The organism is Actinobaculum sp. 352 (assembly GCF_003957265.1).
In the GTDB taxonomy this organism is placed as follows: domain Bacteria; phylum Actinomycetota; class Actinomycetes; order Actinomycetales; family Actinomycetaceae; genus Asp313.
Window position 1 is genome coordinate 1 of sequence record NZ_RQSN01000004.1, and the last position, 57,671, is coordinate 57,671.

A 57,671-nucleotide genomic window follows, 5' to 3' on the forward strand; every position below is an offset into this window, starting at 1 on the left:
CTGAACTATTACGCCGCCCAAAACGACGGCCGCCGCACAGCAGTTCTCCTCGCTCCTCGATCCACCCGTTCGGTCGACCAGGCACGCCCATGCTCAACGTCAACGTCCACCCCACACCCGGGATAGCTACCACCCATCAAGCCACAAGGCCAGCATGCCGCACACCCCACGCGACCACACTTACGGTGGTCGTCCCCGCACGGTCGGATCAACCAGCCGTGCAACTGGTGTGGAGATCACGCCTGGAAACAGGCACCTGGCAGCGTGAACACGACGCACAGCTGTCATTGGCCTTGACCCTTCTCGCGGGGCTCTCGCCAGTACAGGAGGGGGCGGGAGAACATTTCACGGCGGGTGGCCTCTTCGGCCTCACGCCGCTCACGCTCACGCACACTCTCCGCACCATGACGACTCAACCACACCGCATCCAACCGCTTGAGCGCCTCCTCCTTACGACGTTCCTCTTCCTGCGGGTCCGGAACCTCCCGACCACGCATAGCACACCACACCTCAGGACTCCACGTCCGCTCCCGCTCATCCCTCTTCCGACCAGCACCACGCATGCCCGTGCCACGCACACCAGACTGCTGCGCTTGACCGCCACGCACACTAGCGCCACGAGTACCGGACTGCTGTACTTGACCGCCCCGCATGCCGGTGCCACGCATACCGGCCTGTTGTGCCTGCCCGCCGCGCACACCCGTTCCAGCACGACCCGTGCCACGGCCAGATTGCTGCGCCTGACCGCCCCGGACGCCGCCCGTACCGGCTCCACGGCCAGTCCCAGCACGACCACCAGCGGCTTGTCCACCACGAACACCGGTTCCACGGTCACCCTGGGCTTGGCCACCCCGGACGCCGCCCGCACCAGCCCCACGGCCATTAGCGGCTTGGCCGCCCCGCGCACCACCGGTGCCACGCATACCGGCCTGTTGTGCCTGCCCGCCACGCACACCCGTGCCTCGTGTCCCGGCCCCGGTTCCACGGGCCCCGGTACCGGTGCCTTGTTGGGGTTGGCCTGATAAGGGGATACGGGTGGGACGCATACCCATCTGCTGCGCATTACTCCACCGCACACCAGATGCCGCACCACGGGCCAACCCAGCAGCACCAGCAGCACCCGCGGCCGCACCCGCCGCCCCAGCAGCCGCACCCGCCGCACCACCCGTGGGGTTGTTGTTGTCTTGGAAGGAGAGACGTCCGGCTTCCCGGACCCGGTCCATCAAATCCCCTCCACCCGGACCATACAAGTAGCGTGCCTCCGCCGAATCAGCTCGGATCATCCGCCCTTGCGGAGTACCCACCATGCCCTCCACACGCTCACCCGCATACCACGAAAACATCCACGCCAAACTCCCAGAAACACCCACACCCGCCGCAACCGCACCCACCGACGGAACAACAGACCCCGTATCCGACACATCCACATCCGGATCCGTCTCGGCCGGGCGGCCCTCCGCCAACGCCGCCGCATACGACGCCCCACCATCAGAGGGTAGACCCGTCACCGACGAATCCACACCAGACGACGACGGCGGCATGTAGGTCACATAGGACCGCGGAGCCGCTTTCTCGCTCCTGGGGAGCATGCGAATCGCACGATCCACCTCCTCACCCACATAATCCACCATCCGCCCAGCCCGCTCCTCATACCCACTATCACGAGCCTCATGCGCCTGATGAGCATGGTCCAACTGCCCCGTCACATCCACATCCGGATTCGCAAGACCACGAACCGCGACAACCCCTGACTGCGCCACATACGCCGCATCCGACGATGTCGTATCCGCACTAATCTCCTTGTGTGCGGCTCGGGCCTGAATCGTCACGTCAGCGATCACTTGAACCGACTTGCCCATGGCTTCCGTATCATCCGCGTGGTCTCCTAGGCGGTTCCTCACCCATTCCAGCGACGACAGCATCGCATCCGCCGTCGCACCCCGAATCCCCCAATCATCTGGATTCAACATCCCATTAACCCTGCGACGCAACCCCTCAAAACCATCACTGACCTCATTCAGTTTTTCGGCCAGTTGCTGTGCCTCTTCTGGGTCGAAGGTCGCGATCTGCGCCAGAATATCCCGTTGCTCACGACTGGCCAACTGCTGTCCCCTCTCCCCTCGCGTCCCAGTTAGGGTCGTACTCGGTGAGCACCCCAGCACCCGGAACAGGATCGTGTGTGATGCAACAGACTCTAACGACTTATAGTTGTCTTGTCCAGCGGATACGGAAGTGTATTTCTTGTCCTTAACATGCTCCTCACCGTGTTTGCGCAGGTCATAGGCCTGTCACGCTGCTTTCACGACTCTCAAACTTGCTGTGGAGAATGCGGACCACATCGCGATCTGTCACAATCAAAGAACACGACAACCCGAGACTCGGACAGAAAGACCCCCCACTATGACCACACCACCGCCCAACAACGACCCTCACATAGCCGGCCCAACTCAAGCTAATACAACTGCGACGGCTGGTCGGGATCGCTCGCGCGGCTGGGCCTGGGCGCTCATTGGCGCTGTAGTGGTCGTGGCTGTCGTGGTTGCCGGGATTATTATCGCGGGACGGAACACGCCCAGCACACAACCAACAAGCACACCATCACCGGGCCTCTCCTCCTCGCAGGCAACAGCACCCGTACCAACGACCACGGCCAGTACAACGGAGCCAACCACGCCAGTGGCGTCTGCTTCTCCGACCGTCACCGGACCCACCCAGGTCGGTGGGTGGACGGTGGAGATCCTGGAATACTCACCTAATGTGAACGACATCCTCACCGCCGCCGACCACCCCGTCACCATCGAAGGACACAAATGGGTCGGCGTCAAACTCCGCATCACCAACAACGACCCCGACAAAGCATCAGCATACACAGACCTCGGCCGCCATATCGTGGGCACATCGAAAGGTAAATACTACGAACACTACATGACCGTTGGAGGGTACAAGGGCGATGAATACCTTGTGAAAGTGTCACGACTCTACCAGGGCGAAACCGGTGAGGGCTGGCTGTACTACCAAGTCCCCGGAGACTTCACACCCACCGGCATGAGCTTCGAAGACTACCGCATCGACCCCGACGACCCACCCGAAACCCTCATCCTCATGCCCACCACTGGCTGAGCGTCACGGCATCCCACGCCCGGTACTTTGTGGGCAGACCTCGGCCCATGGACTAATGGGCTTATGCCACGCTTGGCATGATGACCAACCCTCCCACGGCCACTTTTCAGATGCTACCCCCAGACCCGGATGCGGGCCCCATCCAGCATCCAAAACCACGCGCAACAAAGACACGCCCCCACCATGACCAGACCACCACCCAACGGCACGTTCACAACCTCCCCGACAACTACACCCAGGCGGCGTCGCTCAAGTCAAAGCCGCCTCACCCGCCAACGGACAACGTGAAATACGTCACGTCCAGTCAGTGTGAGGGCATCCCTCCGACCAACAATCGGACCTCCAGAAGCCGCGTAGAGACAGCGCCTTAACAAGGCGGACATTGCTGCCGCCCGCCCCCGCCACCGCACCCACCGACACGATCGATAAGGCCGTATTTATGCTGGTAAACGCGACATCGCACATCATCTGATCGTGTTGCCCAGCGCACCACGAGGCCCGCAAGCAGCGGCGCTCATGACCCTATAGGAAGGCGTGTCAACGCCGTGCCGTGCGGGGTGGTTAGCATGGGGTGGTGCGTGTTGTCAATGGGTATTGATACCCGTTGGGTTGGCTAGCGGGCCGGGCCGGGGCCTGGTTAGGGTGAGGAACACGTGACAGAACTCCCGCTCACCTCCGGGCCCGAGCAGGACGTCACCGCAACACAACATACTGGCAAAGCACGACACCAATGGATTATGTGAAGGAGTGTGTGGCCGTTGTCTATCAACACTAACCAGCTACGCGATGATGGTGCGATCCGGGAAGGCGCCCAACTCGTGGCCTCAGCTAAAGAAGAACTCACCGGTGAAATCTCCCGCCTAGAAAACGAAATCGCTGGCTGGGCCAGCGCCTGGAAAGGCTCGGGTGCTGCCGCGTTCATGAACTTCCAACAAAACTGGAACACGCGAGTGAGCAAACTCTACGCCGTGCTCGACGAGTTCTCCGCCAACCTGACCGGCACCGCCGCCCAAGTTGAAGACACCGAAGCCGACGTGTCCTCCTCCTGGGGAGAAATGCAAGGCCTCCTGGGCGGCTAACCCCCACCCCTCCCCATCCGGCCTGGCCTGGTGTGAGGCGGGGTCGGACTATACGAAACCAAACCACATACCACCGTGCCCCTGTCACCGGTTCCATTCCCACCGTCGTGGAGAGAGAGTCCGGCACAGATTCTCGGCACGAGTCGACCAAGGGAAGAAAACGAACCCATGATTCAAGTCAATTTTGAGGGACTACAGTCCGGCTCTTCGGGCATGTCCAGCTCGTACTCGCGTATCGATGACATCCTCAACAACCTCGAGTCCAAACTCAACGGTATCCGGGAACGCTGGGACGGCCACGCCCAAGCCGCCTACTCCGAAGCCCAAGCCCAATGGGACAAACTCGCCCAAGAACTCAACGACCTCCTGCGCATCGCCTCACAACGCGTAGCCGCCTCCGGCCAAAACTACCTCCAAACCGACCAAAGCGCAGCCAACCGCTTCCGCTAAACACCCCGTGTGGCCCCACCCCCGGGGCCACACACCACCCCACAACCACACACAGACACCCCAACACAAGCGACAATCAACACCAACCCACCCCAACAACCCACCACAACGCAAGAGCCCGAACTACCACCTCTCGCACCAGAAGAGAGCTGTGGGCGTCGGGTTTTCCGCCCTGTCGGATTCCCTGCCACCTCACGCGTGAGAAGAGAGCCCCTATGACTGATATTGTTCTTATCCCTGAACAAATCAACGCCACTATGACGAAACTGGACGAGCTCATCGAGGAGTACACACAGGTACGTTCCTCCTATGAAGAGGCACAAACCGCGCAATGGGCAATGCCAATGCTTGAAACCTATCCGCCTAATTTCGGTGACAGCAACGGCGACATCGGCAGCGGTATCAGTGACACTGAGCAAGGGCTACGCGAAGTTCTGGACAATCTTCACCAGGCAGTCGAGGAGTTGTATGACGCTGACGATAACGCCAGTTCCGCCCTCATCGAGGCCGCCACAGCCCTCAATCTCGATCCAGATGTACTCGGCCAGTACTTGCGCGATTGCGCAAACAATATGGACGCAACCTTCCAAACCGGATCCCATATCGAATTGCCGGACTTCCCCCAACAAGAACCATAGAATCTGTGCGCGCAGTAAGACGCTTCCAACGTCGGCGCACTGTGTACCTTCCACTGAGTAGAATCCGTGTGCCCGGTGAGACGATTTCCTTCCCGCCTCGAGTTCCTTTCCGCCTCGAGCCTCGGCAGGCTGGAACCGAGAATCTGTGCGCGCAGTAGGACGGTGGGCCGTCATCCCATGGCATGATATGAACCATGACTGCCCGGAAGAAAACCGTCCAAGACCAACCCGAAGGCAACACGCCACCTGATGACGAAGGCAGAGTGGCCAGGCCGCGCCATGACGTTGGCGCAATTCTCCGTTTTCTTGGTGGCGTACTGTTGGCGGTGGCAGTGTTCGCAGGAATCATGGTGGCGATAGGTGTGCGGCTGGATCAGGACCCACAGCCCACGCCTCCCTCCAGCGCGGAAAAGGCGAGGGAAAGTCTCGTCGAGCAGGCGCTGCGTACCGGTAACGCCGCCCAACAACTCGCCACTGCAAATCCCGACATTCCCATTTACCAGGAGATTGCCGACGCCGGCCCCATCTGGGCCGAGTCGCTGGGCGGAACCTGGCAGCCATGGCCCTCAGGAGCACCAACCGGCCAAACCAATCCACCATTGAATACTGCAGGCACAGCGGCCAACAATTCCGAACTTCGCACCCAACTGACGGACTTGGCGGACACAGCGCTGGCCGCCAATTCCGACGCGGACGCGGCTGACAGGGCCACTTATCTGTCGATCTCCCTGGGAGCACGTCTACTCGCGAATCGCCTGGCAGACACCACCAACATCGATGCCCCCGGCTGCGGTGACACCGACATGACGATTGTCGCTGCCGCCACCGGAACTACCGACTCTCTCATAGCCGCAGACTCCGTCCGGCAGTGGCTGGAAATTGATGCAGCTGCTCTTCCAGCTGATGGGCGTGATTTCGAGGTGAATCGGATCGAATCAATCACCCACCTAGAAGAAGCGATGATCGTAGGCGGAACAGCGGACACTCGCGAAGCTTTCGCGGCTCGCCCCGATCTCGCGGACGGCCAGAGCTACACCTCGGTCGCTCTGAATGCCCTCACGGCGCAGCTTCTACAAGCAGCGGCCAGTGCCGATGCAGCCGGTCGAGAGGCTACTGTCAACTACGCCTGCTCCTTGTACTCTAGTGAGGACGCGGCGAGCGCCGGCGCCATGCCCGGGGCAAATTGAGCGCCTGCACGCCTTCTTCAAGTCCACTTCGCTGCCGCCCACCTCGCCGCGGTCGGTCACGGTAAGTTCTACTGCGGGGATCTACTCCCCCTCCTGCACTACCTCGACGAAGTGCTCCGCCGCCTCTCCGACGGGTACCTCTCGTGCAGTCCCCGCGCGGCGATCCCGGATTTCGACGACGCCGTCCTTCAGACCGCGACCAACCACGATCGCATAAGGCACACCTATGAGTTCATAGTCGGCAAACTTCACACCTGCGGAAACCCTCCTCCGGTCGTCGAAAAGAACCTCTACACCGGCGTCGTCCAGTGCGCCCGCGATCATCGCAGCAGCATCAAACACGGCGTCGTCCTTTCCCGTGGCAATTACGTGCACGGTTGCAGGCGCGACGCTCTTCGGCCATATCAAGCCTTTCTCATCGTGGTTCGCCTCTGCCAGCGCGGCAAGCAAACGGGAAACACCGATCCCGTAGGAGCCCATTGTGACAACACGCGACTTCCCATTCTGGTCCAAAACCGTCAGGTCCAGAGCATCTGCGTATTTGCGACCCAGCTGGAAGATGTGGCCAATCTCGATTCCACGCGCGATCTCGAGCGGACCCGAGCCGTCAGGCGCTTCGTCGCCCGCGCGTACTTCAACCGCTTCCAGGAAACCATCGGCCTCGAAGTCACGCCCATACACAAGATGGAAAACATGTTTGTTCGCGGCATTCGCGCCGGTTATCCAGCTTGATCCGCGCGCGACGTGCGGGTCTAGTAGATAGCGCAGCGCAGGGTGTGCCGTTCCTGCGTCCCCAGCGCGAGCACCACTTGCACTGGTTTCCCCATCCGCAGCACGGGCACCACCCGTCCCTTCGCTCGGCCCCGCTTGTGCCGCGCCTGCTTCCGCCCGGCGCCGCGATGACTGCGGTCCGATGACCTGGGGGCCGATATAACCGGGAACGAGTTCCGGGAACTCCTCCAAATCCCCAGCGGTTGCCATTTCCACCTCGGCGGGGGCAAGATTCGCTTCCACGCGCTTCAGGTCGACATCCCTATCGCCAGGCACTCCGATGATTAGAAGCTCACGCTCACCGTCCGGCTGAGTGACCACCACCACGACATTCTTGAGAGTGTCTGCCGCCTGCCACGGTCTGCCCTGCCGTGGGTGCAAGTCGTTAGCAACATCGACCAGTGTATTGATCGTCGGAGCATCCGGCGTCGGGAGAACAAGCGGCTCCGGTTCGTTGGAATAGTCGAGTTCCGGCAATGCCGGAGTGGTGACCGCTTCCGTATTTGCTGCATACCCGCCGGGCGATCTGACGAAAGTGTCCTCGCCAACTTCACAAGGGAAGAGAAATTCCTCCGAACGCGATCCTCCCATTGCACCGGAGACTGCCGAACAAATCGCATAAGGCAAGCCGAGCCTGTCAAAGACCCGCTGGTATGCATCGCGCATGAGGCTGTACGAGGACTCCAGACCGGCGTCGTCGATATCGAAGGAGTACGCATCCTTCATAACGAACTCGCGGCCTCTAATCACACCGGCGCGTGGACGGGCCTCGTCACGGTACTTCGTCTGAATCTGGTACAGGACCAACGGTAGGTCCTTATACGACGAGTACAGATCCTTTACAAGCAGTGTGAACATCTCCTCGTGCGTGGGCGCGAGAAGCATGTCTGCTTCCTTTCGGTCCTTGAGTTTGAAAAGCGTTGGCCCATACTCGCTCCACCTGCCTGTCTCCTCGTATGGATCGCTGGGAAGCAATGCCGGGAAAAGCACCTCCTGTGCCCCAGCCCGATTCATCTCTTCGCGTACGATCTGCTCAACATTGCGCAACACGCGTAGCCCCAACGGTAGCCAGGTGTAAATGCCGGGCGCGGCACGGCGTATGTAACCGGCTCGCACCAGCAGCTTATGGCTGGCAACTTCGGCGTCGGCGGGATCCTCCCGCAGGGTACGGAGAAAAAGAGATGATAGCTTCAGCACGGGACCAAGCATACCCTGTGGTGGGCGCGGCTCCTGCGTCCATCCGCACAGGCAGCCTGTTCGTGTATCCGCAGGAATTGGCCGCGCCGAAACTACTCTCGCCGCAATTGGCCGCGCCGAAACTACTCTCGCCGCAATTGGCCGCACCGCAGACGAGTCCTGCCGCTGCTTAGACCCGCTGCATACTACGCTCTGAATTAGTCCCGCCGCGCAGATGCTCCTGCCTTCACACCGCCTTCCGCGCAATACATGCCTCCCGTACCAGTGCACGAGGCCATAATCCATGCCGCGAAGACGTGCCGGAGGAAAGAAATGCTCAGTAAGCCGTTGGGCTGACGCGGCCGCCGAAGCTCGCCGCCATGCGTTACGCCAGTCGGGGAAACAATTCCAGTGCGGTTGTACTCAACAAGTCGTCCAAGTCCTTACCGCGCAGCAGGCCACCACCGCAGATGCGGTGCGCGTTCTCAACCACTGCATGGTCTGGAGCATACGGCGTGTCAGTGCCGAATACCAGATGCTGTGTGCCAACCATATCCACCAGCGTGCGGGCTTGCCGCGGGAAAGGAGCAGAGGAGCCGATTTCGTGGTACATGCCCTTAACCAGTTTCTCCACATTCGGACGCGATCCCACCGGCAGGAGGAAGTTGGTAAGAAGTTGAACGCGGTCGGCAGTCGCGGTGAGCGCGGATCCGTTATGCGGCAGAATCCACCGAATATCCGGATACCGCTCAAGGGTTCGCGACAGGATAAGGTCAACCACGGCACGCGTTGTCTCAAAGAGATATTCGATAAGAGCCGCGGGACGACCGTTTGGAATCGACTCATAACCCGGCGGCGCCGTCGGATGAAGAAATACCACCGCACGACGACGATTCAATTCCGCCAAGAGCTCACTGAAATCTGGATGCGCCGGATAACGCCCCGCAACATTCGTGAGCAATATGATGCCGTCGGCCCACAACGCGTCCAGAGCACGCACAGCCTCCTTGACTGCCGCCTCCGGAGCGGTCATCGGCAAAGATGCCAGCAACCCAAACCGCCCGGGATACTCCGCAACCGCGCGCGCTCCTTCGTCATTGAGTCTCTGTGCCCAAGCAATTGCGTCGTCGCCAAAGCAGGGCCCCGGGCTGGATACGGAAAGCACCGCGGTATCGATACCGAGTTCGTCCATTAGCTCAAGATGCGACGCAGCGCTCCATTGCGGAACGGGAGAGCCGTCCGGCCGCGAAATGCCCGCAGCGACAAGGGCTTCGCGGTAGTCCTGCGGGACGTAGTGAGCATGAACATCGATTACACGTGTCATAAGCACATTCTCCCGGGCAGTCCCATATCGGTCAACCGTCACTTAGCTGCAAATGCGCCTAGGTGTATTTCCCTTGCGCCGAAAACCTTCTTTGGCCTCGTGTTACTCGCTGCGTTACGCACATCTAGGTTGGTCCGAAAATGCCCAAGCAGGCTCAGCGTGTGCTGGGCAGATGCGGACCGCGCCCGCGCGAAGTCACCTTTTTCCGCTCAAAACAGTACCGTTGCCCAGTCTCCCACGGTTCTAAAGCCCACCTTCCGGTACGCTGCCACCGCAGAGGTATTGAAGTCGTTGACGTACAACGAAACCGTGGGGGCGAAAGTAGCAAGAACCTGTTTGACGACGGCGGCCATACCCGCCGTCGCGATGCCCTGGCCTCGCAGGTCAGGCGCGGTCCAGACTCCTTGTATTTGTGCAACCCCACCAGCCAACGCGCCAACATCGGCCTTGAAAACAACCCGTGGTCCACTGCCGTCGGGCGCCTGCCCCAGTCTTATGTACGTGCGCCCGGAGCGAATCAGGCTTTGCGCCCGATGCACATACGCACTACCGAAGGTGGTGGGATCGTAGCCGACCTCCTCCGTGAACATCGCTACGGATGCGGGCAAGACGAGGTCACTCTGACCGATTCGTGCCGGTCGCACCTCGGGATCACCAGGGATCAATGGTTGGTCATCGATCACCATGGAGTATTGCCGTTCCCGGATACCCCGCGCTGGACCCCAATACGGTTCCACCCGCTCCCACAAACCCAGAGTCTGATCTGCCGGACCGACAAACGATGAGCAGATACGCCCTCGATTCAGCACGGTCTCCGCGAGTCGGTCCAGCCCCTCGTCGCTGAAACCGAGAGGGATGAGATTGCCAGAGTCCCACGCCATGGCACTCAGCTCATTATTCGGACCATCAAAATAACCGAGGGCAGGCCACGGCCCGGACCCGAACATGTCCACGTTCGACCGCGCCAAAACTGCGTTGACGGGATCAGCGTCCAGAAGGGAAACAACGGCTTCGCGGTCGCCACCGCTTAAACGCCGCAACGGACTGGGGGCTCGACCCGGCCAGCGCATCTTGACACTGCCTCCGACTAGTAGGTAACGACCTGTACTCCGGAATTCTCTCCGTTCTCGTTTCCTAAGTCCATATCTTCCGCCATACGGTTGGCATGACGCAGCAAGGTTTCAACAATTTGGTCTTCCGGTACGGTCTCGACCACCTCACCGCGGACGAATATCTTGCCCTTGCCGTTGCCCGATGCGCATCCTAGATCGGCTTCGCGGGCCTCACCGGGCCCGTTAACCACGCATCCCATGACGGCGACACGTAACGGTGCGGTTATGTCTTTCAGGCCCGCCTCGACGCTTTCCGCCAGTGACCACACATCCACCTGCGCCCTGCCGCACGACGGGCAGGAGACGATCTCCATTTTGCGTGGTCGGAGCCCCATGGTCTCCAGGAGCTTGGTACCAACTTTGACTTCCTCCACCGGAGGCGCCGACAGCGAAACACGAATCGTGTCGCCGATTCCCTCTGCCAAGAGAATGCCGAATGCGGCGCAGGATTTAATCGTGCCCTGGAAAGCGGGACCGGCCTCAGTCACGCCAAGATGCAGTGGCCAGTCACCCCGTTCGGCGAGCATCCGGTAAGCCTGCACCATCGTGACGACGTCGTGGTGTTTCACCGAAATCTTGAAGTCGTGAAAGCCGCATTCCTCAAAGAGGCTTGCCTCCCACACCGCTGATTCGACGAGTGCTTCCGGCGTTGCACGCCCGTACTTCTTCAAGAGACGGGGATCCAGCGAACCGGCATTGACTCCGATGCGAAGAGAAACGTCGGCGTCGGAGGCCGCTTTGCAAATCTCCGCCACCTGATCGTCAAACTTGCGGATATTGCCGGGGTTGACACGGACCGCTCCGCAGCCCGCCTTGATGGCAGTAAAAACGTACTTTGGATTGAAGTGAATATCCGCGATCACCGGTATACGCGACTGCTTCGCAATCACCGCCAACGCGTCGGCATCCTTGTCCGTGGGGCAGGCAACCCGCACAATATCGCAACCAGCGGCTGTCAATTCAGCAATTTGCTGCAGGGTGGCGCCGATGTCGTGGGTCTTCGTCGTCGTCATCGACTGCACGGATATGGGCGCGTCACCACCCACATCAACCGACCCGACGTGGATCTTACGCGTCTTCTTCCGCACAGCTAGAACCTCGGGGTCTGTGCGCACAGATGGCATACCTAGCGAGACACTCACGTATTCAAGTATTCCACCTCGGCGGTCCTATTGGGATGGCTGAGTCTGTGATATGCAACGACTACGCGCGACGGCCCATAAGCACGGGGCCATCGGAGGGATGACACCGCCCTGCGTCAAGCGGGCGGTTTCTTCACCTTGTTCGCTTGACCACCTGTCATTCGCTTCTCTCTTCACGTGATCGGAGCGTTACGAGCCTCCTTGGGCCGTTACAGGCCTCCTTGCTGCCGCCAGGTAGTCAGACCCGGCTGAGGCCAGGGTCGCCAACGCCGAGAATACGAGGAGAGCAACTGCGCCTACGTAGAGTGCGTCGAGACTTCCTTCGCGAAGCCCCAAGCTCAACTCGAGCATTGAGGGGCGATATCCGGCCATGGCGTTCGTTCCGGGGCTCAGCACGGCGACGATCAGCACTGCCACATAGTAAAAAACCAAGAAGAATGCGCTGGAACTACTGATCCTGCGCGGGTTCTCCTGTTCTGTCGCGCCATGAGTCAATAATCCGATAGCAAGTTGGAATACGAAGAGGCCAACGCCGACGGCCAGATTGAAAAGACTGACATCGGTTCCATTTCCGAAGCTGCCTGGCACTATGACTAACAAGAATGGGCACAGCGGCCACATGACCCACTGGATCGTCAACAGCTTCACACGCCACGTGGGGACGTAATCTCCGTCAAGCGGTTCGGCTCGAGCGCCTGTGCTGGTTGACATTGAGGAGGCGGACAGCTGGCTGCTCGGCGTGGTGTTGTGGACATTTACGCTGGGGACTACTTCCCCACCCTGCGGTGCATCGTCGGGCTGATCAGCACGCTCAGCATCCCGGTTACACGCGCCACCATCTTCTATTAGTTCGTCTTCTATTAGTTCGTCCATGGTGCCCCTCTTCTATGGTCCATACCGAAAGGCGGCTGATCCGATTGGGTGGTGTCGACGGCGGAGCGACTGTCGCGTCCGTTTCGGTATGCGCCTGTTACATTGGGATCTGGCGCGGGCGGCGGAGCAAATCGCTTAGCCCACCGATAATCACGTATTGCCGAGCAGAGCGCAGCAAAAAGAAGGATTGGCACAGCAAGTGCCACCACACCGGTGATCCTGCTAAGAGCACGTGCCTCAAGCCCCAGGGCGGATTCGAGAATTGATGGATGGACTCCGTGCCCGGTCTCCGAGGGTGCACTAGCCCCTGCCACGATCAGAGCAAGGTAATAGCTGCCGAGTAGTATGGCAGTTGGCTTCATTCTCGGCGACCAGCCAGCCCAGTGTACAGCCTTGCCTGTGAGTACGCCTATCGTAGCTTGCAGTACGAGTATGTATGGACACAGCAATAGCAAGGTTCCAAAGGTCTGCACACCCGGGTCACCGCCGCCAGGCAGAGCAAGCGCGAGTATTGGGCACAGTCCCCACATCAGCCATTGCACCGGCACATACGTGTCACGCCATCGAAACGGCTCCAGCGTCACATCCACTGCACTGGGCGTTTGACCATCCGAGGCAGTCCGTGCCGCACAATCGTCTTCCGGCATCTGCGGATCTCTCGTGACCTCCGGCTTTCTTTCACGGCTCAACACTGCTCACGACCTTTCACCTTATGCATAGCCGGAGAAATTGGTGCAGAGCCGGACTCCTCTGCACCCGCACAGCTAGCGGTGTCCTCCAAGGCCTGCGACGGCGCAGGCACGTCCGATATAGTCGGCTCATGTTCCCCACCCAGCACCGTTCGACCAACTGCGACGGGGTCCTTGCCCTGGGCCCGCTCCCGGTGGGCTGGTCGTTTGGCCGCCAGGCCATGCCGACTTGAATACGCGGCCTCACTTGCCTTATTCCGGTCAGCGAAGGCAGACAGGAAAGCGGCGAGTAAAAGGCCCATGGTGATAATTCCCATGGCCCGGGCTACCCAGCCCAAGACTTCGGCGAGAGACAGCGAGACTTCGCCCCCTCCTAGCAGGAGGCCGATGGGTGACGGGTAGTCTTGTGTGTCGTCGGCGTCGGGAAAGAGCAAGCCGGTAACCATGACGGCTACGTAATAGGAACACAATACCTTTGCCGTTCGCCTAAAGACCCGCCGAGGTTCGAGGGATCGGGACGCCAGCATTGTGAGCGCACAAGTTGCTGTCTGGAAGATCAACATCAGCGGCACCGCAGTGTATATTGCTACAAGCGCCATCCATCCGGGACCACCCTGCCCGCCGGGTAGAACGACCGCCATTGTCGGACACACAATGATCATGAACCACTGCAGTCCCTGTAACAGCACACGCCAAGCCGGCGGCTCCTCCGCCTCACCGACTGCACAGGCAACATCGCGAGCCAGCTGCTCCTCATCGAATTCGCTCTCCCCGCGCATCAATGCTCCCCGTCTCGCCACCAGTCCTGCGGCCCACGTTCCAGACCATCGGCGCCCCCTGCCGAGGACCCAGATGCGGGATCTGCGGAATCAGCGGCGTCTGTGGACAGCTCCGTCGCGGTAGGCACCTCCCTTACAGAAGGTACGTCCGCTGTAGCAGCTGAGCCACCAACATGATCGAGACGCGACGAGGTCTGGCTGGCCGGAACGTGATCTTGCCAGGTTGATTGCGCCCATGACTCGTCATGCCGACTCCAATATGCAGCATCCCGCACCCGGCTCCAGTCCACCAACGCAGAAAAAAGAACACCCAACATTAGACATGGCGTAGCCAGCATTCCACAAAGATAAACGACTCCAGGCACTCCTTCCCAAATAAACGTTGGAAGCCGCAGTAGCCGCAACAGCGAGCCGACAATCGAAAGGTACTCCTGGTAATCGTCCAAGTCGGGGGCACACAGCACGGTAACCATAACACTGATGTAGTAGACACGCATGATGGAGGCTGTGCGGGCGAAGACGCGAGTCGGATGAAAGAACCGGGTAGCAATGCCGGTCAACACACCCGCACCGATTTGGGCGATGAGCATCCCTGGGACGAGCAGCATTAGCGTCAATGCCGCTACCCACCCACCGCGACCGGGCCCTCCAGGGAGGATAACCGCCGCGGCCGGGCAGACCAGAACCATCAGCCACTGGAATGACATGAACGACACGCGCCATTCTGGCGGATCGTCCAACTCGCCGACTGCTTCAGCTACCTCATCCGCGATCCACATCCGATCAGCGTCACCCGCCACGCCGCGGCCCCTCATTAGAGATCTTCCCCGCGCCGACGAGAGGTTTCGTATTCTGTGTGCGACTTGCTGCTGTTCATAGTGCCCACACTACCTGATAGCGAAGTCAGATAACAGGCCGTCGCAGAATATCAGACGCAGACTGCTGCAATCGGGACCTCCTACACAGTGCCGTTGAGAAGCGGACAGCTAACGTGGCACCGCAAAGGCACCCCACCCGACGGCACTGCTATCGCAGGCTGATAGGGTTGACGATATCCGCCACGATTAGCAGCACGGTCATCGCGATAAAAGCAACGGCCACCGCGTAGCTCAAAGGCATGAGGCGCGCGGTATCCACCGGTCCGGGGTCAGGACGGCCACGCCACCGTGCAATCTGCCTGCGTATTCCCTCATATAACGCACCAGCCATATGCCCGCCGTCTAGGGGCAGCAGGGGGATGAGATTGAAAATGAACAGTGTCAGGTTCAGAGAACCCAGCAGGAGCAAGAGGTCTCCGATTCGGGCCGAGACCCCGTAAAGATCCGAATCGGCGCTGGTGATCTCCCCAGCCATACCGGCAACCCCCACGATGCCGACAACACCGCTGGTTGATCGTTCATTGCCGGAAATGAGGTCTGTTGTCGTATGCCAGAGTTCTACCGGCAGGCGCAGAAGAACGCCCGCGGTGGCCTTCGATATGGTCCACACCTGCCCCGGCACTGCGCTGAGCGGCTGCGCCACCTGTGCATAGGCGGGTGATACCCCCACATAGGGCCGTAACTCGGTCACCAGATTGCCCGAACTGTCGGTCACCACATTGCCGGATGAATCGGTGACGGGGCGCTGCGTCAGCACGGGTGTCACCGTCAGCGTACGCTCCTCGCCCGCTCGCGTAACCGTGACGGAAACCGGGGCATCGCCTCCTGCGGCAATGGCGCTTTGCACATCCTCCCAATTCTCAATGTCGGCGTCTCCCCAGCGCGTGATGGTATCGCCGCTCTCCAGCCCGGCAGCGCGTGCCGGAGAGACCGGATCATCGGACGTGCACTCCTGTGCGGTGGTAATGCACTGCGCCACATAGGAAACCTGGTTGGTTGGTGTCGGCGAACCGATACCGCACATAACGATGGTGAAGCAGAGTCCCGCGAGCAGCAGGTTCACGAAAGGCCCGGAGAACATGACGACGAGCTTGCGCGGAGCCGACAGGCGCCAAAAGGCCTGATCCTCCTCTCCCGGGCCGATTTCCTCGGCCGAGGCAAGCCGCGCCTCCTCGGCTAAAGTGACTTGCCCACGCCGTCCAACACGTTTACGGCTTTCCTTTCCGGGTGCCAGCATCCCGGATAAACGCACATATCCGCCCAGTGGGATCGCCTTGAGACCATACTCAGTACCCCGAATTGTGGTGGACCAGAGAGTGGGGCCAAAGCCAATGAAATACTGGGATACCTTGACTCCGAACTTCTTCGCGGGAACGAGATGCCCTAATTCGTGCAGGCCGACGGATACAAGCAGCCCGAGGACGAGGAAGAGGATTCCCGGGATTGAGCGCACGTTGTCCTAGATCCTTTCTCGCTAGCGGAGGGCTATGAGTTCGCGAGCACGGGCACGTGCCCAGTCTTCGGCTGCATGAACCGCCTCCATGTCGAGAATGCCAGATGGCCCTGAAAATTCGCCGAGTACTTCGACAACCGTGTCAACTATGCCAAGGTACGGTAAACGCTCCTGCAGAAAAGCCGCCACGCATTCTTCGTTCGCTGCGTTCATCACTGCCGGATGCAGGGGCGAGGCAGCCACGGCGTCGCGCGCCACCTGCACAGCCGGGAATGTCTCCAGATCCAGGGGTTCAAAGGTCCACTGCACCGGCGAGTTCCACCGGTTCGGAGTGCTCACGCGGTCCAGCCGCTCGGGCCAGGACAGCCCCAGGGCGATCGGAAGGCGCATATCCGGCGGAGAAGCCTGCGCGATGGTTGCCCCGTCGTGGAACTCGACCATGGAATGAATAACCGACTGCGGATGTACTACGGGAACGATGTCCTCGGCAGGCATGTCGAAAAGATAGGCGGCCTCAATCAGCTCTAAACCCTTGTTCATCAGTGTTGACGAGTTGATTGTGACAACCGGCCCCATATCCCAGGTGGGATGCGCTAAAGCACGAGCAGGAGTCACGTCTGCCAGCTGTGAACGGCGCATCCCCCGGAAAGGACCACCCGAAGCGGTGAGAATAATCCGCCTCACGTCGCTCTTTCCATCCAGGGATGGCGAGGTGAGACCACGGTGATGAAGGCCCGAACGCAGCGCTTGCGCTATGGCAGAATGCTCCGAATCTACCGGAACGATCTGCCCCGGGCGCGTCATTGCCGCGCGTACCAACGCGCCACCGGCCACAATGGATTCTTTATTGGCCAGTGCCAGGGTGGCGCCGCTGGATAACGCCGCCAGCGTTGGTGCCAGGCCCACCGACCCGGTGATACCGTTCAGGACGACGACGCTGTCCACGCCTTCTGACTGCGCGGCCTCACCCCACGACGTCGCCAGATTCTCTATTGCGTCCGCACCGGCAAGGATCTCCGGGAAACCGCCTGCGGTGCGTCCTTCCGAAGCCCAACGCTTCTGCACAATGGTCCGTAGTTCAGTCGCGGTTGCAGGATTCGCAACCCCAATACACGGCACATTGAAGGTGATGGCCTGCTCGGCCAACAGCTCCAGGTTTCCTCCGCCCGCCCCCAAGGCAAGAACACGGTAAAGATCACGCCGCGTAGCGATGACATCGAGCGCCTGCGTTCCAATTGAACCCGTGGAGCCGAGAATCACCACTCCCCGGCGTTTGATATTCGCTGATCGATCCGCATCGCTTGACTGGATCGAAGCTGGCGCCTCAGTCACATCTTGTTCCCGGATCGGGTCCGGCAGTTCAAATGTATCCACGCCGTCTCACTCAACCGCAAGCAGCACGGACAGGGCACGGTCGAAATACACGTCGACGACGCCTTCGTCATAAGCCTTTGCGTTCTTCGCGGCGGGGAACACAACCTCTCGTATGTCGGAGGAGGTCAAGGTCCGTTTGCCGTCGAAGTACTCGGCTAAGTGGTCGACCATTCTATCCACGGCGTCTTTGGAGTATCCCCAGCCGTCGGCGTTGGCGAAGCGTTCACCGCGCGGGCGCAGCAGGCGCGGGTACAGGCTCTTCGCGTTCTCGTATGTTTCGTTGAGCCAGGCGTTTTCACCCTGCCGGGCCACCACTTCGGCCCGGCGCCGCTGGATGAAGGCCGCTTCTAGCCGGTCCAACGCCGCGTCCACGGCAGAAGGACTATAACCATTGCGAGCTCGGCCAAAACCGGCGTTGCGCACATCCGCTTCGCCAAACCTACTGGCTCCCACGCCGTTATAAGCCTCCTTCGCCCTGGCGAGAAAATCGTCGACCTCGTCCGGATCGTAGCCAGTGGCGAAGAAGCCCACCCGCTCGAAGGTGTCCTTACTCATTGCCCGTCCTCCCTGGGTGCCCCGCTGCCGTCGGCGGAGCCGGAGCGCAAGGCCTCGGCAGCTGCGGCAGCTTTCTTTGCCCGTGTGGATACACCACTGACCTCCGCGACAAGCTGGCCGCATGCACCATCGATATCGCTTCCGCGCGTATCACGGATCGTCGTGGGAATACCCGCACTTACCAGGGTATCAACGAATGCCTGTTGTGCCTGCGGTGTGCTGGCCGTCCAGATCGAACCGGGCGTTGGATTCAAAGGGATGGGGTTGACGTGAACCCAGCCACGCCCGCGAGCGTTGAGTTCGTCGGCGAGGAGTTGCGCCCTCCACACGTGGTCGTTCATATCCCGGATCAGAGCGTATTCGATGGAGACGCGGCGTCCTGTTTTCACGAAGTAGGCGCGTGCTGCGTCTAACAGTTCGCCCACCTTGAAACGAGAGTTAATGGGAATAAGCGGGTCTCGCAGGGTATCGTCCGGGGCGTGCAGGGATACCGCGAGTGTCACCGGGAAGCCTTCGTCGGCGAGTTTTGCGATAAGCGGAACCATGCCCACCGTCGACACGGTGACATTACGGGCTGACAGGCCGAAGCCCGCCGGTACAGGTTCGATGATGCGGTGCAAGGCGGCCCGTACCTGTTTCCAGTTGGATAGAGGTTCGCCCATCCCCATGAACACCACGTTGGTCACCCGCGCGGGCTCTCCGGCAAGTTCGCCGGAAGCCGCCGCCACCATCCCCAGGCGTACCTGCTCCACGATTTCGGCCGCCGAGAGATTACGGGTGAGGCCTCCCTGGCCCGTGGCACAGAAGGGGCATGCCATGCCGCACCCGGCCTGCGAGGAAATACATAGGGTCACTCGGTTCGGGTAGCGCATAAGCACGGTTTCCACCATGCCGCCGTCGAAAAGCCTCCATGCGCTCTTGATCGTTCGCCCGCCGTCGGCCTGCAAATCCTGCACTTTTGTCAGCAGCTGCGGAAAAACAGTGGCGACGACGTCGTCGCGGATACCGGCGGGAAGATCGCTCATGGCTTCGGGAGCAACCACATGCCGTTCAAAATAGTGCCGTGAGAGCTGGTCGGCCCGAAAGACGGGCAAACCCAGTTCCCGCATCCACTCCTTGCGCTCGGCCACGTCCAGATCGGCCCAATGCCGTGGTGGTTTTCCCTTGCGTTCCGGCACGAAGGACAATAGCGGGCGCGGGCCTGACTCCACGGCGGGCATAACTTGCCTGGTAGGCTTACCTGCCGCCACTGCCGAGGTCGAGTTACGGATGGCTCGCACCGGTACCCCGTCACGGGTGCCACCTGCCCGCGCCACACGGCGAGCAACATCCTCCGGGCCTGCATCGCGCGAGACACCTGCTCCGGTCAAGTCATGCGGGGCATCCGGCGCCGCATGCTTACGCGGCGCCGCTCCTGCGCCCGAGTGCCGATTTGGCGCATCGGGTCGCTGAGTCACGCCAGAATGTGCATGGGATGAATCATTCATGATTCTGCTATTCTTCCATGATGCCGCCGCGTGCACGATATCCGATGGGTGCGAGCGTGCTCACCTTGCCGCAAATCGCTTTGCCGCTGATCGCCGTGGCGCAGCTCGCCGTGCCGCCGATTGCCAATCGTGCACCTCTCCCGCTGGCGACTATCCCAGTGCCAAACCAGAACTCATAACGATGTAGCAGAAGGGCGCCCACATCAAGATGGAGTCGATGCGGTCAAGCATGCCACCGTGCCCGGGGAAGATCGACCCCATGTCCTTCACACCCAAGTCACGCTTCAGAAGCGATTCCGAAAGGTCGCCCACTGTGGAGCACACAACGGCCAAAGCGGCAAGCAACACCGCCAAATACCAGGGGCGATGTAGGCCGAGTGTGACCAGTAGTACGGCGATCACGAGGGCAAGTGCAAGTGAGCCGACGAAGCCCTCCCAAGATTTCTTTGGGGAGATGGAGGGACTCATCGGGTGCTTACCCCACAGCACGCCGGCCGCCCATCCGCCGGTGTCGTTGGCAACCGGCATGAGGATGAGCAATGCCACCATCCAGCCCGGCTGCGGCAGGTCGGCAAGTGCGACCGCGAAACACCCCAGCAGGGAGATCCATCCGAGTGTGAAGATTGAGGCCATGGCGTCGGCGGGCGTGCCACGGGCGCCGTCGAGAACACGCCAGACGAATACCGTTGCCGCAGCCAGCAAGAACGTGAGGAATCCCCCGGCCAGTCCGGATAGCCATGTGGCGACCACCATGGCCAGGGTTCCAACCCACATCGGGATAAGCGGAATGCGCAGCCCGCGATTCAGGAAGGCCCCTGCCGCCTCCCACAGGCCGATACACAGGGCCACGGCGACTAGCGCAACGAATATCTCAATGCGCACCAACACCGAGGCGGCAACCAGCGCGAGCAGCGCCAATGCCGTGGGTATTGCCGCCTTGAGATTGCGTCCTGCTTTCGACGTGGACTGCTCAGGCGGCGCGGGCGGATGCGGGGCCAGGCGCGCTAGCACACCCGGCCGAGATGACTTATGCACTCCCGGTCGCTTCCGTCAGACCTCGAGGAGTTCCTTTTCCTTGGTCTCCAGTATCTTGTCGACCTGATCAACAAAGCGCTTGGTCAGAGTTTCCAGTTCGGACTCGGCCCGCTTGACCTCATCTTCACCGGCCTCGCCGTCCTTCTTGATCTTGTCGAGGGATTCCTTGGCCTTACGACGTATCGCTCGTACCGAGACCCGGGCCTCCTCCGCCTTGGAGCGAGCCAGTTTGACATAGTCCTTGCGGCGCTCTTCGGTAAGCGGCGGCATGGAAATGCGCAGGACTGCGCCGTCGTCGGTGGGGTTGACTCCGAGGTCGGAATCGCGGATCGCCTTCTCGATGGCGGTCATGGCGGTGCGATCATACGGGGAGATTACAACGGTGCGCGCCTCGGGAATCGCGATTGAGGCCAGCTGTTGCAGCGGTGTGGGGGCACCGTAGTACTCCACCTGAATGGAGTTGAACATCCCGGCGTTGGCACGCCCGGAACGGATATGCCCGAATTCATCTCGGGCTACCTCGATGGCCTTCTCCATTTTCTCTTCGGCCTCGAGCAGTATCTCGTCGATCATGTCACTCTCCTGTTTCGTGCTTGTCTGCTGTGACAAGCGTACCGATCTTCTCACCTCGTAGCGCCCAGGTTACATTGCCGGGGGTTCCCATGCCGAATACGCGCATGGCGAGGTTATTGTCCTGACACAGGGAGAATGCTGCCGCATCAACAACACGCAGCCCCTGTGCAAGTGCATCTTGGTAGGTCAGCCGGTCCAGTTTGACCGCGTCCGGATTGGTCTTCGGATCTGCGGTGTACACGCCGTCCACGCCATTCTTGCCTACCAATAGTTCGTCGCAGCGCAGTTCCAGGGCCCGCTGGGCGGCAACGGTGTCGGTGGAAAAGTACGGCATGCCTGCTCCGGCTCCGAAAACGACAACGCGGCCCTTCTCCAGGTGGCGGATTGCCCGCAGCGGAATGTACGGCTCGGCGATTTGCGTCATCTGAATTGCGGTCTGTACACGGCAGGGGGTTCCGGCCTGCTCCACGAAGTCTTGTAGTGCGATCGCATTCATGACCGTTCCGAGCATTCCCATGTAGTCCGCCCGGGCCCGGTCCATTCCGCGCTGTTGCAGTTCGGCACCGCGGAAGAAGTTTCCACCGCCGACGACGATCGCCACCTGCACGCCGTCCGCCACTGCGGAGGAGATCTCCGATGCAACCCGCGTGAGCACATCGGCATCAAGGCCGACCGCTCCCCCGCCGAACATTTCGCCGGACAGCTTGAGAAGGACGCGGCGCGTGCTGTCGCGATTGTGGTCTCCGATTAAATGGGGCGTTGCAGCGCTGTGTGCGTTCCGAAAACCGGTGCCATCACCGAGTGCAGAGGCCACTGCGATTCCTTTCTGTGAACTCCTCCGTTGAATTCCGGGCGGCGATCTCGCACGCGGCCGCAAGAAATGCCGATGCGGAGAGAACCATCGCCAGCCGGAAGCCATCTGGTCCATGTCCAAGAGTAGCAGTGTGGCGGCACAGTGGCAGCGTCAAGGCACTACGCCACATGGCGGGGCGGCGCGTGGCGGGGCGGCACGCCAAGAACCTCCGCAAACACATCGATAGAAGGGGTACTCCGCCGCGAGGAGAGTCAGCGCGGCTACGCGGTGCAGCGTGGCGAAGTGGATCCGCGTGCAGAGCCAACGAGCAGCGTCACACGCGCCGGTCTTCACCAACGGGACATGCCGCCGCACGAAGAGCCAACACATCTACGGTTAGCGGCTCGTCCTCGCGCGAGAACAGGGGGCTTGGAAATTGGGGAGTTCTCCCCTGGCACCGACTTTTCCGCGGATATTCGCAGAAAAGTGCTCTGTGGCTGTAGTTTCGCGCCCTTTTCTTGTCGGAACCGGCTTTGACCATGGCACTACCAGCACGGAAGACCGGCTTCCGTGCCCGAATTGAAGGGAAAGATTATGAGCTTCAACCAGAACAACGGGGCGCAGAGCCATGACGGCTCGCTGCCGCGCCCCGGCTCTGCCTGGTCGGGATCCTATCCTGCCGCCACCCCACAGGGTGGTACGGCAGGCGCAGCGTACGACGCTGCTGCGGCAGGTGACGGAGCCTCGTCTCCTTATGGAGGTCCTCCTCCGGCGGGTGATGGAACCGCGTTGCCGAAGAAGCGCCGCTGGTACCGCTCCGGAAAGGTATGGGCAATTATCCTGGCTGCCGTCGTCGTGATCGGGGTCATCGGAAGCAGAGGGGACAGCGAAACCGCCACGCATTCTTCAACCACTCGGGCCACTTCAGCGAGCACCTCCGATGGCGGGCGCACGACTGCTGAGGAGTCACAGGAGGCGACTCCGTCGGAAGAAGCGACGGGCGAACCTGAGGCCCCTGCAGAAAGCGAGGCTCCGTCCTACGAGTCCATGCACTTTGAAGGGACGGGTGCCGACGTAATCACGGTAGATGGCCTGGACAACAGCATTCTCTGGGTGGCGCAGGCCACGCACAGCGGTTACTCCAATTTCGCGGTGTGGCCGGTGGACGCGTCGGGGCAGGACATCGACCTGTTGGTGAACGAGATCGGAAGCTACTCCGGTTCGCGCCTCCTCAATGCCGAGGGCGATCCGGCGGCCATCCGCATTGAGGCCGACGGCACGTGGAGCATTGACGTCATCCCCTACACCGATGCACCCGCCTGGGATATGGCGCAGCCGTACACCGGCCACGGTGACACGGTTGTACGGATCACCGGCGATACGGACTCGCTGACAACGGTCCATCTGACCCATGCGGGTCAGTCCAACTTCATCGTCATCGCCTACGACGACGGCGACTGGTTCTTCCCGCTGAATCTGATGGTCAATGAGATTGGCAGCTACGACGGCCGCACCGTACTGCCGAACGGGACGACGGTACTCGATATCATGGCCGACGGCGACTGGAGCATCACCGCTGAGTGAGCGCTAGCGCAAACTGGTTTTGAGGTCGGGGCTGGGCGGAATGCCTGGCCCCGGCCTATATTCAATGCGGTGGTAGCGGACGCTTTTTAGTCGCCAAGGTGGTAGTGCCCGGCTCTACAGTCGCTGAGTCTCGTTCGCATCCTTCGGCGCGGTCCCCTGACCTTGTTCGTCCGCACCGTGTTGTCTTTGTAGGCATCGCGTGTCGCCTTTGCAGATAATGAATTCCCGGACAGAATCTACGGTCTGCTTCTTGGCTCGGTTGGTGGAGTGATCTTCCTCAGATCCCTCAGTGGACGGAGACTTGGCTTCCGTGCTTTTGTAGCTCTCCGCTAGTTGGTCAAGAGACTGCTCAATTCGACGTTGAATTTCCCTGACCTTAAACTCCTCCTCCCTACGAATTCGCATGAAGATGTAATCCGTGGCAGAAGAGTTTCCCTTGCGGCGTCCGATTAGCCATCCGATCAGCCACAGGAGAAAATGCGACACTGCCAGCGCGCCGAGCCCTACCAGAATTTGTAGCCAGTGCCATCCGCTAGGCGCGCGGAATAACACGACCGGTGCCAAAACTCCAGCTGTTGCTAGTCCGAATAACCCGAGCATTATCCGCTCTTCAAACGTTTCTGGACTGGCGATGGACCTCAGGTCTCTATTCACACGCATGCACAGCCATTTGGCGCATGTCCAGCGCCAGAGCCCTGTAACCGCAATCGCAGAACAACCGAACCAGAACCATAACCAACCTGACCCACCGCTTGCATTTCCACCATTCAGAGGGGTAATTCCGCCCAGTATGCGTGCGACGATCACCGCCAACAATACGACGATCACCGCCAACAAAATGCAGCAAGCGCACCCTCGCTTCTGATCGGAACTGGTGCGGGCTGACGCGATCTCTTTGGCATTCGGGGACTGCCGGATCGGGCATGTGTCTAACGCCACTTTCACCAGCGACCACTCTGCGAAGACAGTTCCACTGAAGTAGGCAGCTCGATTGAGCATGGCACGCCCATCGATGAAATTGAAAAGTGAGACCACCGATGCAGCCACAACGTAGGCAAACAGGCCCGCAATCCACCCATCTGCCCGCTTATCCTGCAACGACACAAGGCAACACGGCACTAAAAGAAATACAACCGAAATAAGCCAGATCCAGAACACGAATTGGACATTTTGATTTGCAACCAACACCTCGTCACGCCTCGTAGGCATCTCCCTCGCAGGGGTCTCCCACTCGCCTCCGCCAGGATCGCTAATCGTCCAGTCTCCCGTTCGCACCCCTGCGTCGTCACATTTGTACCTAACGGGCATGTGATTCACGAGCCTCTCTATCGCGGCACGGAACTGCTCAATGCGCGCATATGGCTCCCTGCCCCGAACACGTAGAACCGCTGTAATCAACGTCATGGCGGTAAGACTCGATCCTACGTATGCAAGCAAGGCGGATGTTGGAACATACGCCCACAACTTTACCCAACTGATGAATTCGCAGAGAACCTGAGAATCACTCCTGCCGGAGTGGTTCCAGAGCGCGAGAATACCGAACCATAGCGCAACACCAAAAATCAAAGTAGCAAGATTATCCATTAGCTCATCTCTCAGCCGCCACGAACTCGAGTTCAGGAAGCTATTCTCGGCGAGAGGCTTCGTTCCCTTCCAGTCATATGACGGCGGGACTCCATCACGTGAATCGTAGATTTTGTCGATAGTCGTGGCGCCATCCCCGCTCCCTTGCTTTCGAGTCCGCAATACGTTAATAAGCCCTTCCGCCAGTTCCCGTGTTGTAACCTCAATCGGCCCCTTTGTATCGTCAGCAGGTTCTTCGCCGTCTGCCGTGAAGGACATCGCTGCTCTTCCCTTCGATTGTCAACGGTGACGTGGCACTGCGCTGCGCCGTGCCGGAAGTGTTGATCAAGGCCCAGTATGGCAGAGGACATCTTAAAAGCCAAGTCACTTTAACAGATCTGCACCATGTGCCACGGCAACCGCCTACTGCGCAGTCTACGACGCCAGATCCTTTCCGCGTCTTATGCAGCCCCGTGGTACCTGCTTACTCCACCCACACCCCGGAGCTTCCGCGCCGGTGGGAGCCGACCAGATGGGTGTCCACAATTCCCGCCGCTTCCATGAGCGCGAACGCCGTCGTCGGGCCAACGAATGAGAAGCCGGCACGTTTCAATGCGCGTGCCATGGCAACCGATTCCGGGGACGTGGTCGGCACCTCGGCCATGGTGCACGGCCGCGGCGTCGCCTCCGGCTTGAAGGACCACAGGAACTCAACCAGTCCGCCCTCTTCGCGGAGCCGAATCGTCGCCTGTGCATTGTTGATCGTCGCTTCGATTTTGCGGCGATTACGAACGATTGACGGGTCTGCCAGCAGCCGGGCGACGTCGTCGTCGGTAAACCCGGCAACTACGTCCGGTTCAAAATTCGCGAAGGCGCGGCGGAAATCCTCGCGTTTGCGCAGAATCGTCACCCAGGACAGCCCGGACTGGAAGGCCTCCAAGCTGAGACGTTCAAAAAGCCCGCGCTCGCTGCGCACCGGCATTCCCCACTCGGTGTCGTAATACTCGCGCAGCAACGGGTCCGACGCAGCCCACACCGGGCGGGCCAGGCCATCCTCACCGATGACTAGGTCACTTACATCGCTCATCAGAACTCCCGCTTCGTTCATTTGGCCCTGTCCCGCTAACGTACCATGCGGCTTATCCGTTCCCGCCCACACACCACCTACGCATCCCTCTGCGTGGCCCTGTTCCCGGGAAAGCCGCCGAACGTGTCAAGATAGACCCATGCGAGGGATCATGACTGTTACCGGGTTGGACCACACAGGGATTATTGCCGCCGTCTCCACGGCGTTGGCGGAGCAGAATGCCAACATCACCAATGTGTCGCAGACGCTCATGGGCGACTACTTCACCATGATCCTGCAGGTCGACTTCGACGAAACGCAGACCCCGCTGGCGCAGCTACAGGAACTCATGGCTCAGGTTGGTGAGGCGCAGGGGCTGGAAATCCGCATCCAGTCCGAAGCCATCTTCAACGCCATGCATCGGCTCTGAGCACGGAGACACCATGGCAATGGACACCGCAGAGAACATTCTCGAAACCATCCACATGATCCGCGAGGATCGCCTCGATATCCGAACCGTCACCATGGGCATCTCTCTGCTCGACTGTGCCGACGCCGACGGCGAGCGCGCCCGCGAACGCTGCCGGGAACGTATCGTCACCCGCGCCGCCTACCTGGTATCAACCTGCGAGGAAATCGAGGCCGAACTCGGCATCCCTATTATTAACAAGCGCATCTCCGTCACCCCCATCGCACTGGTGGCCGCCGCCTCGCGCGAACGTGATCTCACGCCCTGGGCCGCAATGCTCGACGACGCGGCCAAAACCGCCGGTGTCGATTTCATCGGCGGTTTTTCAGCGCTGGTGGAAAAGGGCAGCACCACCGGCGACGAGGCATTGATGGAGTCCATTCCGCAGGCCCTTTCCACCACGGATATCGTCTGCGCCTCGGTGAATATCGGCTCCTCCCGCGCCGGCATCAACATGGACGCGGTCGCTCGGATGGGCGCGGCCATCAAAGAAAGCGCGCAGGCCACGCCGAACGGCCTGGGGGCCGCCAAGTTGGTAGTCTTCGCCAACTCGGTTGGCGATAATCCGTTCATGGCCGGGGCTTTCCACGGCATTGAGATGCCCGACTGCGTCGTGTCGGTCGGCGTGTCTGGGCCGGGCGTGATCAAGCGTGCCATCGATGAAGCCGCCGGGCTACCTTTCGACGCCCTGGCCGAAACGGTGAAAAAGGCCGCCTTCAAGGTGACCCGTATGGGTGAATTGGTCGGCACGATGGCCGCCGAACGGCTGGGCGTACGCTTTGGGATCGTGGACCTTTCGCTTGCGCCCACTGCGGAGGTCGGCGATTCGGTAGCGCGCGCGTTGGAAGCAATGGGCCTGGAACGTGTAGGGGCACACGGCACCACAGCCGCGCTCGCTCTGCTCAACGACGCCGTGAAGAAGGGCGGCCTCATGGCCTGCTCGCGCGTCGGCGGCCTCTCCGGCTCCTTCATCCCGGTTTCAGAAGATGAAGGCATGATCGAAGCCGCAGCGCTGGGGGCAATCTCGCTGGAGAAGCTGGAAGCCATGACGGCCATCTGCTCGGTGGGGCTAGACATGGTCGCTATTCCGGGTGACACTCCGGCGACGTCCATCGCGGGCATGATTGCCGACGAGGCAGCCATCGGCGTGATGAACCACAAGACCACCGCGGTGCGAATCATCCCCGCACCGGGAACGGTTGAGGGCGACGTCGTCGAGTTCGGCGGGCTGCTGGGCAAGGCACCAGTGATGGCGGTCAGCCCCTACTCCTCCGAGGCTTTTATGGCGCGCGGCGGAATCATCCCGGCCCCCGTGCACGGGTTTAAGAACTAGCAGAGGTTCTTGAGTCGCATATCTGCGCCGAATGCCATAGTTTATCGTGCCCCTATGCGCGCCGCCGCTCGACTGGCTCAACTCCGCCATCTCCTGGTCGTCCACCAGCAGATACGGTACAAGTTGAGACACTTTGGGTTCTATCTCAACCCTTGGTCTTCGGACACCGGCGTCGCGCATAATGATTGAGACTTCTTATGCCACCAGCGATGATGGCCAGATGTCTAGAAGGGAATGCACGCGATAATGTCCGAGGCAGACGCAGACAACGATCACAGCGCCGCACCACGTCTCAAGTCCGACTATGCATTGTGGCTAGGCGCATCAACCTCAGATATGCTCGGGCGCTCACTCTGCAACATAGCGCTGCCGTATGTGATCGTCTCCCTCACCGGCTCCACTGGCAGCGCGGGTTTGGTCGAGACCGTCGGAATGGTCGCATACCTGGCCGTCACACTGTTCGGCGGCGTCGTTGTAGACCGGATTGACCGGCGACGAGGAATGTACGCACGCGGCCTATCTGGTGCGGTTCTATGGCTCGCTCTCGCACTGCTGCTTGTATCCGGGATGCTGAGACTCTGGCATGTCTTTGTGATCGTGGTGGCCATCCGTGTGTTGGACGGCCTGTTCGGGATGGCGGACAATGCGGCGTTACGTTCAATCGTCACTGACGACGTCGCCTTTACCCGTGCAGTCTCTATCAACCAGGCCCGGAATGCTGTGGTCAGGATAGGCGGCGGTCCACTGGGCGGTTTCCTGTACGGCATTGTTCATGCGCTACCATTCTTTGTTGCATCAGTCCTGCTTGCTCTTCTCGCCCTGCTAGCAAGACTGATTCGCGTAGATCTGCGACCCCCGCAGCCGAGCGAGCATAATCAGAGCCAAGACCCTGACCAGCCTTCCAAGCGGTCTCCGCAAGGCGATGACCACACAGCGAGCGCCGTTCGGCCAGAGAGCGGCTGACAGGTTCGCAGAGTCTTCACCGACATCGCGGACGGTTTCCGCTTCATCTGGAATGAACCGGCAATGCGAGCGAGCCTGCTGATTCTCATGCTTGTCAACACCGGCTTCGCTTTTACCTTGAACTCGGCGAGCTACCACCTCATTCGTTCCGGGTACTCGGCCTTCCAGCTGTCCCTTTTGGAGGCCCTATATGCGGTCCTCATGATTATCGGCTCCGCTCTGGCAAGTCGTTTTATACAGCGCTTACGCGCGGGCCGAGTACTAGTGGCCACATTTCTCGTAATGTTTGGGATTTCCGCCGCCTCAGCGGTTAACCACACGTACGTCGCATTACTCGTCTGGCTCGCGTTGTATGGTCTAGTGTTTCCCTTCGTCGCATCCGTGATGCAGGGTTATGCCTTCTCCACCACGCCGGGAGCACTGCAAGGCCGCGTTAACTCAGTACTCGCGATGAGCGAGCTACTGTTGACGGCGTCTGTTCCCGCTATCACCGGTGTGCTTGTCCAACAGGGATACGCCACGCCCTCTTTCGGTCTGGGCGCTCTCATTGCAGGACTGGCAGTGTTGGCCCTATTGGCTAGCCGCAGCTTACGGACGCTGGGTAAGCCGTCGCAGTGGCATGCCGATTCTCCCGTCAGCGACGACAATAGCGCATGAGTGCAGTTTCCTCACGTTCTCGCATGCAGGCATTCCTAGCCAGCCTACCTGCAGATTCAGACGCGAACTCCGTTGTGGAAGCTGGCCTGTTGGAAGCCGTAAATGCCGGCATATCGACGCTACCCGAGGCCCGCATCGGGTAGCGCTCTGAGGCCGACTATTCACCGCAAACTACGCGATCTGAGATTAAGGGTGAAGCGTGTTGGTAGGAAAAGCCTGCGCCCTGCGCCATTAGCTCGCGTTGGACCTGTGCAGTTTCCCGTAAGCGGCCTAAGCTTTGGCCCGTGATAACGGTATCGCGCTGAAAGCCGTAACCGGGCACCTTATCCCTCCTGCGATGTCAGAATTCCGCCATGCCCTGCCCGTGTTAGCGGTGTCCTGTGCGGTCCTGTCCGCAGTCACGGCCTCTGCGTGCTGGAGCGAGTGATGGGAACTTGTCCAAATCCCGTCCAAACGAAACCCGCCCAGTTGAGGGGAGCCGCGAAATCCGCGAGATTCCGCCACTTCTTAAGTGGAACCAATCAAGTTTTCGTTCGTTTGGACGGGATTTGGACATCGCCCGAGCGACTTCACTTCGAAACGACTCCCGAACGCCTAGCTCGGACGCCCAAACTGGCAACTGCAACTTCCCCAAAGCAGCACTGGTCCTGTTCTTGGGTGGCAGCGCCATTTGCTCCGCGCGGAACACGAATAACCTGCGTACTGGTGGTGTGAAGTTGCCGGTACAACTTGCCCGCGCACAACGTGAGGGGCCCGAGCGCTGGCGATTTGACGTTGTCCGCATCTCTTTCCGGCGCACAACTCGAAGGGCCCGAGCGCCGAATCTGTCTCGAAGTTGCCGGTACAACTTGCCCGCGCACAACTCGAAGGGCCCAAGCGCCGAATCTGTTGCGAGTTACCGGTGTAACCTGTTCCACGCACAACGCAAAAGGCCCCGCACCTTGCGGTACGGGACCTTTCCAGCGCGTCATGCCCGAAGGCGGTTCGCACCGCATTATTCAGCTCTTTGCGCATTCCACGCGCTCGTTATCCCGCGAGGTGCATCGTGTGCCAGCAATCGCTGCACGAGTCCTTGCGGAGCGCGAGCGCTCGGCGGTACCTCACTCAGAGGCGCCCACGCGGATACGGACGAAACCGGTGACCTTGCCGCCAGACTGCTTGACAACCTCGCTGACCGGGGTCTTCGGATCGCGGGCGTAGCCCTGCTCCAGCAGCACCGCCGACTTATAGAAGCCATTCATACGGCCCTCGACGATCTTCGGCACGGCCTTCTCCGGCTTACCCTCGGCGATGGTTGTCTCGGTTGCGATGCGCTTCTCGCTTTCCACGACCTCAGCCGGGACGGATTCGCGATCCAGGTAGCTGGGGCTCAGCGCAGCCACGTGCACGGCGATGTCGTGGGCGATGGGGGCGCCAGCGGCGTCGGTTGCAACCAGCACGCCAACCTGCGGAGGCAGATCGGGGTTCGTGCGGTGCATGTACGCCTCCACATGCTCGCCCTCCAGCACGCTGATATGCGATACCTCAAGCTTCTCGCCGATGATGGCGATCATGCCCTCAATACGGTCCTTAACCGTGCCCTCACCGAGGGAGGCGGCCAGCAGCGTCTCCACATCGGTGGCCTCCGAAACGACGGCGGCTTCGAGGATCTCCTCGGCCATGGCGATGAACTTCTCGTTCTTCGCCACGAAATCGGTCTCGGCGTTGACCTCAACCAGCACACCGCGCTGGCCGGAATCGGTATCGCGAACGGCGGATGCAACCAGACCGTTAGAGGCGGTGCGGCCTTCACGCTTCGACACCGACTTCAGGCCCTTGACGCGGATGATCTCCTCCGCCTTAGCGGCGTCGCCGTCCGCCTCGGTGAGGGCGTTCTTCACGTCCAGCATGCCGGCACCGGTCTTATCACGCAGTGCCTTAATATCGGCAGCCGTGAAATTTGCCATGGGTTAATGCTCCTTTATTTTGACTGCGATCGGGATCTTGCCGCGAATCAGGCCTGCTCGGCAGGTGCGTCAGCGGCCGCGGATGTTGCGGGAGCCTCGGCGGCCTCTTCCGCAGGGGCGGCCTCTGCAGCGGCTTCCTCGGAGGCTTCGCTTGCGGACTCAGCGGCTTCCGGAGCCGCGGCAGTCTCGGGGGCCTCAGGCGCTGCGGCGGCCTCGGGAGCCTCCGCTGCATCGCTCGGCGCAGCCTCGCTGGCTGCCAGCATCTCGCGCTCCCATTCGGGCATGGGCTCTTCGGCGCTGTCTGATCCAACACCACTGCCGCGAGCCATCAGGCCATCGGCGACGGCGTCGGCAACCACGCGGGTCAGCAGCGAAACGGCACCGATGGCGTCGTCATTGCCCGGAATCGGGTAGGTGACCTCGTCGGGGTCACAGTTGGTATCGAGGATTGCCACGATGGGCAGGCCGAGCTTATTCGCCTCGGACACAGCCAGGTGTTCCTTCTTCGTGTCCACAATCCACACTGCGGAGGGCACCTTGGACATATCGCGGATTCCGCCCAGGGTGCGCTCCAGCTTCTCCTTCTCGCGCCGCATCATCAGCAGTTCCTTCTTCGTGCGGCCAGCCGAAGCGACGTCGTCGAAGTCGATCTGCTCCAGTTCCTTCAGGCGCTGCAGGCGCTTGTGAACGGTAGAGAAGTTGGTAAGCATTCCGCCAAGCCAGCGCTGGTTCACATACGGCATACCAACGCGCTCTGCCTGCTCACGAATGGCTTCCTGCGCCTGCTTCTTCGTGCCGACGAAGAGGATGGTGCCACCGTGGGCGACCGTCTCCTTCACGAAGTCGTAGCTGCGATCAATATCGGTGATCGTGCGCTGCAAGTCAATGATGTAAATCGAGTTGCGCTCGGTGAGGATGTAACGCTTCATCTTCGGGTTCCAGCGGCGGGTCTGATGCCCGAAGTGGACGCCGGCTTCAAGCAGCTGGCGCATGGTAACGACTGCCATGGTCGTCCTTTCTCAAGCGCACGCCGAAGCGTGCTATGGGTTGCTGTGCACGGCGGGATTGCCGAGCACCCTAGTGTTCACGACGACGCCGCCCCGTTGCCGGGGACCTTGGCTATCGCGCCGCAGCCATGCCACGGTTTTGAACACGCGAAGTCGACCAGTTCAAAACTGGCCGCCTCATGAGTTTAGCGGAAAAGCGCCGTCTTAAGCCACTGTGGGAGCCTCGGTGAGCGGTGGGCTTGGCAACAGGATGCCAGGGATAGCAACGGCCTGCGGCGATACAGCTCTCCACAGCCGCGTCTATGTCGTTCCCTTCCACAGGCGGAAGCCCGGGGTTTCCTCTATTGCTCCGCCCATGAAGACTCTCCCTATGAGAAGCAGACTGTCAGCACTTAGTATCGTGAGCCTTTTGTCGCTCTTCGCCGCAGCCGTACTGCCTGCTGCGGCCGGAACCCGTGAGCATACCGCAGCGACCCATGATGCTGCGGTATACACCGTAGCCTTCCCAGCGGCGAGGGCCACATCCTCTCCCAGTACCATCACCTCCGGCGAGCTGCCAACCACCGAGCGAGCGGAGACCGCATATGACTGGCCATCCGGTCACGAGGTACCGGTGCTCCGCGCATTCAGCCCTCCCGCACAGCGCTGGCTCTCCGGGCATCGCGGCGTTGACCTGGCATTGAATGAGGGAGACACGGTTTACGCCGCGGGAGCCGGGAGCGTTGTGTATGCGGGAAGGCTCAATGATCGCAATGTCATTTCGATCGAGCATTCCGGGGGTTTACGCACGACCTACGAGCCGGTGGCGCCCACGGTGAAACGTGGCGATCACGTGGAGTGCGGCGATCCCATAGGAACGGTGGAGGGTACACATTGCGGGCCTTTTGCCTGCCTGCATTGGGGAGCGAAGTACTCGGACGATCGCTATATCGATCCACTATCACTGCTGCACAAAAAGGTGATCAGGCTGTGGCGATAACGTCCCGTGCTTGCCGGGTGCTTGCCGGGCCTCCCGGCGTTATCGCAACCTTCCAATGGGTACAGTCCCAACCTGCGGGGGAAAGATGTGCGGAGTTGTTACCTTGACCATGTGCCGCCTGCACAGTCCCGACCTGCGAGATGGCTTTTCATGACTCACACGGCAAGTGACGCGTCGGCCAGCACAGTCCCGACCGGCGGGAAGGCTTTGGTGGTTTCGTCCGACGAGTTCTTGAATGAGTCACGCGGCCTTGCCGTCGAGGCCGACGACGCCGGGCAAGGCGGCCTTCCACAGCCCGGTTACCATCCTCGCGATTCCTAAAACGTCGGTCTCGGTATGGCGATCTCCGCTGGAGCGGCAAAGTCAAGAAAGCCTCCACAGCTGGAGAGTAATAGCCGGCGAGGATTAAGCGCGCGGGTGGGCCTGGGTGAAAGCGGAACGCAGACGCTCCGCACTGACATGGGTGTAACGCTGAGTGGTGGAAAGCGAGGCGTGCCCGAGGATTTCCTGCACGGTACGCAGGTCGGAACCGCCTTCCAGCAGGTGGGTCGCAGCTGAGTGCCGCAAGTCGTGTGGCGAGATGTCCGGCACTCCTGCCTCCGCGGCCAGGCGATGAACAATGTGCCGCAGCGTACGCGGGTCAAGGCGTTTGCCATGCACGCCCAGGAACAGTGCCTTCGTCGGTTCTTTCAAGAAACTCGCCCTCACCTCAAGATAAGAGCTGATCGCCCGCATGGCGGGAACACCGTAGGGCACAACGCGTTCCTTGTTTCCCTTTCCGACCACTCGTACCGTCGAATCCGCACCCAGGGAGTCGACATCCAGCGAGCACAACTCGCTGATACGCAACCCGGAGGCGTAGAGCAGTTCCAGGGCGGCGGCGTCGCGAAGATGTTCCGGTGTGCCATCGAGGGAACGATCATGCACGTAGCTCATGAGTTCTCGTGCTTGCTGCTGCGTTAGCACATGGGGCAATTCACTGTCGGCACGCGGAGCCTTCAGGCGCCCTGCCGCGTCTACACGCGTATAGCCGCATCGATGCAACCAGGAGCTGAAAGTACGGATTGAGGCCGAGTGCCGTGCCAAGGATGAGCGCGCCTGGCCGGAGGCCTGCAACTGGGCAAGCCATGCCCTGACGTCAGCCAACTCCAACTGCGAAAGGTCGAGGGGATCGGCGGGATCGACTCCCGCCAGGTCGGCCACGAACTCCAGAAGAGACCGCGCCTCGTACACATAGGCGGCAATCGTATGTTCCGAGAGTCCGCGACGCAGGCGCAGTTCGCCGGCATACTCGTCAAGCACGCCGTCGATCAGAATCCCTGTCGCCATGCCTCCAGCCTAAGCCAGGCTGGTTCACGCCTTCACGCTCGCCACACCGGGGCATCGTCAAACCGCGGTACCGGGGGCATACTCCTCACACCGGCGCATTATCAAATCCACCGCACCGTAGCAGCATCAAGCCACATCACCGCAACACCATCAAACCCGCCATACCGGGGTCAAACTCCCCACGCGGGCACACCATTAAATCCACCGCACCGTAGCAGCATCAAGCCACACCACCGCAACACCATCAAACCCGCCCTGCCGCAGCACAGCCGACGCCCCTACAGATTGCGCTGGAATCAGACTTCTTCCACCGCCTCACCACCGGCGTGGTTCACGTACCGAGGCATCACTCAACGCGTTGGCCGCGCCAAACGCCAGAGACCGTCGACGTTCTCAGCCACGCCAGCGACTTCCAGCATGCCCAGTCCGCGCAAAGTTTCACCTATTGCCAGGCCTGCCGTCGTCGCTATGCTCTCAACACCACAAGCTCTCTTCACCGGCAAGGCATCGCGCACCCGCACCGCAAGCGGGTCACCGGCCATGGCATCGTCAACCCGTTGCCCGTTGGCAGCTTGCCGCCTGTCCGATGCCGTACTTTTCGCCCCTCGGGCAAGCTTCTGGACACCAAACAAACCTCCCACCAGCTCAAGAATCTCCTCCACGTTCGTCACGCAGGTCGCGCCCGCGCGCAGCAGGCGGTGGCATCCTGCCGAGTGCACAGAGGTCACCGGGCCGGGAACAGCGCCAAGCGGCCTGCCGATTTCCAGTGCGTGATGCGCCGTCGACAGCGCTCCGGAACGATGCGGCGCCTCCACGACGACGCATCCGCTCGCCAGAGCTGCAATGATCCGGTTACGGGCAAGGAATCGATGCCGTAAGGGTGAGGCTCCGGGAGGAGATTCTGATACAAACAATCCTCCGGCGGCGAGCACCTGGCGGAACAGTCCGGCGTTCGCCGCGGGATATGGCCGATCAACGCCGTTAGCCATGACGATGATCGTATCCCCGCCGGCCGCGAGCGCTCCCCCGTGAGCGGCGGCGTCGATCCCGAATGCGCCGCCGGACACCACGCCTATTCCACGCTCTGCCAGTTCGAAGGCCAAATTACGAGCGAGGGACAACCCGTAGTCGGTCGCATCCCGTGACCCGACAATAGCCACACCGGTGCCAGCGAGAAGATTCACGTTCCCCTGGCACCACAGCCCTAGGGGGCGAACCGCATCAAGATCATCGAGTTGCTGCGGCCACAACGGGTCACCCGGCATCACGAAAGCCCCCAGCGCGGCGATCCGATCAGCATCATGATCGAAGGCCGCATCGTCAAGGCGGTGACTCCATCGACCCACCGCCTGCTGCAGCCGCGCATCGCAGGGTTGGCCCTTCCCCACCACTTCGCGCAACCAGTCGAGGGCGGCCGCATAGCCCAGATTCGAGGTGAGTGCAACGGCTGCGGCATCTTCTCCCTCCGCTATACGGGTCCACGCCATTGCGGCCCGACGCTCGCGGGAAACCGCGGTAGCCTGCCCCGCCTCATACTGCCCCGCTTCAGACCGCTCCGCAGACTCATACTGCTCCGCAGAGTCCCTATGCCGCTCCATAGAATCCTCCCCTTAAGCGATACGTGAACGCCTGGTGAAAGTCGCCTTGATCTGGCGAATCATGGCCTGCCAAGTCGGCAATGGTCCAGGCCAAACGGAAGACCTTGTCGACGGCGCGCATGGTAACCTCCCCTTGCGCGAGAGCCCGGTCCAGATCGCGCACCACAGCCTGCGGCACATCCACGTGACGCCGCAGCCACGTACCCGGAACCTGCGCGTTGCGTGTCCACGGAGTACCCGCCAGGCGCCTGCGCTGCCTCTCCCGCGCCCGGAGCACCCTCTCCGCCACCCGGGCGCTCGGTTCAGGCTCCCCCGCCATGGCCAGAGCTGCTCGCGAGGGCCGATGCAGTACAACATTCAGGTCAAAGCGATCCAATAGCGGTCCGCCGATCCGGCGGAAATAGTCGCGCCGTTCACGCACCGAGCATGTGCATTTGCCCGGCCCGTCCAAATACCTGCCACAGCGGCAAGGATTTGCCGCGCCAATGAGTTGAAAACTCGCCGGGAAAGAGACCGTGGCTCGGGCGCGGTGTATCTCCACGCGTCCAGACTCCATCGGTTGGCGAAGTGCCTGTAGGGCGTGGGTGGAGAACTCCGGAAGTTCGTCGAGGAACAGCACGCCACGGTGCGCACGCGAAGCCGCTCCAGGGCGTGGTACGGACCCGCCACCCACCAGTGCAACCGCGCTGGCCGTATGGTGCGGCGCGGCAATGGGAGGCACGTGGCTGATTCTTCCGGTGAAATCGCCAGTCACCGATGCAATGGCGGCAACTTCCACCGCCTCATCGGTGCTCAGAGCCGGGAGAATACCCGGAAGGCGGCAGGCCAGCATCGACTTGCCAATTCCGGGCGCACCCGTCATCAGCAGATGGTGTCCGCCGGCCGCCGCAACTTCCAGGGCCCGCCGCGCCTCCACTTGGCCGCGTACATCACATAAGTCAGGCAATGACTCGGTAGCGGCCTGGGATTCAGAGTATGGCACCGGCTCCTTGGGAATACCTGAACAGGTGACTCCGGCGGCAACAGCCAATTGGCTCAAATGCCAGACCTCCGTTGCTGGCACATGCGCCAGCTCAGCCTCCCCGCCGCTTCCCCACGGAACGATCATGCGCTGTGCCTGTTCTCGGTGTGCGGCCAGAGCCGCGGGAAGAACGCCGCGCACCCGCCGCACGGACCCATCCAGGCCCAGCTCACCCAACAGATAGGTACCCGATTCGCTGGACCGTCCACCCATGGCGCCGAGAATCGCCACCGCGATCCCCAGGTCAAATCCTGTTCCAGTTTTCGGCGTGTCGGCGGGCGATAGGTTGACGGTCAGTCGTGCTGAAGGGAAGGTGATCCCCGATGCCGCAAACGCAGCTCGCAGGCGCTCCCGCGATTCGGACACTGCGGTATCCGGCAGCCCGACGATGGTGAACGATGGCAGCCCAGAAAGGATGGCCGCCTCAATCCGTACCGGATGCCCTTCCACCCCCACCACCGACATCGCCTGTGCCACGCCGATTATCATGCGATGTCCTCGATATGAGTGAGAGTCCATGTGCCCTCGCGGTGAACGGTGATTGCGACCAGATCCACGGCGAGATGCGGCGCATGGATCTGCTGGTCGGCAATCCACTGCACCAGCAACCGCCGCAAACGCGCGAGCTTTTCCCGCGATATCGCCTCAACTGCCGGCACGCGGGAACCTGCGTGCCGTGTTTTCACCTCCACAGCGACGACGGCGTGGCGCTGCGGATCGGTACACACGAGATCGAGTTCGCCACTGCGGCAGCGCCAATTCCTACCATGAACCGTCCAGCCACGAGCGGCCAGCTCATTCGCGGCAATGGATTCACCCCACTGCCCCAGTTCGCGCGGCGTGAGCCTTTCGACCGACGCCGTCGCAGTCGGATCCCCCAGAGAACCATCATCGGCACGCTCCGAGGAACTGCGCGCCGATTCTGCTAATGACATCCCATATGATTCACTGCTCATGAGACAAGCCAAGCGTGCATGGTCCTGTATCTCTACGCTGGTGGCTATCCTGGGGATAGTTAGCTCATTTCGTTCCCTGTGGAGATCTCGCTCGCAGCACACGCGTCGACGAAAGCTTGACGTCAGTATCGCGCTTGACACCAGTCTCCTGGTTGGCGCTGATCGCGCGAGAACGGAACAATGAACACATCACCGCCCCAAAACATTGATGCACATGGACCAAATCATCACCATGGAACACGGCAGGATACGCGAAACCGGCACCTTCAACGAACTCGTCACAACCGATGGACCATTCGCACGCCTCGTCAAAGACTCCCGCGAATAACCAACACCCAGACGCCTTATCGGGCCAGTTGAGATCTGGGCCCACCTGCCCTCTCGGAGTCACCGCCCCGATTGCCTTCCCGGTCCAGTCACCATCTCGGCCCGGTTAGGTTCGCGGCCAAGTCACCGTTCGGGCTGGAGTTACCCTCTTAGCCCGGTTGCCCCTACTCCGGCAAGTCGAGTTCGCGGGTGATGTCCTGCTTGTTGAGCTCTTCGACATTCACATCCTTAAAGGTGACCACCCGCACCGAGCGCACGAAACGCGAGGTGCGGTAGATATCCCACACCCACGCATCAGACAGATTGACTTCGAAAAACACGTCTCCTCCGGACGACGCACGGACCTTCACGTCGACGTCGTTGGCGAGGTAGAAGCGACGCTCCGTCTCCACTACGTACCGGAAGATCTTGACGACGTCGCGGTATTCGCGATAGAGGGCAAGCTCCTGTTCGGCTTCGTACCCTTCGATGTCACTCATTCATCCTCCTTGTGTGAAAGCTCCAATTGGGAAGGCTCTGGTTGTGAGACCGCTGGTTGTATGCGCCCCGCCTCAGAGGGTTCGAGGGGCGAGGGCTCCGATTGGGAAAGACCTGGCAAACGCCACGATACGCGGTGTTGCGGCGAAGTGCCCAACTCCCGCAAAGCTGCGATATGCGCGGGCGAGGCGTAGCCCTTGTTTCTTGCCCAATCGTAGCCCGGATGCTGCGTATCAAGCGTGACCATCAACGCGTCCCGCTCCACTTTCGCTGCCACCGAAGCCGCCGCGATCACAGCGCAAGACGCATCGCCCTTCATCTTGGTGAGGACGGGAAGGTCAGGCAGTAACGGCGCCGCATCGAAAAGGGGCGCATCCGTCCACCAATTCACATTGCCGTCAAGAAGCACGGCCAACGGCCTGTGCCCCGCCGCGATCAACGTCGAGAGCGCATTGGCAGCGGCATGGCGCAAGGCCGCCATGATTCCCTCGCGATCAACAACATCCGGACCAGCGTGCCCGACAGCAACATCCACCGCCCACTGCCTGCACAGCGGTGCGAGCCTGGTACGAGCTGCAGCGCTCAATTGCTTGGAGTCGCGCAGGCCGACGGGAAAGTCGTCTGAGGTACCTGAACCGATAAGTGCGATTCCCACGCTGACCGGTCCTGCCAACGCACCTCGACCAACCTCATCGACGCCCGCTACTAGTGCATCTTCACCGGCACGTTCACGAACACGGGCCAGCAGCGCCAGCTCTTCCTCACGGGTCGGGGTGATAGGGATGCCATCTCCTTTTGCTCTAGTGGTTATGCTCTACTGGTCCGCAACCGCCTATTTGACACCGTCGGTTACCTGACTGAGTTGTTAGTTATCAGGGACCTGCGCAAAGACGTCGGAGGCATCTTCCAACCCTCCCGCATGGGAGAAAGGATAGAAAACCGCCCACACTCTGCCCACAACGTTATCAACCGGAACGAAACCATCACCCGTCTGACTCTGGTGTGCCCGCGAGTCGCGCGAGTTGGAACGATTATCGCCCATGACCCATAACTCGCCCTCCGGAACGGTCACCTTGAACTCCTGCAACGAAGGCGCCATGCCCTCATCCAGATAGGTCTCCTCGATCTCCACACCGTTGACCATGAGATTGCCATCGGCACTGCAACAGCTCACCGTATCGCCGCCCACACCAATAACTCGTTTGACCAGGTGCTGGCCCGCGTCGCCGGGAAGCAGGCCGACCGCTTGGAGGGTACGCGACCCCCAGCGCTGCCAGGCTGGTCTAGTGTCTTCGGTCTTGTCGAGCCATCCCCCAGGATCAACGAATACGACGACATCGCCCCGGTGAATGTCCTCCTCGTCCGTCGCCATCCGGTTGACTACGATCCGGTCGCCGGTCATCAGAGTTGTTTCCATGGAGCTGGAGGGCACGTAGAAAGCCTGCAGAAAGAACGTCTTAATTACGACGGAAAGCAGCAGGGCCGCCGCAACGATTGCGACGAACTCGATAAGTGAGCGGGTACGAGACGATTTCTTCTCGGCCGTTGTCTCAGCTTCCTCGTCGCGGATATCCTCCGGATCCCGCGCTGCGGAATCCTTGGACTCTTCAGAGGACGTGCGTGCCCGCGTCTCCGCCCTCTCGGCCGCTGCTTCACCTGTACCGCCTTTGCGTTGGGCGTTGCCTCCTTTGGGCGGGAACGACGGAGGCATTTGCTCCGCTACCCGCTCCAGAGCGGCCGCCTCCTCTAGGCCCTCTGACTGGGCCAGCTGCGAATCACGGGCAACAGGAGAATCGCTGGCAGCATTACCTGCCGCCAGTCTTTGGGAACCGGGGACGTTCCTTGCGTCCTCGGCGTCCGCCTGACCGGCGTCGTGATCTGCCGCCATTCCTGCTCCTTGCTGCGGCCCGCCTGCTTATGTGCGGGCACTCGTTGTCTCATCGGGTTAGCACCCGCCTAGAATGTTAGCCAAAAAGTCAGGCCCGCCGCGATTGCGACGGGCCTGTTAGGAATATTGACCAGAATGTGATCGATGCCAGGCTCAATGCCAAGCCTTACTCTGATCGCCGCATTCCGGCTGAAGAAGTTCAGTTCTCTTCGCGGCGTTCCTTTACCTTTGCGGCCTTACCGTGACGCTCGCGCAGGTAGTACAGTTTCGCACGCCGAACATCACCGCGGGTGACGACCTCAATGGACTCAATGGACGGTGAATGGACCGGGAACGTCCTCTCCACACCGCAACCAAAGGAGACCTTACGCACGGTGAACGCCTGCCGGATGCCAGAACCGTTGCGAGCGAGCACAACACCCTGGAATGCCTGCGTACGCGTGCGATTGCCTTCGACGACTCGCACGTTGACACGGACGGTGTCGCCTGCCCGGAACTCGGGAACGTCGTCGCGAAGCAGCGGAGCCTCGACGAAATCGAGAGTTTGCATTGTATTCTCTTCCTTCCGCCCGTGCGCGCAGGTCACAAGCGTAATCGGGGCGGTTTCCCGCCGACCAATTGAAACTCGCCGGTACGCGGCCCCCTGCGGCAGGCTCTGCGTATTGTGACAGCGAGAAAGCCTCACAATTATGGCACACGTAGGCGACGAGCGAAAATAACGTCCGAGTTGTCCTGGTCACCCACTGCGAAGATGCGAGTGGAAACAGCGTGAAATCCAAGTTTCTTGTAGGCCTGCTGCGCGCGACGGTTGCCTTCGTTCGTTCCGAGCCAGATATAGGGCTCCGCGCCGGTGATCCGCTCCAGCAGCGCCCTGCGAGTGCCGTCCCACAGCAGTTCCTGTGCCCCGGAGCCGCGAGCATATCGGCGCAGATAGAATTTTGACAACTCTATGAGTTCACCACGGCGTGGAGTTCCCTCTACGACGGCGTCCACCGGCGCGCCTTCGTCTTCGCCGGCGACGTCGCCTTCATCTCCTTCACCACTGCCGACGGCGACGGCAGCTTCCCCTGTTCGCCCGGGCGGCAGCAGGCACAGCGTGTAGCCAAAGAGCGATTCACCGCGCGAACCGGGTGAAATGAAACGCTCGCAGGCCTCCCCTTGGCCGCCTCCCCAATCGCAGTCGTCCCTCGGGGATGGGCTCTGGCATCCGGCGGCGAGCACTGTGACCACCCAATGCGGGTCATCGAGATAATCGGCAAAGGCCCGCACCGAGAGGTGTTCGGCAATGAATGCCGTGATATCCGCTTCCGAAAGCCACGGCGGACAGGCATCTGGGAAGGTCTCTGCCGCCAACTCCGCCAGCTCCGCAGCCTCAGAAGGCTTGGCCGGGCGCACATGTACCGGAACCGGATGCTTGCACCCACGCAAAGCGAGGAAGCCGGATGCCGCAAGGGCTCGTCGCTCTCTTTTGTTCAGTGATGCCGTATCGAGCGCGCGAATCATGTCTGGGCGCCGCGACGCCGTCCGCGCAAGTGCTTGTTCACGCCGCCATCGGGCCACCGCGCCGTGATCGCCTGAGGCCAACACGCCAGGGATTTCCAAACCGCGCCAAACCGCCGGACGAGTATAAACGGGGTACTCCAGCAGTCCAGCGGCTCCGTGCGACTCCTCTACCAGTGACTCCGGGTTGCCGACCATGCCTGGAAGCAGACGCCCTACGGCCTCCACCAATGCAACAGCCGCCACCTCTCCCCCGTTGAGCACATAGTCGCCAAGCGAGTATTCGAAGACGGTTACCCCCTGCTTGGTGTAATACTCGGCGACGCGGGCGTCGATGCCCTCATATCTGCCGCAGGCGATGACGATATGCTCTGCGGCTGCCAGGCGTTCACAATCGCGTTGGGTCAGGGGGCGTGCCGAGGGCGTAGGGATGGCGAGCACCGTTGCGGACGGAACGGGCGTATGCGGCGCATCGTTCCCGCCGAGAAAATCGTCGAGTGCCTTTCCCCAGATATCGGCCCGCATCACCATTCCCGCGCCGCCACCGGCAGGGGTGTCATCAACCGTGCGATGCGGATCGTCGGTCCAGTCGCGCAGATCGTGGCACGCGACATCAAGAAGGCCTCTATTCTGTGCCTTTCCCACCAAGGAGAGATCAAGCACGGAGAAGAACGCGGGGAACACAGAGACGATATCGAAACGCATCAGCTCGCCGCCTCCTCAGCGGTTTGCTCGCGCTCCGGACCACTGCTATCAGTGCCCGCACTACGATGACTGCTCGAATCTGCCCCCGTGCCTTCCTCCCGATTGGCGCCGTGCTGATCGCTGCGGCCTCCGGTCGGATTCCGAGCAGTGCGCTGGTCTCCACCGACCGCTCCCGCCCCGTGCTCCGAGGGGCGGGGCCTGTCATGCCCATGGGAGTTCCGGGCGTCGTCGGCCGCACCTACAATGATCAACTCGTCGTCGGAGAAGAGGCCCGGCGGCGCGTCAACCACCACGCAACCGTCATCCAGGTCGACTTCGGTCACGATCTCACGCGCCATTGGCACGCGCGCGATAAGGCCGTCCGGCTCTCGAACCACCAACAGGTCTTGTGCCGGCATCGGTTCGAGGCCGATGACCTCACCAAGTGTGTATCCCTCCGGGTCAAGGACCTCCAGCCCTACGAGCTCATGCGCATACCACGCGTCGTCTTCCTCAATTTCGTCTTCGTCGGTTTCCACGGTGAGCTTTACGCCACGGATCTGCTCAGCGGCGGTCCGGTTGTGGCACTCAACAAAAGTTGCGTACGTCGCTCCCTTGTACTGGCGTGTACGTTCAACGGTCAGCGGTCCAACTTCCGCAGGGTCGGTTTCCAACATTGTTCCAGGAGCGAGCCGGCGCTCCGGGATATCCGTGCGCACGTCAAGCCGTACCTCGCCTTTAAGGCCGTGCGCAGCCCCAATGACTGCTACCGTCAGTTGCACTGTTTTTCACTCCCTTTGATCCAGACCCGGCCATCGCAGGTTCTACCCTGGATTACCCGTCACACGCCTGGCCTAATGCCGTTGCGGCTGCAGTATTCGTACTGCTGATGTCATAGCGTTCGGCAGCTGCACCAGAAGACGCAAGCTAACAGGACGCAATGCTCTGCGCGGTTTCCACACGTGGACGACACCCACACACCGCACTGCCATAGTATTGACTCCTATCATGGCGGCATTTGCATCCTGATTCCTGCTCCGGTAGCACCTCAGAGCGTTGCAGACCCACGGCAGACGCCCGCGCGACGGCGTGGTTTCCCCAAACCGTTCGCCTGCCAAATCCATCATGCCGCTACACGTAAGGGGCCGACCCGCACATACATGCATCGGGTCGGCCCCTTACCGATATGAATCAGTCCTCGTCGGTTTCGACGACGTCAATACGCACCGATCCCTTAGAAGACAGTGCGCTGGTCACGGTACGCAAGGCTTTGGCGGTGCGTCCACCACGCCCGATGACACGCCCCAGGTCATCCGGATTCACACGGATTTCCAACAGCTCGCCGCGACGCGTGCCGCGGGATTTCACGTGCACGTCATCGGGATTATCCACGATTCCGCGAACCAGATGCTCTAGAGCTTCGGCGAGCATCAGGCTTCCTCCTCAGTTTCCGCCGGCGCGTCCTGCGCTCCGGACTGCTCCGCGGAGTCCGCTTCGGCTGCGGCCTTTGCCTCTTCCTCGGCCTTCGCCTTGGCTTCGGCGGCAGCGGCACGGCGCTTCTCCGCTTCGTTCTGCACCGACTCGGCAGCGGACTTACGGGCCTCTTCCGGATCAACGGTGTCCTTGACCTTCAGACGGCCACCGCTGTCCTTGATGCCCTTGAACTTCTGCCAGTCGCCGGTCACCTTGAGCTGCGCAAGTACGGGTTCGGTCGGCTGGGCGCCGACGGACAGCCAGTACTGCACGCGCTCCGAATCAATATCAATTAGCGAGGGGTTCTCGGTGGGATGGTACTTCCCGATTTCCTCGATGACGCGCCCGTCCCGCTTCTTCCGGGAATCAACGACGACGACGCGGTACTGGGGTGCACGGATCTTGCCCATGCGCTTGAGACGAATCTTGACTGCCACTTGTGCGGTCACTCCTACTTTCTAAATTGAAGTGGACGCCCGCCCGACCCGGTGGGAGTCGCGCCAGTCGGTGTCCGAGACACGCACGCACGGGAAGAGAGGGCCCCGAGCGCTCGAGTACAAGGCTCAATTGTGCCAGATTTGCGCCACTGACGGCAATTGAACTCACGCCGATTGCGGGTGGACTCGCCCACAGCGCACATCCAGCATTCCGTACCTCTGGCTTCCAGCGTTCCATACCTTCGGCTGCAGGCGTCCTCTCCATGGTGTGCCCGCGGGGACAAACACGTTCCGCATGCATGAAGGTCTGGGCTCACCACCGACAACGAGTAGCGGCGTGATCGCACACGTTTCGCGTGCAAGAAGGTCTGGGGGCTTCTTCAGTCTGCCGGGAATGCGCTCCCCACCCGTCGGGACTACCGGTACAGGTCTGCCGGTTCCCCGTCGCAAATGAAAATGCTCCCCGTCCATCGGGGCGACGCGACAGACAGGCGCCTCCGCCTTTCATCAGGGAAACGCTCACTTCGGCCGGACGAACAACAAGTGGCCCAAGCCACGAACATCTGCTCGCCAGATTCCCCGAACAGCCCGTGGCCGCTCCCCGAACATCGTGCACTTCGGCGCATTTCGCTGCGGGCCTTGGATTCCTCTCCCCGCGCCCATAAAAATAGACCCGTGACATCGCCAAACGCTTTCACGCACGCCAGGCTTCTACGCTTCGCCTGGCTGTCTGTGGGCACAGCACTTGCTACCATCGCGTTGAAAACGGGCGCCTACCTACTCACCGAGTCGGTCGGACTGCTCTCCGACGCCGCAGAGTCGGTCGTGAACCTCGTGGCAGCACTCGTGGCGCTGTTGGCACTGAAACAAGCAGCAAAACCGGCGGATTCGCGTTACCCCTATGGTCGTTCCAAGGCGGAATACTTCTCCTCCGCCGTTGAGGGCGCGATGGTATTAGCGGCGGCGGCGTTCATCATCGTGGCAGCCGTGCAACGGCTCTTCGCACCCCACCCCTTGGAGCGCGTTGGTATAGGTATGGCTGTGTCCATGACTGCCGCCATCGTCAACGCGATCGTCGGCGTCGTCTTGCTGCGCGCTGGAAGACGCTACGTCTCCCCCACGCTGCGTGCAGATGGAATGCATCTGCTCACCGATGTCGTCACCAGTGCCGGTGTGCTGCTCGGAGTTGCCCTTGTGGCGGCAACGGGCTGGGACGCCCTCGACCCCATCGTCGCGTTGCTCGTGGGACTCAACATTATTATCACCGGCGCACGCATGGTCCGCTCCTCGCTCTCCGGACTGATGGATGTAACCCTTCCGGAAGAACAGAACCGCGCCATTATTGGCATCCTGCAAGCGCATACGAACAGTGAGATTCGTTTTCATGGGCTGCAGACCCGCGCGGCTGGCCACGACGCCTTCGCCAACGTAGACCTGCTGGTTCCCGGCATTTGGTCGGTGCGGCGTGGCCACGAACTGGCCGAGGATCTCGCCGACGAGCTTCAGGCGGCGGTTCCGAACCTGCATGTGCTCATCCATGTGGAGCCAATTGAGGACCCCCGCTCATATGACGACATTCCCGACGGCTACGTGCCCCTGGGCGACGCGGGAACTTACCAGCCGCGCGACCCCGTGGGTCCGCATGAAGGGCATATGCAAGCCGACTGAGAGGATACACCCACCGGTCTGCGACGGACTATGGTTTATCGACGTCGCCCGCCATTGCCGCGTTATCATCATCCCGCCAGCGGAGCCAATCTACACACGCCCGTCAGGCGCTACGGACGGAGCGGCAAATCTGGTAGGAGCGAATCGTCGAGTCAGCGTGGAAGTCACGGTACACCTATGGTCCCATAACAACAGTTGTATGGTCTCACAACAGTTGACTACACCTCAGGCAGTCCGAGCATTTGCCGCAGCCATGCCCGTTCACTCAGATTCTGTGCACACGCGATTGATATCATTCCTCGCCGGTACACATCATCGAGTTCACTTTCCCGCAGCGGCCGCTCGCCGTCGAAGAAGAAGCTACGCGGTGCCTCCAGGAATTCGAGTCGTCGCCGCAAGACGGCCTTCCTCTCCTGCGGGTCGGGAAGCTGGGACAAGAAAGCAAGGATCGTCATGAAACGCGTGATGTCGGTGATATCGGTGCCGTCTGCATCCCGTAGCCGCTCATGTAGGAACCTCCGCCCCGCGTCGGTGATTCTCAACTCTTGGCGGGTGACGCCGGTTTTCCCTTCCACCCGGTGCCGCGTGAGAAGACCCTCACTGCGCAGCCGCTTGATCGCCGGATACAGGCTTCCGTCACTCAGATTGCGAGAATAGCCGGACAAGCCCATGATCCTCTTGCGCAGCTCGTAGCCGTGCATGGTTTCTTCCGCGAGAAACCCGAGAATCATCAGCGTCAACATGCTCTTATGCTACTAGTGCACACGGCTGCTCCCTCACCGAAGACATGGAAATTGATGAGTGCCTCGTACCCGCATGAGTCATACTTGATGAATGAGCATTCTCCGGTGCATACGCCGCCGCGCAGTCGAACCTCGCCGCAGCAGTGGTCTGACTCGAATCCTCGCACTTACCGCAGCCACAATCGCATGTTATGTACTGGTTGCCTGCACGGCGGCCAGCCCGGTACCCGAGATTCGCACCTCCGCCGGGGCGCCGGCACCCTCGCCCTCGTCGGGTTCCTCTCCTGCCAGGCCTGCAACGCCGCTTAACACTCCGCTGCGTGGAGTCACACTGGATACCCTGGACGATATCGATGCGTCCGTCGCCGTCATTGGCGACAGCACGGCAGAACTGACGGTGCGCGTGGTCTTTGATCTCGATACGTCCCTCGCCGAGTACACGCATGCCTTGGAACAGCTTGATCCAGTCGCCCAAATCATGATGCAAATCGCCGACTCCTCGGAGCTCGCGGACATGAGCGCGGGGGACGTCACTGCACGTACCGAGGCCGCCATAACGGCCTTCGGGGAGCACGTCGATATCTGGGAGATCGGAAATGAGGTCAACGGCGCATGGGTCGGTACGTCTCCGGCAGAGATTAACCCCAAGGTGACGGCCGCATATGACGCCGTCGTCGCCCACGGCGGACGTACCGCGCTGACCTTGAACTATTGGCAGTCATCACGATGCTACGACCATGGCTGGGAGGATACTCTCGACTACGCAGCCACAGTCAATCTGGATGTTGACTTCGTTTTCCTGTCTGTCTACGAAACGGCCTGTTCACCGGCACAGCAGCCTACAGCAACGGAGTTGGCCGAGACCTTGAACGAGCTGGGGGCACTATTCCCACAGGCCCGGCTCGGTATCGGAGAAATAGGTGCGCAAGGTGCCGAAGATGGTCTGCCCAAGGAGCCGACGATACAGGAGAAAACCGCTATCGCCGAGCGCTACTACGGGATGAATGCGGAGTTGAGCGAGGCTGTTGGCGAACGCTTCGTCGGCGGGTATTTCTGGTGGTACTACTACCAGGATGCTGTGCAAACCAATGGCTCCGACTCACTGCGCGAAACCCTTGACAAGCTGACGAGTTCACTGTAAACGTTACCCTTTCGAATCTTGCCCCACGGGCCAGGCGCCTGCACTCTGCCGTGGACCGCGCCGCTACGTGACGGGGTGTCCCCCACGGGCCGGCTTGGTCGTCTTAGATGGCCTGCGACGCGGTCCCGGTACGCACCGGCCCGAGAACATAACCAAGCAGAGCACCGGACCAAGCAGAGCACCGGCGCGCGCAGGTATCGAGGACGCCAGCGCGCGGCCTGCGACGCTCACCGAGCAGAGGCATCCCGGCACCATAATTCCATCCCGTACGTCCAGCCCCTCGCATTGCGTACGCGCCGTCCTTACCCCGCGGTGAGACATCTGTCCAGTGCCCGCGAAGTGAGACACCCGACCGATTCGTCTTGGACCGCGCCGCGGAAGAGCATACGATCAACGTAGTCCGTTTCACACCGGATGCTCGGGCACGGTCCGCGAGTGCAAGATGACGCAGGTGCGGGATGATATCCACCCCCGGCTGCTAAAATGCGGCGCAATATTGCGCGGTTCGCGGGCCTAGCGGTGGCACACCACGGCCGCTGGAGGCCGGGTATTCGGGTTCCACGGCACACAATCTAAATTTGAGGTTTCATGTCCGTTCTTCCACGATTCAATAAAACCAAGCGCCGCACGGCGCAGACCCTATCCTTTCTCGCCCTGTTGGCCGTTTTGACCGGTTGTGGTGCGAATTCCAATTCGCCGGGAGGAGGTTCCGTTGGTGGCGGCGAAGCAAGCCTTGTTCTCCCCGATCTATCCGCTGCAACCAGCGCCGTTGGCATCGGCGGTCGAGCGCTACTCTACGGCGCCATCGTTGTCTGCCTGCTCGGCCTTGGCTTCGGGCTGGTCACCTTTTTCACGCTCCGTAAGCAGGCTGTACACAAGTCGATGCTCGACGTCGCCGAACTCATTTATTCGACCTGCAAGGCCTACCTGCTGCGTCAGGGCCGCTTCCTTCTGATTCTCTGGGTATTCATCACGGCGGTAATCGTCGTCTACTACCGTGCACTCGTCGGCTTCGGATGGGGCCGTGTCCTCATCGTCATCGGCTTCAGCCTGCTCGGCATGGGCGGGTCCTACGCGGTGGCGTGGTTCGGCATCCGCGTGAACACCTTCGCCAACGCTCGCACGGCCTTCGCCTCCCTGCGCGGCAAGCCCTACAACGTGCACCGCATACCGCTCTCCTCCGGTATGAGTATCGGCATGGTGTTGATCAGCCTCGAACTGGTGATGATGCTCGTCATCCTGCTGTTCCTTCCCTCCGACGTCGCCGGCGCCTGCTTCATCGGCTTCGCCATCGGAGAGTCGTTGGGTGCCTCGGCGCTGCGTATCGCTGGTGGCATCTTCACAAAGATCGCCGATATCGGCGCCGACCTGATGAAGATCGTGTTCAAAATCGATGAAGACGACCCGCGTAATCCTGGCGTTATCGCCGACTGCACGGGCGACAACGCGGGCGATTCGGTGGGCCCGTCCGCCGATGGCTTTGAAACCTACGGCGTCACCGGCGTCGCCTTAGTTACCTTCATCCTGCTAGCGGTAGAGAATCCGGCTCTGCAGGCCACCTTGCTCGTGTGGATCTTCACCGTGCGCGCCGCCATGATCCTTGCCGCGTGGGCCGCCTATGCCATCAACGGTGCATGGGTGAAGGCGAAGTGGGGTAATGCGGACCGAATGAACTTCGAAACCCCGCTCTCCACCCTCGTGTGGTTGACCAGCGCGCTCTGCGTTGCCTTCACCTATGGCATCACCTGGGTCATCCTCAGTGATCAGCCCGGTGGACTGTGGCTGAAGCTCGCTACCATCATCACCTGTGGCACCCTCGCCGGAGCACTGATTCCGGAGCTGGTGAAGGTCTTCACCTCGACGAACTCGCAGCACGTACGCGAGACCGTCAAGTCCTCGCGGCAAGGCGGCGCGAGCCTGAATATCCTCTCCGGCGTCGTCGCAGGAAACTTCTCCGGCTACTGGCTTGGGATCACGATCCTCGGCCTGATGGGTGGCGGTTTCCTCATCTCCCAGGCCGGACTCTCCGAGTTCATGATCGCCCCGGCAGTCTTTGCCTTCGGCTTGGTTGCCTTCGGCTTCCTCGGAATGGGACCAGTCACCATCGCGGTCGATTCTTACGGGCCGGTCACCGACAACGCCCAGTCCGTGTACGAGCTTTCGCGAATCGAAGAAATTGACGGGATCGATGAGGAACTGCGGCGTGACTACGGCATCGACCCGCGGTGGGAACGTGCCAAGCTCATGTTGGAGGATAACGACGGCGCCGGCAACACCTTCAAGGCGACCGCAAAGCCGGTGCTGATCGGCACAGCCGTCGTCGGCGCAACCACGATGATCTTCTCTATTATCATCGGCCTGACCGATCATCTGACCACCGGCTTGGAGAATCTCTCGCTGCTGCATGCACCCTTCCTCCTTGGCCTCATCGCCGGAGGCGCCGTCATCTTCTGGTTCTCCGGGGCCTCCATCCAGGCGGTTACCACGGGTGCCAACCGTGCTGTTGCATTTATTCGCGACAACATTCACTTGGACGCTTCCGCCGAACGGGCCAGCACCGAGGATTCCCGCCGTGTGGTGGATATCTGCACCCAGTACGCGCAACGGGGCATGCTGACCATCTTCCTCGCAGTGTTCTTCATGACGCTCTCCTTCGCCTTCGTGGAGCCGTACTTCTTCATCGGCTACCTAATCTCGATTGCGATCTTTGGCCTGTACCAGGCGATCTATATGGCGAACGCCGGTGGTGCCTGGGATAACGCCAAGAAGGTGGTGGAAGTTGACCTGCACATGAAGGGCACCGCTCTGCACGATGCGACAATCGTGGGTGATACGGTAGGCGATCCCTTCAAGGACACCTCCTCGGTGGCACTCAACCCGATTATCAAGTTCACCACGCTCTTCGGCCTACTGGCCGTTGAACTGGCAGTGAGCCTGACTGGGCAGGGATCGGCCACGCTCGTGCATATCCTCGCTGCGGTGTTCTTCCTGATCTCCGCTTTCTTCGTCCATCGGTCCTTCTATGGCATGCGTATCGATTCGTCCATGCCGCAGGCCGGTGACACCGACGACGGCGACGCCGTCGCGTCCGTTTCCTCCGGTATGTCCGATAGGGAGAAACTATGAGAATTGCAATTAAATGGGACGACGTCGTCGTTGACCCGCAGGGGCACATTGCCGGGCATGCTGCCGGTGACACGCTTGTTCGGCGGCTTGTGCGCGTATTCGACCATCCGATTGTGATTGGCCCGGCATCACGTCATTGCGACGACTTCGACGTGCTTCCACTGGAACTGGTGGATGCCCGCGACGTCGTGGTCATCAACATGGATGTTGTGGACTCGCCACAGATTTGGCGCGTGCTCAGCAAACAGAATGTGGAACCGCGCATAATGAACTTCGTGTGGTGGCCGGTTCGGCCCGATGCGCCGACGGTCCGCGCCGCCTCGGTGGCGCTGTCCTGCACCCTCTTCCCCACCTTCGCAAACTCGGAGCGCACGGCTACCGAGGTTCGCGAGACCATTGGGAAGTGGACCGTGCAACCACTATCGGAGCATGCACGCCTCGGCTGGGTGAACCTCGGCTTCCGCCTCGATCACATCCAGCCACGCCAGCCCAGCGACCTCCCGATCGTCTTGTATCCGGCCATCTACCTCTCGCGCAACAAGCGCCCGGATGTGTTCTTGCAAGTAGTCGATAAGGTACGTCGGCGCATTCCGCTCCGGGTGGAGATGCGCCTGCACGAATCGCATCTGGTGACCGAAGAAGCCATGGATATCTCGCGGCACGACTGGGTGTGGCTCGGCCCGCTCACCGCTACCCGCAAGTCCTACTGGGAAGCCTTGGCACATACCACGGCATTCCTTGCGACGGCGGAAAACGAGTCCTACGGCATGCTGTACGTGGAGGCGCTCGGCGCCGGGGTGGTCGGCGTGCTTCCCGATCACGAATGGGCACACGCCCTGGTACCGGAGGGGTATCCATTCTTCTACCATGACCTGCACGAGGCCGAGGAGATGCTCACTCGCGCCTTGCAGGACCCGGATGCCTGTAGGCAGGAACTCGATGCCTGTGCCGGTGGCTCCTTCGCCAGTTGGATCGCCGATCATCATTCCGACGACGCTTTCGACAAAGCCGTGGTGGCCCGTGTCGACGAATGGTTCGGAGGCACTAAGTAGGGCCGTGTGACAGCGCGAGGGGCGATCACTTGTGGTGGCGACCGCCCCTCGCCGTCCTGTTGCCCCTGAATCGGTCGAGGTGTGGGGTTCACTCACACCGCCCTCACCAACAACTCACTGCCCACATTCACTACAATCGGCGACTCTCACGGGCAGTTCCAGATGAGGCACCGAATCACTTTCACGGGCACCTGAGATGAGTCTCGTCGAGGCCTTGACTTGGTTACTGCGTATAGGTACCCTGAAGGTGATCCTGTACATGCAGGGCACATGAGAGGCAAATGACGCCTCAGACAACAGCATACGAAGGGAACAACGATGTCTACTCGGATGTCCGTCACTCGTCTTTTGACTGGCACTGCCCTAGCCCTTGCCATGGTTGCTGGCCCAGCGGTATCGGTCGATGCCGCGATTGACAACAAGTTGAACGTACATGCCTCAAACAAGTTCGATGGCATACCACCCGACACAGTGGTTGTGGATGAAGGCGGCTTCGACCGAATCGAAATCATACCAAACGGGGCGACGGAGCCCGCCGCAAACGGTAGGCCATTACCTGCCGCAGCCTGGGCGCGCGGAGGAAGCTGCACTGCACCGGCCGGGCGTCAGGTCACGTGCAAAGACAGCACGGGCTACATTGTCAAACAGGGTCCAAGATCGAAAATGACGCTCGGCTACAGTTGGTCGGTCGCTTGGTTTTCGAGTAGTAACGCCAACGTCATCGGTCGTGGTTTCATCAACGGTAAAGAAACCTGGCGTGGAGGCGGCAACGCTAAGTCCGGTAAGTTCTCAGTCCCTTGGTACGCAGAGAAGGGTTTTTCGATCATGGCAGTCAAGAAAGTGAAGGTTCGCTCGATGAATCCGCCCGCTGGCGTTGTTGTGCACTGGAGTTGAGTCACGGTGCGCAAGTCGTTCATCGCACTGTCGCTAGCTCTCCTAGTGCTCAGTTCTGGCTGCGCTCAACCTGAGCAGAGCAAGGCAACTCGTAGCAATATCAAGGATCCTCCCTCCTGCACGAGGAAGCTGGAGGTCGCCGCCGAGTTGGCAATCCCGGGAGAAATATCTGGTTTCGACTGTTACGACACAGATAACAACCTCGAGTACTTGTTCCGAGAGTCGCATGATCAGACGATCTTGGCGATGACCAAGGGCACATGGATCTCCACCCCAGATTCACCACTTTTCATACTAGAAGGCGATGGATGGTTCGTGCTCGCGAACAAAGATAACAGCCTCGCAATGGAGGCAAAAGGAGTGGTGAACAAAGGTGCATTCGTGGAGTTGGTGAACAATGTGGAGACCGATGACACGGACCCTGCCCACTACGACAGTGAGACATGCTCACAGTTCGCTTCTGCCCTCATTCACGCCTTCGCCTTTGAACAGGAACCGCTGCCAGAGAATCTCTCGTCCGAAGCCCGAGAGATCATTGAGGACGACTATGGTGTTTTAACTGGCGATGCCTCATTCAGGGCTCTTGATCCCGATTCCCCGGATGCGCGTATCATTCTCGGTAACAACTCGCAAAGGATCAACAAATTCTGCGCCCAAGGAGGCGAGATCTTCAATGGCATTGGATAGCTACACACTTCGCGCGGTGAGCAACCGCCTTTACGCCATTGCGGCCTGCCTGTATCTCTTGTCCTTTCTGTCGCGGACCGCCCTCATGGCCGGGGCCCATACTCCCGAACTGGAGAGATTCAGCAGACCCTTGGCGGGCGCCTTGCAGTTCCTCGTACAGGAACTGCAAGCATTCACCCCACCTGCAGTGGCCACGGTCTGCCTCGTTGCAGCATTCATCTGCCGACCAACACTAACTCGTATCCTGGACTTACAGGCAGAAGATGACTGACCGCAAGGCTGCACCGCAGTTAGCTAGTTCGATGTCTGCTACTCCCCTAGGTGTACTGACCGGGGAGGCTAGTTAACCGGGTGACGGGTGGTAGGCAGCCGCACGCGGAATGGGGTCGGTGGTGATTATAGTCATGGAGCCACTGGGCCAACGCGTTTCTGCGTTCTTCTTCGGACGGGTAACGCCGGGCCGGTGTTCTCTCTGCGGGTCCTATATGCGACCCGCAGCGCCAGTGGGTGGACGCACCGCAAGTTGCTGCGGTGTCCAAATCCCGTCCAAACGACGAAAGACTTGATCAAGTCAATTTAAAGACTGGCGGAATCATGCGGATTTCGCGCGTCACCGCGACGGGGAGACTTTCGTTTGGACGGGATTTGGACAGATAACCCGTGCACACCCGTGGCAAAGACGCAGTCCCGCCCCAAGCACCCGGCGGAACTCCACCTGCGCTTGGGGTCTGCCGCGCAGTCGCGCCCCAATCACTCGGCGGAGCTAGTCCAGCCCCGCCTGCGCAAGCCAGTCCTTGGCAATGCTCGCCGAGGTTGCCTGCTCATTGACGCTGCGGGTATTCAGAGCGACCAACGTCTCCTGATCCAGCCGGGCCGATATCTCGTTGAGCAGCACTGCGGCGTCGTCGTCAACCTTCGTCGTCACTAGTGGGACGACGTTCTGCGTCAGGATAAGACCCTCCGGGTCCTCCAGAATCACGAGGTCATTGGCGGGAATAGCCGGATCGGCACTGTAAATATCAGCGACCTGCACATCACCGTTGCGTAAGGCATCCAGAGTGAGGGAGCCACCGTAGTCGTTGATCGGGGTCACCGCGATATCCACGCCGTAGACTTCCTTTGCGCCGGTCGGACCGTAGGGCCGTCCCTCGAACTCGGCATTAGCGCCCAGGGCTACGGGTTGCTCGAGCTTTGACAGATCACCAATCGCCGTGAGGCCGTACTCGTCCGCAGTCTCGCGCGTTACCGTGTAGGTGTCCTGGTCGGATGCATCCGCGAGATCAAGAATACGCAAGCCCTCCGGCAGCGCCTCGTCCAGTGCGGTACGAATCTGCTCCGGCGTCGTCGCCGTTGTGCTGCTGTCGTAGTACTGCAGCAGATTTCCGGTGTACTCGGGGATAACATCCACGCGGCCTGCTTCCAACTCCGGAATGTAGACTTCGCGGGATCCGATCTGATACTGACGGTCCACGGTGTAGCCGTGTGCCTCAAGATGTTGGGCGTAGATCTCCGCGATGATCTCATTGGAATAGCTCGCCTGCGAACCGATGACGATCGTGCCGCTAGGCGCGGCGGACTGGCTGTCCCGGCCCGTCGGATCGCTGGAGGAGCAACCTACAAGAGCGAGGCCCGCCACCGCGAGACTCGCAATAACTTTGATTCGCCTTTTCATGTGATCTCCTGTCATTGTGCGAATTCAGTAAAACTGGGAAGAGTCGATATCTGCTGCCCGTGGCCGCTGTGCCCTCCGATGTCACTTCGGGAAGAGTCACGCCTACACCCGGCGGCATCGCCTGCTCGTAAGGCACCGGTTGGTGGGTGAATCGTAAGGCACCGGTCACGCCCCGCACACCCAGCGAGTACACGCGCGACACCGCGTAGCGCAAGCAGGTGTGCTCGTACGTTCGGCCGGTTGGTACCGTTCATGAGGAACGCACACCCCATCGAACCAGACGTTCCCCGAACGCGAAGCATGCATCGAGAACGACGGCGAGGATCATCACGAGAATCGACGCCGCCAGCATAAGCGTGTAGTTATAGGTGTTGATAGCCGGGAACAAGAAGCGGCCCAAACCGCCTCCGCCCACGTATGCCGCCAGGGTTGCGGTGGCGACCACCTGCAGGCACGCCGAGCGGAGCCCGCTAATCAACAACGGTAGGCCGAGCGGGATCTCCACCCGTGTAAGCACCTGCCATTGCGACATTCCCTGTGCCCGCGCGGCATCAACCGTGGTGCGATCCACATTCTCCACTCCGGAATATGCTCCCGCGAGTACGGACGGTGTTGCCAAAACGACGAGCGCGGCCAGTGGAGCGACCAGTCCGATTCCGACGACGACGCCGATAAGCGTCAGAATTCCGAGCGTCGGCAAAGCTCGCGCCGCTCCAGTTGATGCCACGACGATCCCGCGTCCGCGGTGGAAATGTCCAATCGCATACCCTATCGGAATACCGATAAGGGCTGCTATCCCAAGAACCAGCACGGTGTAGAGCACATGTTCACCCATGCGCGCGAGGATGCCCGTGTCGCCGTAGCGGTTCGCGGGATCTGCAATCCACTGCAGGGCTTCCATCAGGTAGTTCATGCCGCACGCTCCCATCGCATGAGAAGCCTT

Annotated in this window: 55 protein-coding genes and 1 pseudogene (1 of these 56 running past the window's edge); 20 read left to right on the plus strand and 36 right to left on the minus strand. The window is 60.8% G+C overall.

The genetic code is table 11. The features are described from left to right. Positions 1 to 284 precede the first annotated feature (284 nt). Entirely contained in the window at positions 285 to 2,102 is a 1,818-nt protein-coding gene (locus EKN07_RS05165; RefSeq protein WP_126145810.1) for a hypothetical protein, read from the minus strand. A 298-nt stretch (positions 2,103 to 2,400) separates the two neighbouring features. Between EKN07_RS05165 and EKN07_RS05170 the strand changes: the two genes are divergently transcribed. The 5 genes from EKN07_RS05170 (at position 2,401) to EKN07_RS05190 (ending at position 6,474) form a co-directional block, all read left to right on the plus strand. Continuing rightward, positions 2,401 to 3,120, plus strand: coding sequence for a hypothetical protein (locus EKN07_RS05170; protein ID WP_126145811.1), 720 nt, complete (start codon positions 2,401 to 2,403; stop codon positions 3,118 to 3,120). A 758-nt stretch (positions 3,121 to 3,878) separates the two neighbouring features. Continuing rightward, positions 3,879 to 4,199: a WXG100 family type VII secretion target gene (locus tag EKN07_RS05175; protein ID WP_164505388.1), complete on the plus strand. Its 321-nt coding sequence runs from the start codon at positions 3,879 to 3,881 to the stop codon at positions 4,197 to 4,199. A 168-nt stretch (positions 4,200 to 4,367) separates the two neighbouring features. Then, positions 4,368 to 4,649, plus strand: a complete 282-nt coding sequence (locus tag EKN07_RS05180; RefSeq protein ID WP_108714735.1) for a WXG100 family type VII secretion target — start codon at positions 4,368 to 4,370, stop codon at positions 4,647 to 4,649. A gap of 215 nt (positions 4,650 to 4,864) precedes the next feature. After that, positions 4,865 to 5,287, plus strand: coding sequence for a hypothetical protein (locus EKN07_RS05185; RefSeq protein WP_126145812.1), 423 nt, complete (start codon positions 4,865 to 4,867; stop codon positions 5,285 to 5,287). A 194-nt stretch (positions 5,288 to 5,481) separates the two neighbouring features. Further along, a complete protein-coding gene (locus EKN07_RS05190) occupies positions 5,482 to 6,474 on the plus strand; it encodes a hypothetical protein (protein WP_126145813.1) in 993 nt (330 codons plus the stop codon). 81 nt (positions 6,475 to 6,555) lie between these two features. Here EKN07_RS05190 and EKN07_RS05195 read toward each other — a convergent pair whose 3' ends face one another. The 14 genes from EKN07_RS05195 to pyrH form a co-directional block, all read right to left on the minus strand. Then, positions 6,556 to 8,454: a proline--tRNA ligase gene (locus tag EKN07_RS05195; RefSeq protein ID WP_126145814.1), complete on the minus strand. Its 1,899-nt coding sequence runs from the start codon at positions 8,452 to 8,454 to the stop codon at positions 6,556 to 6,558. Positions 8,455 to 8,806: 352 nt separating this feature from the next. Then, positions 8,807 to 9,745: an amidohydrolase family protein gene (locus EKN07_RS05200; protein WP_126145815.1), complete on the minus strand. Its 939-nt coding sequence runs from the start codon at positions 9,743 to 9,745 to the stop codon at positions 8,807 to 8,809. A gap of 209 nt (positions 9,746 to 9,954) precedes the next feature. Then, positions 9,955 to 10,815, minus strand: a complete 861-nt coding sequence (locus EKN07_RS05205) for a GNAT family N-acetyltransferase (protein WP_126145816.1) — start codon at positions 10,813 to 10,815, stop codon at positions 9,955 to 9,957. 17 nt (positions 10,816 to 10,832) lie between these two features. Beyond that, positions 10,833 to 11,981, minus strand: coding sequence for a flavodoxin-dependent (E)-4-hydroxy-3-methylbut-2-enyl-diphosphate synthase (gene ispG / locus EKN07_RS05210; protein ID WP_108715882.1), 1,149 nt, complete (start codon positions 11,979 to 11,981; stop codon positions 10,833 to 10,835). Positions 11,982 to 12,188: 207 nt separating this feature from the next. Further along, positions 12,189 to 12,872: a hypothetical protein gene (locus EKN07_RS05215; RefSeq protein ID WP_108715883.1), complete on the minus strand. Its 684-nt coding sequence runs from the start codon at positions 12,870 to 12,872 to the stop codon at positions 12,189 to 12,191. Positions 12,873 to 13,557: 685 nt separating this feature from the next. Beyond that, entirely contained in the window at positions 13,558 to 14,340 is a 783-nt protein-coding gene (locus EKN07_RS05220; RefSeq protein ID WP_126145817.1) for a hypothetical protein, read from the minus strand. Then, positions 14,340 to 15,155: a hypothetical protein gene (locus EKN07_RS05225; protein ID WP_126145818.1), complete on the minus strand. Its 816-nt coding sequence runs from the start codon at positions 15,153 to 15,155 to the stop codon at positions 14,340 to 14,342. Before EKN07_RS05225 ends, EKN07_RS05220 begins: the two co-directional genes overlap by 1 nt. Before the next feature lie 211 nt (positions 15,156 to 15,366). Next, positions 15,367 to 16,671: a site-2 protease family protein gene (locus EKN07_RS05230; RefSeq protein WP_126145819.1), complete on the minus strand. Its 1,305-nt coding sequence runs from the start codon at positions 16,669 to 16,671 to the stop codon at positions 15,367 to 15,369. 21 nt (positions 16,672 to 16,692) lie between these two features. After that, positions 16,693 to 17,982 carry a 1-deoxy-D-xylulose-5-phosphate reductoisomerase gene (gene dxr / locus EKN07_RS05235; RefSeq protein WP_206435684.1) on the minus strand — a complete coding sequence of 430 codons (1,290 nt, stop codon included), beginning with the start codon at positions 17,980 to 17,982 and terminating at the stop codon, positions 16,693 to 16,695. A 69-nt stretch (positions 17,983 to 18,051) separates the two neighbouring features. Continuing rightward, positions 18,052 to 18,600, minus strand: coding sequence for a DivIVA domain-containing protein (locus EKN07_RS05240; protein WP_108715889.1), 549 nt, complete (start codon positions 18,598 to 18,600; stop codon positions 18,052 to 18,054). Further along, on the minus strand, positions 18,597 to 19,820 hold the full coding sequence (rlmN, locus tag EKN07_RS05245; protein WP_108716693.1) for a 23S rRNA (adenine(2503)-C(2))-methyltransferase RlmN: 1,224 nt from the start codon (positions 19,818 to 19,820) through the stop codon (positions 18,597 to 18,599). Before rlmN ends, EKN07_RS05240 begins: the two co-directional genes overlap by 4 nt. Before the next feature lie 417 nt (positions 19,821 to 20,237). Further along, positions 20,238 to 21,122, minus strand: coding sequence for a phosphatidate cytidylyltransferase (locus tag EKN07_RS05250; protein WP_108715890.1), 885 nt, complete (start codon positions 21,120 to 21,122; stop codon positions 20,238 to 20,240). Between the two features lie 15 nt (positions 21,123 to 21,137). Next, a complete protein-coding gene (gene frr, locus EKN07_RS05255) occupies positions 21,138 to 21,695 on the minus strand; it encodes a ribosome recycling factor (RefSeq protein WP_108715891.1) in 558 nt (185 codons plus the stop codon). Between the two features lies 1 nt (position 21,696). After that, positions 21,697 to 22,443: a UMP kinase gene (pyrH, locus tag EKN07_RS05260; RefSeq protein ID WP_126145908.1), complete on the minus strand. Its 747-nt coding sequence runs from the start codon at positions 22,441 to 22,443 to the stop codon at positions 21,697 to 21,699. A gap of 615 nt (positions 22,444 to 23,058) precedes the next feature. Here pyrH and EKN07_RS05265 point away from each other — a divergent pair. Next, complete coding sequence (locus EKN07_RS05265) at positions 23,059 to 24,072, plus strand: hypothetical protein (protein WP_108715892.1); 1,014 nt, start codon at positions 23,059 to 23,061, stop codon at positions 24,070 to 24,072. Between the two features lie 114 nt (positions 24,073 to 24,186). Here EKN07_RS05265 and EKN07_RS05270 read toward each other — a convergent pair whose 3' ends face one another. After that, positions 24,187 to 25,914, minus strand: coding sequence for a hypothetical protein (locus EKN07_RS05270; protein WP_108715893.1), 1,728 nt, complete (start codon positions 25,912 to 25,914; stop codon positions 24,187 to 24,189). Between the two features lie 205 nt (positions 25,915 to 26,119). After that, a complete protein-coding gene (locus EKN07_RS05275) occupies positions 26,120 to 26,722 on the minus strand; it encodes a DNA-3-methyladenine glycosylase I (protein ID WP_126145820.1) in 603 nt (200 codons plus the stop codon). Between the two features lie 139 nt (positions 26,723 to 26,861). Between EKN07_RS05275 and EKN07_RS05280 the strand changes: the two genes are divergently transcribed. From EKN07_RS05280 to EKN07_RS12825, 5 genes are all read left to right on the plus strand, one after another. Then, positions 26,862 to 27,131, plus strand: coding sequence for an ACT domain-containing protein (locus tag EKN07_RS05280; RefSeq protein WP_108715894.1), 270 nt, complete (start codon positions 26,862 to 26,864; stop codon positions 27,129 to 27,131). A 13-nt stretch (positions 27,132 to 27,144) separates the two neighbouring features. Beyond that, positions 27,145 to 28,503 (plus strand): PFL family protein, encoded by a 1,359-nt coding sequence (locus EKN07_RS05285; RefSeq protein ID WP_126145821.1) that lies wholly within the window; start codon positions 27,145 to 27,147, stop codon positions 28,501 to 28,503. A 246-nt stretch (positions 28,504 to 28,749) separates the two neighbouring features. After that, a complete protein-coding gene (locus tag EKN07_RS05290; protein WP_164505495.1) occupies positions 28,750 to 29,466 on the plus strand; it encodes an MFS transporter in 717 nt (238 codons plus the stop codon). Between the two features lie 63 nt (positions 29,467 to 29,529). Continuing rightward, positions 29,530 to 30,123, plus strand: coding sequence for an MFS transporter (locus EKN07_RS05295; RefSeq protein WP_126145822.1), 594 nt, complete (start codon positions 29,530 to 29,532; stop codon positions 30,121 to 30,123). After that, positions 30,120 to 30,266, plus strand: a complete 147-nt coding sequence (locus EKN07_RS12825; RefSeq protein WP_206435680.1) for a hypothetical protein — start codon at positions 30,120 to 30,122, stop codon at positions 30,264 to 30,266. Before EKN07_RS05295 ends, EKN07_RS12825 begins: the two co-directional genes overlap by 4 nt. Positions 30,267 to 31,223: 957 nt before the next feature. On the opposite strand, the gene tsf is transcribed toward EKN07_RS12825, so the two are convergent. Further along, the gene (tsf, locus tag EKN07_RS05300) at positions 31,224 to 32,069 is read right to left on the minus strand and encodes a translation elongation factor Ts (RefSeq protein ID WP_126145823.1); all 846 of its coding nucleotides are present in this window, start codon (positions 32,067 to 32,069) and stop codon (positions 31,224 to 31,226) included. 47 nt (positions 32,070 to 32,116) lie between these two features. Further along, positions 32,117 to 33,076 carry a 30S ribosomal protein S2 gene (rpsB, locus tag EKN07_RS05305; RefSeq protein ID WP_108715897.1) on the minus strand — a complete coding sequence of 320 codons (960 nt, stop codon included), beginning with the start codon at positions 33,074 to 33,076 and terminating at the stop codon, positions 32,117 to 32,119. A gap of 370 nt (positions 33,077 to 33,446) precedes the next feature. Here rpsB and EKN07_RS13005 point away from each other — a divergent pair, with 370 nt between their 5' ends. Both EKN07_RS13005 and EKN07_RS12520 read left to right on the plus strand, forming a co-directional pair. After that, a complete protein-coding gene (locus tag EKN07_RS13005) occupies positions 33,447 to 34,055 on the plus strand; it encodes a M23 family metallopeptidase (protein WP_108715898.1) in 609 nt (202 codons plus the stop codon). A gap of 150 nt (positions 34,056 to 34,205) precedes the next feature. Then, a complete protein-coding gene (locus tag EKN07_RS12520; RefSeq protein ID WP_164505496.1) occupies positions 34,206 to 34,376 on the plus strand; it encodes a hypothetical protein in 171 nt (56 codons plus the stop codon). 84 nt (positions 34,377 to 34,460) lie between these two features. Here the strand turns inward: EKN07_RS12520 and EKN07_RS05315 are convergent, their stop codons facing one another. The 12 genes from EKN07_RS05315 to rpsP form a co-directional block, all read right to left on the minus strand. Further along, positions 34,461 to 35,384 carry a tyrosine recombinase XerC gene (locus EKN07_RS05315; protein ID WP_108715899.1) on the minus strand — a complete coding sequence of 308 codons (924 nt, stop codon included), beginning with the start codon at positions 35,382 to 35,384 and terminating at the stop codon, positions 34,461 to 34,463. Between the two features lie 350 nt (positions 35,385 to 35,734). Beyond that, positions 35,735 to 36,982 carry a DNA-processing protein DprA gene (dprA, locus tag EKN07_RS05320; RefSeq protein ID WP_108715900.1) on the minus strand — a complete coding sequence of 416 codons (1,248 nt, stop codon included), beginning with the start codon at positions 36,980 to 36,982 and terminating at the stop codon, positions 35,735 to 35,737. Then, on the minus strand, positions 36,969 to 38,492 hold the full coding sequence (locus EKN07_RS05325) for a YifB family Mg chelatase-like AAA ATPase (protein WP_108715901.1): 1,524 nt from the start codon (positions 38,490 to 38,492) through the stop codon (positions 36,969 to 36,971). The genes dprA and EKN07_RS05325 overlap by 14 nt, the downstream gene beginning before the upstream one ends. Further along, the gene (locus tag EKN07_RS05330) at positions 38,489 to 38,959 is read right to left on the minus strand and encodes a YraN family protein (protein WP_126145824.1); all 471 of its coding nucleotides are present in this window, start codon (positions 38,957 to 38,959) and stop codon (positions 38,489 to 38,491) included. Before EKN07_RS05330 ends, EKN07_RS05325 begins: the two co-directional genes overlap by 4 nt. 491 nt (positions 38,960 to 39,450) lie before the next feature. After that, a complete protein-coding gene (locus EKN07_RS05335; protein WP_108715903.1) occupies positions 39,451 to 39,765 on the minus strand; it encodes a DUF2469 domain-containing protein in 315 nt (104 codons plus the stop codon). Continuing rightward, complete coding sequence (locus tag EKN07_RS05340) at positions 39,762 to 40,517, minus strand: ribonuclease HII (protein ID WP_206435686.1); 756 nt, start codon at positions 40,515 to 40,517, stop codon at positions 39,762 to 39,764. Before EKN07_RS05340 ends, EKN07_RS05335 begins: the two co-directional genes overlap by 4 nt. Positions 40,518 to 40,628: 111 nt before the next feature. After that, positions 40,629 to 41,651, minus strand: coding sequence for a signal peptidase I (lepB, locus tag EKN07_RS05345; protein WP_240611220.1), 1,023 nt, complete (start codon positions 41,649 to 41,651; stop codon positions 40,629 to 40,631). Positions 41,652 to 41,850: 199 nt separating this feature from the next. After that, positions 41,851 to 42,201 carry a 50S ribosomal protein L19 gene (gene rplS, locus EKN07_RS05350; RefSeq protein ID WP_108715905.1) on the minus strand — a complete coding sequence of 117 codons (351 nt, stop codon included), beginning with the start codon at positions 42,199 to 42,201 and terminating at the stop codon, positions 41,851 to 41,853. 137 nt (positions 42,202 to 42,338) lie between these two features. Continuing rightward, positions 42,339 to 43,856, minus strand: a complete 1,518-nt coding sequence (gene trmD / locus EKN07_RS05355; RefSeq protein WP_126145826.1) for a tRNA (guanosine(37)-N1)-methyltransferase TrmD — start codon at positions 43,854 to 43,856, stop codon at positions 42,339 to 42,341. Beyond that, complete coding sequence (gene rimM, locus EKN07_RS05360) at positions 43,856 to 44,617, minus strand: ribosome maturation factor RimM (protein WP_126145827.1); 762 nt, start codon at positions 44,615 to 44,617, stop codon at positions 43,856 to 43,858. The genes trmD and rimM overlap by 1 nt, the downstream gene beginning before the upstream one ends. Before the next feature lie 409 nt (positions 44,618 to 45,026). Next, positions 45,027 to 45,266, minus strand: coding sequence for an RNA-binding protein (locus EKN07_RS05365; protein ID WP_108715908.1), 240 nt, complete (start codon positions 45,264 to 45,266; stop codon positions 45,027 to 45,029). Further along, complete coding sequence (gene rpsP, locus EKN07_RS05370) at positions 45,266 to 45,745, minus strand: 30S ribosomal protein S16 (RefSeq protein ID WP_108715909.1); 480 nt, start codon at positions 45,743 to 45,745, stop codon at positions 45,266 to 45,268. The genes EKN07_RS05365 and rpsP overlap by 1 nt, the downstream gene beginning before the upstream one ends. 675 nt (positions 45,746 to 46,420) lie before the next feature. Here rpsP and EKN07_RS05375 point away from each other — a divergent pair. Then, the gene (locus tag EKN07_RS05375) at positions 46,421 to 47,413 is read left to right on the plus strand and encodes a cation diffusion facilitator family transporter (RefSeq protein ID WP_241228140.1); all 993 of its coding nucleotides are present in this window, start codon (positions 46,421 to 46,423) and stop codon (positions 47,411 to 47,413) included. Between the two features lie 218 nt (positions 47,414 to 47,631). Here EKN07_RS05375 and EKN07_RS05380 read toward each other — a convergent pair whose 3' ends face one another. Beyond that, the gene (locus EKN07_RS05380) at positions 47,632 to 48,156 is read right to left on the minus strand and encodes a PadR family transcriptional regulator (RefSeq protein ID WP_108715911.1); all 525 of its coding nucleotides are present in this window, start codon (positions 48,154 to 48,156) and stop codon (positions 47,632 to 47,634) included. A gap of 91 nt (positions 48,157 to 48,247) precedes the next feature. On the opposite strand from EKN07_RS05380, the gene EKN07_RS05385 reads away from it, so the two are divergent. The 6 genes from EKN07_RS05385 (at position 48,248) to EKN07_RS05410 (ending at position 55,327) form a co-directional block, all read left to right on the plus strand. Then, positions 48,248 to 49,297, plus strand: coding sequence for a Tat pathway signal sequence (locus tag EKN07_RS05385; protein WP_108715912.1), 1,050 nt, complete (start codon positions 48,248 to 48,250; stop codon positions 49,295 to 49,297). Between the two features lie 588 nt (positions 49,298 to 49,885). Further along, on the plus strand, positions 49,886 to 52,423 hold the full coding sequence (locus EKN07_RS05390; protein WP_108715914.1) for a sodium-translocating pyrophosphatase: 2,538 nt from the start codon (positions 49,886 to 49,888) through the stop codon (positions 52,421 to 52,423). Continuing rightward, on the plus strand, positions 52,420 to 53,475 hold the full coding sequence (locus EKN07_RS05395) for a glycosyltransferase (RefSeq protein WP_108715915.1): 1,056 nt from the start codon (positions 52,420 to 52,422) through the stop codon (positions 53,473 to 53,475). Before EKN07_RS05390 ends, EKN07_RS05395 begins: the two co-directional genes overlap by 4 nt. Positions 53,476 to 53,793: 318 nt before the next feature. Beyond that, the gene (locus tag EKN07_RS05400; RefSeq protein WP_125482471.1) at positions 53,794 to 54,369 is read left to right on the plus strand and encodes a hypothetical protein; all 576 of its coding nucleotides are present in this window, start codon (positions 53,794 to 53,796) and stop codon (positions 54,367 to 54,369) included. Positions 54,370 to 54,375: 6 nt separating this feature from the next. Next, positions 54,376 to 55,056 (plus strand): hypothetical protein, encoded by a 681-nt coding sequence (locus EKN07_RS05405; RefSeq protein ID WP_108715917.1) that lies wholly within the window; start codon positions 54,376 to 54,378, stop codon positions 55,054 to 55,056. 16 nt (positions 55,057 to 55,072) lie between these two features. After that, entirely contained in the window at positions 55,073 to 55,327 is a 255-nt protein-coding gene (locus EKN07_RS05410) for a hypothetical protein (protein WP_126145828.1), read from the plus strand. Positions 55,328 to 55,373: 46 nt separating this feature from the next. On the opposite strand, the pseudogene EKN07_RS05415 reads toward EKN07_RS05410, so the two are convergent. The 4 genes and pseudogenes from EKN07_RS05415 to EKN07_RS05430 form a co-directional block, all read right to left on the minus strand. After that, a pseudogene (locus EKN07_RS05415) lies at positions 55,374 to 55,517 on the minus strand (integrase core domain-containing protein); the annotation flags it as partial. A gap of 302 nt (positions 55,518 to 55,819) precedes the next feature. Further along, entirely contained in the window at positions 55,820 to 56,728 is a 909-nt protein-coding gene (locus EKN07_RS05420) for an ABC transporter substrate-binding protein (protein WP_205647213.1), read from the minus strand. A gap of 250 nt (positions 56,729 to 56,978) precedes the next feature. Further along, entirely contained in the window at positions 56,979 to 57,641 is a 663-nt protein-coding gene (locus tag EKN07_RS05425) for an ABC transporter permease (protein ID WP_108715920.1), read from the minus strand. Further along, positions 57,638 to 57,671, minus strand: the final stretch of a protein-coding gene (locus EKN07_RS05430) for an ABC transporter permease subunit (protein WP_126145829.1). 602 nt of this gene lie beyond the right edge of the window; the window shows 34 of its 636 coding nt (coding positions 603-636); its start codon lies beyond the right edge, outside the window; it ends in the stop codon at positions 57,638 to 57,640. Before EKN07_RS05430 ends, EKN07_RS05425 begins: the two co-directional genes overlap by 4 nt.

Excerpts from the sequence above, each read along its gene's own strand:
- EKN07_RS05285 (WP_126145821.1), top strand. The coding sequence starts at position 27,145 with ATGGCAATGGACACCGCAGAGAACATTCTCGAAACCATCCACATGATC.
- EKN07_RS05365 (WP_108715908.1), bottom strand. The coding sequence starts at position 45,266 with ATGCTCGCCGAAGCTCTAGAGCATCTGGTTCGCGGAATCGTGGATAAT.
- EKN07_RS05315 (WP_108715899.1), bottom strand. The coding sequence starts at position 35,384 with ATGGCGACAGGGATTCTGATCGACGGCGTGCTTGACGAGTATGCCGGC.
- EKN07_RS05290 (WP_164505495.1), top strand. The coding sequence starts at position 28,750 with ATGTCCGAGGCAGACGCAGACAACGATCACAGCGCCGCACCACGTCTC.
- trmD (WP_126145826.1), bottom strand. The coding sequence starts at position 43,856 with ATGCGTTTCGATATCGTCTCTGTGTTCCCCGCGTTCTTCTCCGTGCTT.
- EKN07_RS05295 (WP_126145822.1), top strand. The coding sequence starts at position 29,530 with ATGCGAGCGAGCCTGCTGATTCTCATGCTTGTCAACACCGGCTTCGCT.
- lepB (WP_240611220.1), bottom strand. The coding sequence starts at position 41,651 with ATGGCGGCAGATCACGACGCCGGTCAGGCGGACGCCGAGGACGCAAGG.
- EKN07_RS05170 (WP_126145811.1), top strand. The coding sequence starts at position 2,401 with ATGACCACACCACCGCCCAACAACGACCCTCACATAGCCGGCCCAACT.
- rplS (WP_108715905.1), bottom strand. The coding sequence starts at position 42,201 with ATGCAAACTCTCGATTTCGTCGAGGCTCCGCTGCTTCGCGACGACGTT.
- EKN07_RS12520 (WP_164505496.1), top strand. The coding sequence starts at position 34,206 with ATGACTCACACGGCAAGTGACGCGTCGGCCAGCACAGTCCCGACCGGC.
- ispG (WP_108715882.1), bottom strand. The coding sequence starts at position 11,981 with ATGCCATCTGTGCGCACAGACCCCGAGGTTCTAGCTGTGCGGAAGAAG.
- EKN07_RS05205 (WP_126145816.1), bottom strand. The coding sequence starts at position 10,815 with ATGCGCTGGCCGGGTCGAGCCCCCAGTCCGTTGCGGCGTTTAAGCGGT.
- EKN07_RS13005 (WP_108715898.1), top strand. The coding sequence starts at position 33,447 with ATGAGAAGCAGACTGTCAGCACTTAGTATCGTGAGCCTTTTGTCGCTC.
- tsf (WP_126145823.1), bottom strand. The coding sequence starts at position 32,069 with ATGGCAAATTTCACGGCTGCCGATATTAAGGCACTGCGTGATAAGACC.
- EKN07_RS05400 (WP_125482471.1), top strand. The coding sequence starts at position 53,794 with ATGTCTACTCGGATGTCCGTCACTCGTCTTTTGACTGGCACTGCCCTA.
- EKN07_RS05180 (WP_108714735.1), top strand. The coding sequence starts at position 4,368 with ATGATTCAAGTCAATTTTGAGGGACTACAGTCCGGCTCTTCGGGCATG.
- EKN07_RS05270 (WP_108715893.1), bottom strand. The coding sequence starts at position 25,914 with ATGTCCTTCACGGCAGACGGCGAAGAACCTGCTGACGATACAAAGGGG.
- rlmN (WP_108716693.1), bottom strand. The coding sequence starts at position 19,820 with ATGCCCGCCGTGGAGTCAGGCCCGCGCCCGCTATTGTCCTTCGTGCCG.
- EKN07_RS05425 (WP_108715920.1), bottom strand. The coding sequence starts at position 57,641 with ATGAACTACCTGATGGAAGCCCTGCAGTGGATTGCAGATCCCGCGAAC.
- frr (WP_108715891.1), bottom strand. The coding sequence starts at position 21,695 with ATGATCGACGAGATACTGCTCGAGGCCGAAGAGAAAATGGAGAAGGCC.
- EKN07_RS05190 (WP_126145813.1), top strand. The coding sequence starts at position 5,482 with ATGACTGCCCGGAAGAAAACCGTCCAAGACCAACCCGAAGGCAACACG.
- rpsB (WP_108715897.1), bottom strand. The coding sequence starts at position 33,076 with ATGGCAGTCGTTACCATGCGCCAGCTGCTTGAAGCCGGCGTCCACTTC.
- EKN07_RS05220 (WP_126145817.1), bottom strand. The coding sequence starts at position 14,340 with ATGCGCGGGGAGAGCGAATTCGATGAGGAGCAGCTGGCTCGCGATGTT.
- EKN07_RS05275 (WP_126145820.1), bottom strand. The coding sequence starts at position 26,722 with ATGAGCGATGTAAGTGACCTAGTCATCGGTGAGGATGGCCTGGCCCGC.
- EKN07_RS05330 (WP_126145824.1), bottom strand. The coding sequence starts at position 38,959 with ATGAGCAGTGAATCATATGGGATGTCATTAGCAGAATCGGCGCGCAGT.
- EKN07_RS05195 (WP_126145814.1), bottom strand. The coding sequence starts at position 8,454 with ATGCTTGGTCCCGTGCTGAAGCTATCATCTCTTTTTCTCCGTACCCTG.
- EKN07_RS05335 (WP_108715903.1), bottom strand. The coding sequence starts at position 39,765 with ATGAGTGACATCGAAGGGTACGAAGCCGAACAGGAGCTTGCCCTCTAT.
- EKN07_RS05420 (WP_205647213.1), bottom strand. The coding sequence starts at position 56,728 with ATGAAAAGGCGAATCAAAGTTATTGCGAGTCTCGCGGTGGCGGGCCTC.
- EKN07_RS12825 (WP_206435680.1), top strand. The coding sequence starts at position 30,120 with ATGAGTGCAGTTTCCTCACGTTCTCGCATGCAGGCATTCCTAGCCAGC.
- EKN07_RS05380 (WP_108715911.1), bottom strand. The coding sequence starts at position 48,156 with ATGTTGACGCTGATGATTCTCGGGTTTCTCGCGGAAGAAACCATGCAC.
- EKN07_RS05225 (WP_126145818.1), bottom strand. The coding sequence starts at position 15,155 with ATGAGGGGCCGCGGCGTGGCGGGTGACGCTGATCGGATGTGGATCGCG.
- EKN07_RS05325 (WP_108715901.1), bottom strand. The coding sequence starts at position 38,492 with ATGATAATCGGCGTGGCACAGGCGATGTCGGTGGTGGGGGTGGAAGGG.
- EKN07_RS05240 (WP_108715889.1), bottom strand. The coding sequence starts at position 18,600 with ATGAGTAAGGACACCTTCGAGCGGGTGGGCTTCTTCGCCACTGGCTAC.
- EKN07_RS05390 (WP_108715914.1), top strand. The coding sequence starts at position 49,886 with ATGTCCGTTCTTCCACGATTCAATAAAACCAAGCGCCGCACGGCGCAG.
- EKN07_RS05215 (WP_108715883.1), bottom strand. The coding sequence starts at position 12,872 with ATGGACGAACTAATAGAAGACGAACTAATAGAAGATGGTGGCGCGTGT.
- EKN07_RS05385 (WP_108715912.1), top strand. The coding sequence starts at position 48,248 with ATGAGCATTCTCCGGTGCATACGCCGCCGCGCAGTCGAACCTCGCCGC.
- EKN07_RS05200 (WP_126145815.1), bottom strand. The coding sequence starts at position 9,745 with ATGACACGTGTAATCGATGTTCATGCTCACTACGTCCCGCAGGACTAC.
- dprA (WP_108715900.1), bottom strand. The coding sequence starts at position 36,982 with ATGGAGCGGCATAGGGACTCTGCGGAGCAGTATGAGTCTGCGGAGCGG.
- EKN07_RS05185 (WP_126145812.1), top strand. The coding sequence starts at position 4,865 with ATGACTGATATTGTTCTTATCCCTGAACAAATCAACGCCACTATGACG.
- EKN07_RS05280 (WP_108715894.1), top strand. The coding sequence starts at position 26,862 with ATGCGAGGGATCATGACTGTTACCGGGTTGGACCACACAGGGATTATT.
- EKN07_RS05395 (WP_108715915.1), top strand. The coding sequence starts at position 52,420 with ATGAGAATTGCAATTAAATGGGACGACGTCGTCGTTGACCCGCAGGGG.